Source organism: Streptomyces sp. NPDC042638, assembly GCF_040647235.1.
GTDB classification, from domain to species: Bacteria; Actinomycetota; Actinomycetes; order Streptomycetales; family Streptomycetaceae; genus Streptomyces; species Streptomyces rameus.
In genome coordinates this window covers 1-45,649 of the sequence record NZ_JBEZBT010000023.1, presented here as the reverse complement: position 1 = coordinate 45,649, position 45,649 = coordinate 1, and the positions used below count along the sequence as shown (strand labels likewise).

The 45,649-nt window shown below is 72.9% G+C and carries 30 protein-coding genes; 13 read left to right on the top strand and 17 right to left on the bottom strand.

The window, feature by feature from the left end:
• The first annotated feature begins 96 nt into the window (after window positions 1-96).
• Genes AB0B40_RS19955 through AB0B40_RS19945 form a run of 3 tightly spaced genes read left to right on the top strand, consistent with a single transcriptional unit; the run spans window position 97 to window position 7,226 of the window.
• Window positions 97-1,626 carry a hypothetical protein gene (locus AB0B40_RS19955; RefSeq protein WP_345056385.1) on the top strand — a complete coding sequence of 510 codons (1,530 nt, stop codon included), beginning with the start codon at window positions 97-99 and terminating at the stop codon, window positions 1,624-1,626.
• 31 nt (window positions 1,627-1,657) lie between these two features.
• Entirely contained in the window at window positions 1,658-2,536 is an 879-nt protein-coding gene (locus AB0B40_RS19950) for a hypothetical protein (RefSeq protein ID WP_345056383.1), read from the top strand.
• Between the two features lie 37 nt (window positions 2,537-2,573).
• Window positions 2,574-7,226, top strand: coding sequence for a hypothetical protein (locus AB0B40_RS19945; protein WP_362264770.1), 4,653 nt, complete (start codon window positions 2,574-2,576; stop codon window positions 7,224-7,226).
• 72 nt (window positions 7,227-7,298) lie between these two features.
• Here AB0B40_RS19945 and AB0B40_RS19940 read toward each other — a convergent pair whose 3' ends face one another.
• The 8 genes from AB0B40_RS19940 to AB0B40_RS19905 all read right to left on the bottom strand — a co-directional run bounded on the left by AB0B40_RS19940 (window position 7,299) and on the right by AB0B40_RS19905 (window position 19,178).
• Window positions 7,299-8,849, bottom strand: coding sequence for a GMC family oxidoreductase N-terminal domain-containing protein (locus tag AB0B40_RS19940; protein ID WP_345059024.1), 1,551 nt, complete (start codon window positions 8,847-8,849; stop codon window positions 7,299-7,301).
• On the bottom strand, window positions 8,846-10,396 hold the full coding sequence (locus AB0B40_RS19935) for an amino acid permease (RefSeq protein ID WP_362264767.1): 1,551 nt from the start codon (window positions 10,394-10,396) through the stop codon (window positions 8,846-8,848). Before AB0B40_RS19935 ends, AB0B40_RS19940 begins: the two co-directional genes overlap by 4 nt.
• A gap of 19 nt (window positions 10,397-10,415) precedes the next feature.
• Window positions 10,416-11,882: an aldehyde dehydrogenase family protein gene (locus tag AB0B40_RS19930; RefSeq protein WP_362264765.1), complete on the bottom strand. Its 1,467-nt coding sequence runs from the start codon at window positions 11,880-11,882 to the stop codon at window positions 10,416-10,418.
• Entirely contained in the window at window positions 11,875-13,020 is a 1,146-nt protein-coding gene (locus AB0B40_RS19925) for an aromatic ring-hydroxylating dioxygenase subunit alpha (protein ID WP_362264764.1), read from the bottom strand. The genes AB0B40_RS19930 and AB0B40_RS19925 overlap by 8 nt, the downstream gene beginning before the upstream one ends.
• A complete protein-coding gene (gene solA / locus AB0B40_RS19920; protein WP_362264762.1) occupies window positions 13,017-14,186 on the bottom strand; it encodes an N-methyl-L-tryptophan oxidase in 1,170 nt (389 codons plus the stop codon). The genes AB0B40_RS19925 and solA overlap by 4 nt, the downstream gene beginning before the upstream one ends.
• Before the next feature lie 9 nt (window positions 14,187-14,195).
• On the bottom strand, window positions 14,196-16,763 hold the full coding sequence (locus AB0B40_RS19915; protein ID WP_362264759.1) for an FAD-dependent oxidoreductase: 2,568 nt from the start codon (window positions 16,761-16,763) through the stop codon (window positions 14,196-14,198).
• A 332-nt stretch (window positions 16,764-17,095) separates the two neighbouring features.
• Window positions 17,096-18,181 carry an S-(hydroxymethyl)mycothiol dehydrogenase gene (locus AB0B40_RS19910; protein ID WP_362264757.1) on the bottom strand — a complete coding sequence of 362 codons (1,086 nt, stop codon included), beginning with the start codon at window positions 18,179-18,181 and terminating at the stop codon, window positions 17,096-17,098.
• A gap of 253 nt (window positions 18,182-18,434) precedes the next feature.
• Window positions 18,435-19,178 (bottom strand): IclR family transcriptional regulator, encoded by a 744-nt coding sequence (locus tag AB0B40_RS19905; protein ID WP_345059028.1) that lies wholly within the window; start codon window positions 19,176-19,178, stop codon window positions 18,435-18,437.
• 398 nt (window positions 19,179-19,576) lie between these two features.
• Here AB0B40_RS19905 and AB0B40_RS19900 point away from each other — a divergent pair, with 398 nt between their 5' ends.
• Both AB0B40_RS19900 and AB0B40_RS19895 read left to right on the top strand, forming a co-directional pair.
• Complete coding sequence (locus AB0B40_RS19900) at window positions 19,577-19,900, top strand: bifunctional 3-phenylpropionate/cinnamic acid dioxygenase ferredoxin subunit (RefSeq protein ID WP_345059010.1); 324 nt, start codon at window positions 19,577-19,579, stop codon at window positions 19,898-19,900.
• A 148-nt stretch (window positions 19,901-20,048) separates the two neighbouring features.
• Window positions 20,049-21,281, top strand: coding sequence for an FAD-dependent oxidoreductase (locus AB0B40_RS19895; RefSeq protein ID WP_345059008.1), 1,233 nt, complete (start codon window positions 20,049-20,051; stop codon window positions 21,279-21,281).
• 90 nt (window positions 21,282-21,371) lie between these two features.
• Here the strand turns inward: AB0B40_RS19895 and AB0B40_RS19890 are convergent, their stop codons facing one another.
• The gene (locus AB0B40_RS19890; RefSeq protein ID WP_345059006.1) at window positions 21,372-21,905 is read right to left on the bottom strand and encodes a hypothetical protein; all 534 of its coding nucleotides are present in this window, start codon (window positions 21,903-21,905) and stop codon (window positions 21,372-21,374) included.
• 418 nt (window positions 21,906-22,323) lie between these two features.
• Between AB0B40_RS19890 and AB0B40_RS19885 the strand changes: the two genes are divergently transcribed.
• The 5 genes from AB0B40_RS19885 to AB0B40_RS19865 are packed head-to-tail and all read left to right on the top strand — an operon-like array spanning window position 22,324 to window position 30,291.
• Window positions 22,324-25,206 carry a nitrate- and nitrite sensing domain-containing protein gene (locus AB0B40_RS19885; protein ID WP_362264814.1) on the top strand — a complete coding sequence of 961 codons (2,883 nt, stop codon included), beginning with the start codon at window positions 22,324-22,326 and terminating at the stop codon, window positions 25,204-25,206.
• Window positions 25,203-25,637, top strand: coding sequence for a roadblock/LC7 domain-containing protein (locus AB0B40_RS19880; RefSeq protein WP_345059004.1), 435 nt, complete (start codon window positions 25,203-25,205; stop codon window positions 25,635-25,637). The genes AB0B40_RS19885 and AB0B40_RS19880 overlap by 4 nt, the downstream gene beginning before the upstream one ends.
• Window positions 25,638-25,646: 9 nt before the next feature.
• Window positions 25,647-26,042 carry a DUF742 domain-containing protein gene (locus AB0B40_RS19875; RefSeq protein ID WP_362264754.1) on the top strand — a complete coding sequence of 132 codons (396 nt, stop codon included), beginning with the start codon at window positions 25,647-25,649 and terminating at the stop codon, window positions 26,040-26,042.
• A 24-nt stretch (window positions 26,043-26,066) separates the two neighbouring features.
• Window positions 26,067-29,705: a hydantoinase B/oxoprolinase family protein gene (locus AB0B40_RS19870; RefSeq protein WP_362264752.1), complete on the top strand. Its 3,639-nt coding sequence runs from the start codon at window positions 26,067-26,069 to the stop codon at window positions 29,703-29,705.
• A complete protein-coding gene (locus AB0B40_RS19865; protein ID WP_345058998.1) occupies window positions 29,686-30,291 on the top strand; it encodes an ATP/GTP-binding protein in 606 nt (201 codons plus the stop codon). Before AB0B40_RS19870 ends, AB0B40_RS19865 begins: the two co-directional genes overlap by 20 nt.
• Before the next feature lie 127 nt (window positions 30,292-30,418).
• Here AB0B40_RS19865 and glpK read toward each other — a convergent pair whose 3' ends face one another.
• From glpK to AB0B40_RS19840, 5 genes are all read right to left on the bottom strand, one after another.
• Window positions 30,419-31,939, bottom strand: coding sequence for a glycerol kinase GlpK (glpK, locus tag AB0B40_RS19860; RefSeq protein WP_362264750.1), 1,521 nt, complete (start codon window positions 31,937-31,939; stop codon window positions 30,419-30,421).
• A 129-nt stretch (window positions 31,940-32,068) separates the two neighbouring features.
• Window positions 32,069-32,818 carry an MIP/aquaporin family protein gene (locus tag AB0B40_RS19855; RefSeq protein WP_345058996.1) on the bottom strand — a complete coding sequence of 250 codons (750 nt, stop codon included), beginning with the start codon at window positions 32,816-32,818 and terminating at the stop codon, window positions 32,069-32,071.
• Window positions 32,819-33,167: 349 nt separating this feature from the next.
• Window positions 33,168-34,814, bottom strand: a complete 1,647-nt coding sequence (locus AB0B40_RS19850) for a GGDEF domain-containing protein (protein WP_362264748.1) — start codon at window positions 34,812-34,814, stop codon at window positions 33,168-33,170.
• A 133-nt stretch (window positions 34,815-34,947) separates the two neighbouring features.
• Entirely contained in the window at window positions 34,948-36,138 is a 1,191-nt protein-coding gene (locus tag AB0B40_RS19845; protein WP_362264746.1) for a lipid-transfer protein, read from the bottom strand.
• Window positions 36,135-36,602 (bottom strand): zinc ribbon domain-containing protein, encoded by a 468-nt coding sequence (locus tag AB0B40_RS19840; RefSeq protein WP_345058990.1) that lies wholly within the window; start codon window positions 36,600-36,602, stop codon window positions 36,135-36,137. Before AB0B40_RS19840 ends, AB0B40_RS19845 begins: the two co-directional genes overlap by 4 nt.
• Before the next feature lie 202 nt (window positions 36,603-36,804).
• Between AB0B40_RS19840 and AB0B40_RS19835 the strand changes: the two genes are divergently transcribed.
• Window positions 36,805-37,341 carry an NUDIX domain-containing protein gene (locus AB0B40_RS19835; RefSeq protein ID WP_362264744.1) on the top strand — a complete coding sequence of 179 codons (537 nt, stop codon included), beginning with the start codon at window positions 36,805-36,807 and terminating at the stop codon, window positions 37,339-37,341.
• Window positions 37,342-37,351: 10 nt separating this feature from the next.
• Here the strand turns inward: AB0B40_RS19835 and AB0B40_RS19830 are convergent, their stop codons facing one another.
• Window positions 37,352-39,712: a glycoside hydrolase family 31 protein gene (locus tag AB0B40_RS19830; RefSeq protein ID WP_362264742.1), complete on the bottom strand. Its 2,361-nt coding sequence runs from the start codon at window positions 39,710-39,712 to the stop codon at window positions 37,352-37,354.
• A gap of 213 nt (window positions 39,713-39,925) precedes the next feature.
• Between AB0B40_RS19830 and AB0B40_RS19825 the strand changes: the two genes are divergently transcribed.
• Window positions 39,926-41,893 (top strand): acetoacetate--CoA ligase, encoded by a 1,968-nt coding sequence (locus AB0B40_RS19825; RefSeq protein ID WP_362264739.1) that lies wholly within the window; start codon window positions 39,926-39,928, stop codon window positions 41,891-41,893.
• A gap of 209 nt (window positions 41,894-42,102) precedes the next feature.
• Window positions 42,103-42,996 (top strand): hypothetical protein, encoded by an 894-nt coding sequence (locus AB0B40_RS19820; RefSeq protein WP_362264738.1) that lies wholly within the window; start codon window positions 42,103-42,105, stop codon window positions 42,994-42,996.
• A gap of 89 nt (window positions 42,997-43,085) precedes the next feature.
• Here AB0B40_RS19820 and ptsP read toward each other — a convergent pair whose 3' ends face one another.
• On the bottom strand, window positions 43,086-44,756 hold the full coding sequence (gene ptsP, locus AB0B40_RS19815; protein WP_362264736.1) for a phosphoenolpyruvate--protein phosphotransferase: 1,671 nt from the start codon (window positions 44,754-44,756) through the stop codon (window positions 43,086-43,088).
• 78 nt (window positions 44,757-44,834) lie between these two features.
• Window positions 44,835-45,284 (bottom strand): PTS glucose transporter subunit IIA, encoded by a 450-nt coding sequence (locus AB0B40_RS19810; RefSeq protein WP_345058978.1) that lies wholly within the window; start codon window positions 45,282-45,284, stop codon window positions 44,835-44,837.
• Window positions 45,285-45,649 lie beyond the last annotated feature (365 nt).

Below are 45,649 nucleotides of genomic sequence, written 5' to 3'. Positions count from 1 at the left end.
TCCGTACCCGGGACGGCGGCCCGCGGTGCCCGGCCCCCGGCGCAGCCGCCCGCGTCGTTTGGGCCGATGTCAGACCGAGGACCTAATCTGTCCACCGTGACTTCCCCTGCACCGACGGACAGTGTTCCGCCCCAGCTCAGCGCGGGGCCGCGCCCGGCGCCGGGCCCGGCCGCCGACGAGGGGCTGGCGCGCCGGCTGCGTGCGCTCGCCTGCACCGCGCCGCTGCACGACCTGGACGCACGCAAGGCCAACCTGGCCGGCGAGTACTCGGTGTACGGGATGGCCGAGGTGGCGCTGGCCGCCATCGACCTGGTCACGCTGAACATGGACTTCGACACGGGCGCCGACCACGAGCAGATCGTGGCCCGGCTGGTCCCGCGCATCGCCGCCCAGGCTCCGCACCGGCCCCCCGCCGAGCACGAACGCGTGGCCCGCTGGGTCCTGGAGAACCTGATCAACGTCGGCAGCGTCGACCGCGGCTTCCGCGCCGTCTACGGCACCTTCGCGCCCGACGGCACGTACGTCCGCCGTGACTACGACTTCAAGCTCGTCGAAGAGGTCCCCGGCCCCGGCGGCACGGTCTACCTGCGCACCACGGACGAGGCGGTCAACGTCCTGGTCGGTGCCCTCGACACGGACGTCACCAGCGCCCAGATCGCCGCCGAGGTCAAGCTGGAGGTGCTGATCAACCGCGGCCGGCTCGCCGACGCCCAGCTCGCCGCCGAGCAGGCGCGCTACCGCACGGTCCAGTACTCCGAGACGCTCCGCCGGGCCCTGGACGCCACCCGGCGCAACGTCCGCGCGGTCGACTGGCTCAACGCCGTCCCCGACATGATCACCGAGGCCCTGGACCACGTGGCGGAGCGCTACCGCCACGAGAACGCCATCCTCACCAACATCCGCAAGGCCCGCGACGAGACCGAGGACCCCGAGCACAAGCGCCGCGCCGCCGAGCTGGTCGACATCGTCAAGGACTGCATCCGGCGCCACACCCAGCTCCAGTCGCGCCTGCTGGAGGCGGGCCCGCTGTTCCGCGCCGAACAGGACCGGCAGGCCTTCGCCACACCGGCCACGACGTCCGGCACGGACCTCTACGGCCATCTCCTCGCCCCCACCCTGCCGCTGCCCCTGGAGCGGGCGATCCGGGTCACGGACGCGTTCTTCGCGCGCGGCACGGGACTGCGCACCCCGGTGTCCGTCCGCGTGGCGGACCTCGTCGACATACTGCTGACGCCGCCCGTGGAACGCGAGCACCTGGGCGCGGAGATGCCCGAGCCCGATCTGATCGCGACGCCGGACGACAGCCGGTTCAGCGACGAACAGCTGGCCGCGGCGACCGAACTGCTCGACCTGCCGGCGGACGCGCCACGCAGACTGTCGGGGCTGCTCGCCGAGGCCCGGCGGACGGGCGACCCCGATCTGGCCTATCTCGTCGCGCTGTTGGCCGTCCACGCGGCCAGTCCCGCCGTGGGCACCGCCTACCGGCAGGGCGAGCAGAAGCTGCTGTTCGCCGTCGACGACGGGACCGAGCTGGACGATCCCGAGTTCGGCGGCGCCGACCTGATCGTGGGCACCGCGCTGCTGGACGCGGCGGGTATGGCGGCGGACCGGACGGAAGCAGCATGAGCGAGCAAGAGCACGACAAGGAGCCGAACCCGTGACCGAGCACGTCGAGTGGAGTGAGCCCGAGCCTGCCGCGGCACCGGCCGGCTCCGCCGTCACCCCCGCCGACGCCGCCGACGCGGCGCGGCTCGTCGCCTTCGGACTGCAGCCGAAGCTGGCGCCCGCGCGCGACCAGGAGTACACGGAACTGCTGCGCCGCCACCGCGACGACCCCGCCTTCGCCCGGCTCGCGGACGCCGTCGCCGCCGGCCTCGGACTCGTCGTGCTGGAGGTGTCCCCGCGCGCGGGAATGGCCGTGACCGCCGCCGAGGACTCCGTCTTCGCCGTCCGCATGGGCGACTACGCGCGTCGCACCGCCGCCGACTCCGGCGACCGCTTCCTGCACGGACTCGCCCATCTCGCCGCCGCCGCGCTGGCGTTCCCGCGCCCCGAGGACCTGGCCGACGACTCCTACATCGGCCGGGTCACCGTCAACGGCGTCGACGCCTTCGTCCGGCAGGCCTGCCGCCGCCTGGAGGAGCGCGCCGCGCGGCAGGGCGAGAACACCGACCCGGCCACCGACGCCCCCGGTCTGGAGGCCGCCTGGCGCATCTGGGCCAGGCGCAGCGCCACCGGCGCCACCAAGGACGCCCGCCGGCCGGCCGCCTCCACCACCGGCATCGTGGCGAAGGCCCTGGCCTTCCTGACCGATTCGGGCTTCCTGCAGCGCACCGGCGACGACAGCGGCGGCACGTACCGCACCACCGCCCGCTACCAGCTCCAGGTCCGCGACATGGCCGGCGCCGCCGCCCTGGCCGAACTGCTGGAACTGGGCGTCGTCCCGGTCACCGACGGCACCGCCTCCCTGCTGCCCGCCGAGGACAGCGACGACCTGGACCTGGTGGCCGACGCCGGCCTGCCGTTCCACTCCTGAACCACCGCACCGTTCTCCAGACTTACGAGAGTCCGCCATGTACGAGCTGTCCCGGGTCCGCCTCTACTCCATCGGTCCCGCCGGTGCGCGCTACGCCGACACCGTGCTTGACCTGCGGGGCGTGGGCGAGCCCGTGCCCGACCCGGCGCCGACCCAGGCGGAGTTCTTCGCGGAGGAGCCGTCCGGCCCGCCGCGCCGGCCCGCACCCGCGGGCGTGCTGTTCCTGGAGAACGGCGGCGGCAAGTCCGTCCTGCTCAAGCTGATCTTCTCGGTGATGCTGCCGGGCCACCGCAACACCCTCGGCGGCGCCAGCTCCGGTGTGCTGCGCAAGTTCCTGCTCGCCGACGACTGCGGCCATGTGGCCCTGGAGTGGCAGCACGTACAGACCGGCGAGTGCGTGGTCGTCGGCAAGGTCAGCGAGTGGCGCGGACGGCAGGTCTCCAACGACCCGCGCAAGTTCGCCGAGGCCTGGTACTCCTTCCGGCCCGGCCCCGGCCTGAGCCTGGACAACCTGCCCGTCGCCGAGGCCACCGCCGTACGGCCGCCCGCCGAGGGCACGTCCGGCGCGCAGGGCCGCCGCCGCACCATGAAGGGCTTCCGCGACGCGCTCACGGAGGCGGGCAAGGCGTACCCGCACCTGGAGGTGCACTGGGAGGAGATCCACGACCGGTGGATCGAGCACCTCGGCGATCTCGGCCTCGACCCCGAACTCTTCCGCTACCAGCGCGAGATGAACGCCGACGAGGGCGAGGCGGCCGGTCTCTTCGCGGTCAAGAAGGACTCCGACTTCACCGACCTGCTGCTGCGCGCCGTCACCGACACCCGCGACACCGACGGCCTCGCCGACCTGGTCAGCGGCTTCGGCAACAAGCTGGGCCGGCGTGCCGAGCTGATCGCCGAGCGGGACTTCACCGCCGGCTCGGTCGACCTGCTCGGCCGGATCGTCGAGGCGGCGGAGACGCGTTCACGCGCGCGTGACGTCCACGCGGGCGCCGAGCGCCGTACCCGTACGCTGGCCCGGCGGCTGACCGCGCGGGCCGTGCGGGAGCGGGTCCGCGCCGCCGACCTCGCCCAGCGGGTGACGGCCGCCGCGTACGCCGTCACGCACTCCGAGGGCGCCCGCGAGCGCAGCGCCCTGATCGCCGCCGAACTCGCCTACCGGCACGCCTCGCTGGCCCTCGCCGCCGCCGAGAAGTCCGCCGCCGCGCAGAAGCGCGAGCTGGCCGACGCCCGCACCCTGCACTCCGCCTGGCAGGCCGCCGAGGTCGTACTGCGCCACCGTGCCGCCGCCGACCGCGTCGCACGCGTGTCCGCCGCCATCCAGGAGGCCGAACGGGACGCGGCCCCCGCACTCGCCGCCCGCGCCAAGGCCGCCATGGACCTCGTACGCGCCCTGCACGCCGCCGCCGAGAGCGCCGAGACCCTCGCCAACGAGGAGGAAGAGCGTTCCGCCGCCCTCCAGGACGTCAGCGACTGCGCCTACCGGGACTCCACCTCCGCCGCCACCGAGGCACAGCGGGCCCGCAGCGAGGCCGGGCACCTGCGCCAGCGGCTCGCCGAGGTCGAACAGGAGACCGCCGAGGCGGTCCGCGCGGGCTGGCTGGACGACAGCGCCCCGGACGCCGACCCGGCCCGGGCCGCGCTCGCCGCCAGCGACGCCGAGAAGACCGCGGTGGCCGCCTGGGACACGGCCCGCGAGGCCGCCCGCAAGGCCACCGAGCACGCGCGCGAGGCCGCCTCCGCGGAGTCCCGCGCGGAGCTGACGGCGGCCCGCGCGGCCGACGCGGCGACGGCGGCCGAGCGGGCCCACCAGGCCGAGCGGCGCCTCGCCGAGGCCCTGGCCGCCGAGGAGCGCCTGGCGGAACTGCTGAGCCTGCCGGGCGCACCCGGTGCGGCCCGCGTGCCCGGCCCCCGGACGGGAGCGGACGACGGCACCCCGGCCCCCGAGGGCACTCCCCGCTCCGTCGGCGAGGGCGCCCTCGGACCCGAGGAACTCGACCGTTTCGCCGACGAGCTGCGCGAACTCCTCGACGACGCCGTGTCCACCGCCGAACGGCACCTGTTCGACCTGCGGACGGCCGCCGCCGACGACTCCCGGATCCTCGGCGCCCTCGGTGACGGCGGACTGCTGCCGCCCGGCCCGGACGTACTGGCCACCGTGGAGTTCCTCGGCGAGCACGGCATCCCGGCACTGCCCGGCTGGCGCTACCTCGCGCAGGCCGTCGACCCGGCCGACCACGCGCGCGTGCTCGCCGCCCGCCCCGAACTGGTCGACGGCGTGATCATCACCGACCCGGCCTCGCACGCGCGTGCCCGCGAGGCCCTCGGTGACGCCGCCCTGCTGCCGCGCTCCGCGGTCGCCGTCGGCACCGCCGCCGCACTGCTCGCCCCGCCCCCCGCCGCCGACGCCACCCCGGGTGACGTGTTCCTGGTGCCGCCGAACCCGGCCATGCACGACGAGCACGCCGCCGACGAGGAACGGCAGGCACTGCGCGCGCGGGCCGGCGCGCGCGACGAGGAGATCCGCTCCCTCGCCGCCCGCCTCGGCAAGGACCGCGAACTGGCGGCGCGGCTCGCCTCCTGGCGCACCGGCTGCCCCGCCGGGCGCCTCACCGAGCTGGCCCGGGCCGCGGCGGAGACCCGCGCGTTCGCCGAGGAGGCCGAGGCCGAACTCGCCGAGGCGCGGACCGTGCGCGCCGAGGCCGACGAGGTCGCGGCCGAGGCCGCACAGATCCGCGACGAGCGCCAGGAGAGCGCGCAGAAGGCCCGGCGCGCCGCCGACGCCCTCGCCGGCCTCGCCTTCCGGCTGCGCGAGCGCGCCGGCTGGCAGGTGAAACTGCGCGAACTCGCCGACGAGACCGCCGAGTCCGAGGCCCGCGCCCAGTCGTGCCTGGAGCGCGCCCGCGCCGCCGACGAGGACCGCCGCGGCGCCCAGCGGGCCGCCGACGACGCCCGCCGTACCGCGCGCGCCCTGCGCGCCGAGCGCTCCGAGATCGCCGGCGCCCCCGACGACGTACCCGCCTCGGACACCGATGCCCCGAAGTCGTCCCTGCCCGCCCTGCGCGAGGCGTACCGGGCCGCCTCACAGGTGTACGAGAAGGTCGGCGTCGGCGCCGACCTGCGCGCCGAGCAGGCCCGCGCGGAGAGCGACGAGAGCGCCGCCCGCGCCGAACTGGACCGGCTCAGCAACAAGGTCCGCACCCGCGCCGAGCAGCTGCTGCAGTCCCCCGACGGCTCCGACGGGCCCTCCCGGCAGGCCGCCGCCGCGCGCGCGGAGGAGCTGGTGCAGCTCCTGGAGACCCGCATGTCGACCGCGAGCGAACAGCTCGGCCGGCTGCGCGGCGAGGCGGAGCGGCACGCGCCCGAGGGCGGCGACACGCACACCGGACTGCCCGAGGAACTCCTGCCGCGCGACGCCGAGCACGCCCAGGTGCTGCTGCGCACCGCCACGGCGGAACTCGCCGCCCGTACCGGGGCGCTGGCGGAGGCCCGCGAGGCGCACGCGGAGCTGCTGGACGCCCACCGCGCCGCCGAGGACGCGGCCGGCGGCTTCGACGAGATCGCCGCGATGCTCCGCGACCTGCTGCGCGAGCACGGCCCCGAGGAGGAGCAGGAGGAGCCGGAGCCCTACCCGGGCACCCTGGAGGAGGCCCGGCACTCCGCCGCGGAGGCCCGCCGCTCACTGCGCGGCTGCGCCGCCGACCTGTCCGCCGCCGAGGCGGCCGTGCGCGAGGCGAGCGACGTCCTCGTCCGGCACGCCAACTCCACGCGCTACGAGCAGGTCCGTACCCCGGCCCGGCAGCAGATCCGCGAACTGCCCGCCTCCGCGCTGCCCGAGCACGCCCAGAAGTGGGCGGACGCCTTCGCGCCCCGGCTGCGCGTCCTGACGGACGAGCTGGCCCAGCTGGAGCGCAACCGGGACTCGATCGTGGACCGGCTGCGCGGCCTCGTGGAGACGTCCCTGGCGACCCTGAGGTCCGCTCAGCGGCTCTCCCGGCTGCCGGAGGGGCTCGGGGAGTGGTCCGGGCAGGAGTTCCTGCGCATCCGCTTCGAGGAGCCCGACCAGGCGACGCTCACCGAACGGCTCGGCGAGGTCATCGACGAGGCCACCCGCGCGGCCGTGCGGAAGAACTCCGACCTGCGCCGTGACGGCATGTCCCTGCTGCTGCGGGGCGTGGCCGCGGCCCTCCAGCCCAAGGGCGTGGCCGTCGAGATCCTCAAGCCCGACGCCGTCCTGCGCGCCGAACGCGTCCCCGTCGGCCAGATGGGCGATGTCTTCTCGGGCGGCCAGCTGCTCACCGCCGCCATCGCCCTGTACTGCACGATGGCCGCGCTGCGGTCGAACGACCGGGGCCGGGACAAGCACCGGCACGCCGGCACCCTGTTCCTGGACAATCCGATCGGCCGCGCCAACGCGACGTACCTGCTGGAGCTCCAGCGGGCCGTGTCCGACGCGCTGGGCGTGCAGCTGCTGTACACCACCGGGCTGTTCGACACCACCGCGCTGGCCGAGTTCCCGCTGGTCATCCGGCTGCGCAATGACGCCGACCTCAGGGCGGGCCTGAAGTACATCAGCGTGGAGGAGCACCTGCGGCCCGGCCTGCCCCAGCAGCCCCAGGCCGGGGAAACGGTGCGCAGCGAGATCACGGCGACCCGGATGTTCAGGAAGCCGGCGCCGAGCGTCCCGTAGGGGGCGCGGGGACGGCGCGGGCGGCCGCCACCGGCCGGCCGCGCCGCCCCACGCCTTTTCGGTACCGGGCCGTCAGGCGTCGGCTTTCAGGAGGTCCGCGCACTTCTCGCCGATCATCATCGTCGTGATGCACGGATTGACCGCGATCAGGTCCGGCATCACCGAACCGTCGGCGACCCGCAGCCCCTCTATCCCCTTGACCCGCAGCCGCGGGTCGAGAGGGGCCGAGGGGTCGCTCTCGGCGCCCATCTTCACCGTGCAGGAAGGGTGGTAGACGGTGTTGTGCGTCCTGCGGATGTAGTCCAGCAACTCGTCGTCCGTGGCGACGTCCGGCCCCGGCGCCAGCTCGGCGCCCGCCCAGCCGCTCAGCGCGGGCTGTGCGGCGATCCTCCGCGCGAGCCTCAGCCCGTAGGTCATCACCCGCACGTCGTGCTCGTGGGTGAAGTACCGCGGATCCACCTCGGGCTTGTCCCGGTAGTCCCGCGTCCGCAGCCGTACCGTGCCGCGCGACCTCGCCTTCGTCACGTTGGGCGTCAGGCAGAAGGCGTTCTCGGAGGTCGGGTAGCCCCAGCGCGCGGTGTTCATGTCGAACGGCACGGACCCGTAGTGGAACATCAGGTCGGGCCGGTCCAGGCCGGGTTCGGTGTCGTAGAAGATGCCCGCCTCCCACCACTGGCTGGACGTGGTGGGCATGGGCTGCCGGGCCTCCCACATGATCACGCCCTCCGGGTGGTCCTGGAGGTTCCCGCCGACGCCGGGGGAGTCCGCCACCACCTCGATGCCGGTCTCGCGCAGATGGGCGGCCGGGCCGATGCCGGACAGCATCAGCAGCTTGGGTGAGTCGATCGAGCCGCACGAGACGATCACCTCGCGCCGGGCCCGTACCGTGCGCGTGTGCACCAGACCGGGGTCCAGGTACTCGGCGCCGGCGCACCGCCGCCCCTCCAGCACCAGCTTCTTGGCCCGCACCCCGGTGCGGACGTCGAGGTTCGCCCGCCTGCCCAGCACCGGGTGCAGGTAGGCCACGGACGAGGACTGGCGGATGTTGTTCTCGTCGGAGTTGATCTGGAACCAGTTGGCCCCGCGCACCACCGTCCTCCCGGTGTTGAACGGGACCGTCGGTATGCCGGCCTGCGCACACGCCTCCAGCAGGGCGGCGCCGCACGGGTCCCCGCCCTTGAGCGTGCGCAGCCGCACCGGACCGGTGCGGCCGTGGTGGTCGCCGGGCGCGTCGTTGTTCTCCAGCCGGCGGTAGAGCGGGAACAGGTCGGCGGCGCTCCAGCCCGTGCACCCCCGGGCCGCCCAGTCGTCCAGGTCCTCCGCGGGCGCCCAGAAGGCGATGCAGGAGTTGTGCGACGAGCAGCCGCCCAGCACCTTCGCGCGCGCGTGCCGCAGGAAACTGTTGCCGGCGGGCTGCGGCTCGACCGGGTAGTCCCAGTCGTAGCCGGACTCCAGCAGCCCCATCCAGCGCTCCAGCCGGAGGACGTCGTCGTCGCCGACGTCGCTCGGGCCCGCCTCCAGCACGCACACCGTCACCGAGGGGTCCTCGGAGAGCCGGGCGGCCACGACGTTGCCGGCGGTGCCGCCACCGACCACGACGTAGTCGAACTCGTCGGCGTTCACGCGACCTCCCGAGCAGTGGACGAGGACTCCAGACGGTGTTCGGCGAGCACGCCGGTGCGGTGCCGCTGGACGAGCCAGTAGTAGCCGAAGCCGCCGCCCGCGATGACCGCGACGAAGAGGACCGCGCCCCAGCGCAGGTACCAGTGGTACGGCGCGGACGCGTTGTAGACCGAGGCGCGCGGCCAGATGAGGTTGACGGTCATGGCCGCGCCCCACACCACCGCGACGATGTTGACGAGCAGCCCCCAGCGGCCCAGCGAGAACCTGCCCTCGCCCGCGGGCTGCCACCTGCCGCGCAGCCGGGCCACCAGCATCGGCGCGGTGACGCCCAGGTAGGCGAGGTAGATCATGATGATGCCGATGCTGGTGACGACCGTGATGATCTGCGGCTGGCGGATGTTGACCACGAGGATGGCCAGCGCCAGCACCCCGATGATCACGGCCGGCAGTACGGGGGTCTGGAAACGGGGGCTGACCCGGGCCATCAGCGCGGACGCGGGCAGGTTGTTGTCCCGGGCCATCGCGAACGCCAGCCGGATCGCGGCGGTGTGCACGGCCAGCGCGCAGACCGTGACGGCGATGAGCACGCACCACAGCATCGCCTTGCCGGCCGTGGGGCCGAGCACGTCGAGCACGACGTACTGCAGGCCGTCCGTGGACAGCTTGTCGCCCTTGAGGCTGGACACGCTCATCAGCGCCAGCAGGAGCACCAGGCCGCCCAGCACGAACGAGGCGACGATCGCCCGGATGATCGCGCGCGGGGCGTTCCGGGAGGGGTCCAGGGACTCCTCGCCGAGCGAGGCGGCGGTGTCGAAGCCGTACATGACGTACGCCGACGCCAGTGAGGCCACCAGGAAGGCGCCCAGGTACCCCGTCGAGTGCCCCGATCCGGTGTGGTTCGTCTGCATGACGACGTGCGGACCACGGGTGATGTGGACGGCGAAGAGAGTGATCAGTACAACGGTCGCGATCAACTCGATGAACACACCCGCCGTGTTGATGGTGGCCATCAGCTTGACGCCGAACGCGTTGACCAGCGTCGTGAACAGGATCAACACGGCGGCCAGGACGACCGCGTTGGTCGCCACGTCGTACGTGCCCGTGCCGTCCCCCACGAACTGGAACACGGACGAGATCTGCGGCAGCGTCAGCTGATAGGCCAGCGCGACCGCCGAGATGGACACGATGGACGCGATCAACATCATCCACCCGGCGAGCCAGCCGAGATGCGGGTTGCCGACCTTCTTGGACCAGTTGTAGACCGAGCCGGCCACGGGATAGCGGGCGGCCAGCTCCGCGAAGCACAGGGCCACCGCGAACTGGCCGGCGAACACCATCGGCCACGACCACCAGTAGGCCGGACCGCCGCTGCCGTAGCCGAAGTAGAACAGCTGGAAGGTGCCGGTGAGGATCGAGATGTAGCTGATCCCGGCGGCGAAGGTGTGGAAGTTCCCGAGGGTGCGCTTGAGTTCGGGTCTGTAGCCGAACTCGGCGAGTTCGGTGTCGTCGTCGCGGTGCGGTCCTGGCGATTGCTCGGTGGTCGTCATGAGCGGACTCCTCTGGCTGTCAGTCGAACCAGCCCTGCGGTGCCGGCGCCGTGTTGCGCCAGATGTGTTTCGTCTCGCGGTACTCGGCGAGCCCCGCCGGCCCGAGTTCACGCCCGAACCCGGACTGCTTGTACCCACCCCACTCGGCCTGCGGCACGTACGGGTGGTAGTCGTTGATCCAGACCGTGCCGAGCCGCAGCCGGCCCGCCACCCGCGCGGCCCGGGCCTCGTCGGCGGTCCACACGGCGCCCGCGAGGCCGTAGACGGTGTCGTCGGCGAGCCGGACGGCCTCCTCCTCGGTGGTGAACCGTTCGACGGTCAGCACCGGCCCGAAGGACTCCTCCCGCACGACGGACATGCCGCCCGTGCACTCGTCCAGGACGGTCGGCAGATAGTAGAAGCCCTCGTCGTAGCCGGGGCCGGAGGGGCGGGCACCGCCGCAGCGCAGCACCGCGCCCTCCGCGAGCCCCCGCGCCACGTAGGCCTCGACCTTGGCCCTGTGGGCCGCCGAGATCAGCGGACCGGTCCGCGCGCGTTCGTCGAACGGCCCGCCCGGCCGGATCAGCCGTGCCCGCCGTACGACCTCGTCAACGAACCGGTCGTGCAGGGCGTCCTCGACCAGCAGCCGGGCCCCGGCCGAGCAGACCTGCCCGGAGTGCAGGAACACCGCCGTCAGCGCCATGTCGACGGCCGCCTCGAAGCCGGCGTCGGCGAAGACGATGTTCGGGTTCTTCCCGCCGAGTTCGAGGGCGACCTTCTTCACCGTGCCGGCCGCCGCCGCCATCAGCCGGCGGCCGGTCTCCAGCCCGCCGGTGAAGGAGACCAGGTCGACGTCCGGATGGTCGGCGAGCGGGGCGCCCGCCTCCGGGCCGGCGCCCAGCACCAGGTTGGCCACGCCCGGCGGCAGCCCCGCCTCGGCCAGCAGCCGGACCAGGTGGATCGCGGTGTGCGGGGTCAGCTCGCTGGGCTTGAGCACGAACGTGTCGCCGGCCGCGAGCGCGGGCGCGACCTTCCACGCGGTCTGCAGCAGCGGGTAGTTCCAGGGGGTGATCAGGGCGCACACGCCGACCGGCTCGTACACCACCCGGCTGTCGACGTCCGCCCGCCCGGTGTCGATCACCCGCCCGGTCTCGCTCGCGACCAGCCGCCCGAAGTAGCGGAAGCAGTCGACGACGTCGTCGATGTCGTACGCGCTCTCCACCAGCCGCTTGCCCGTGTCCAGGGACTCGGCGCGGGCCAGCGCGTCCTTGTCCCGGGCCAGGAGGCCGGCGACCCGCTGCAGCAGCTCACCGCGCCCGGCGGCCGGCGTACGTGGCCAGGGCCCGGTGTCGAAGGCGCGCCGGGCCGCCGCGACGGCCTCCACGGTGTCCTTTCCGCCGGCCTCGTCCACGACCCCGACCAGGGAGCCGTCGGCCGGACAGCGGATCTCGCGGGTGCGCTCGTCCAGGGCGCCGCGCCATGTGCCGTCGATGAAGAGGTCAGGCACGGCTCTCTCCCAGCGAGGTCAGCAGCCACTCGTGGAAGATGCCGATGTGGTGCTCGTTCGGGACCAGCACCCCGCCCCCGCGGTACGCGCGCGAGGACATCGCCGGCTGGGTGCGTTCGCACGCCTCGAAGTCCTGGACGTTGACCCGGTGGAACAGCTCCACGGACTTCGACACGTCCGCGCCCGAGGCCACCACCTCCGGTGCGTACAGCCAGTCGCACTCCACCAGCGTGCGGTCCTCGGCGAGCGGGAACATGCGGTGCAGGATGACGTGGTCGGGGACGAGGTTGACGAACACGGCCGGCTTGACCGTGATCGCGTAGTAGCGGCGGTCCTGGCCGGCGGTCACGTCGGGGAGCCTGGCGAACCCCGCGCTGCCGTCCACGGTGAAGCCCTCGATCCCCTCGCCGAACTCCGCGCCGTGCCCGACGTAGTACTGGGCCGCGTAGCCGTCGGCGAACTCTGGCAGCACCTCGGTGAGTTCGGGGTGGATCGTCGCGCAGTGGTAGCACTCCATGAAGTTCTCGACGATCAGCTTCCAGTTGGCCTTCACGTCGTAGGTGACGCGCCTGCCGAGGGCCAGCCGCTCGGTGCCGTAGTGCGCGATGGCGGCGGCGTCGCCGAGCCGTTCCACGGCCGCGTGCATCACGGTGTCCTCGAAGGAGGGCGGTTCGTCGGCGAGGCACACCCAGGCATAGCCCAGCCATTCACGCAGGGCCACCTTGATCAGCCCGTACTCGACGCGATCAATGTCGGGCATCTTGATCAAGTTGGGCGCGGCGATCAACTTGCCGTCAAGGTCGTACGTCCATGCGTGATACGGGCACTGCAGGCTGCGCCGCACCTCGCCGGCCTCCTCGGTGCACAGTCGCGCTCCTCGATGCCGGCACACGTTGAGGAAGGCGCGCAGTTCGCCGGTACGGGTCCGCGTGACGATGACGTTCTCGCGGCCCACCTGGACCGTGCGGAAGGCACCCGGCCTGTCCAGGTCGGCGCTGCGCACCGCGCAGCACCAGAGGGACTCGAAGAGCTTCTCCTGCTCCTGCCGGAAGACCTCCGGGTCGGTGTAGTAGCGGCCGGGAAGCGTCGCGATGAGACTGGGGGAGACGGGGCTCGGGGAGGTCGGGGTCGTCGTCACGGGCGGGCTCCTCGGGCGGGCGCGGCGGCGAGGCGGGCGGGATCGAACAGGCCGATCGGATGCGCGGTGGAACCGGTCAGTGCCAGGTCGGCCAGGATCTCGCCGACGACCGGCACGAACTTGAACCCGTGCCCGGAGAAACCGCAGGCGACGGTCACCGACTCCGGGTGCGCGGGGTGCCGGGTGATCACGAAGTGCTCGTCCGGTGTGTTGGAGTACATGCAGGTGGCGGCCTTGAGGAAGGTGCCGGGCAGATCCGGGACGCAGCGGGACATGTGCTCCGCCATGGCCTGGATCTCGTGCTCGTGCACCGTCCGGTCGATGCTCTCCGGCGTCGTCTCCCGCCCCTTGCGGAAGAAGGCGACCTTGGCGCCCTGTCCGGGGCCGTCGATGGCCGGGAAGCCGTAGACCTGGACGCCGGCCGCGTCCTCCCAGATGTAGACCGGGTGGTGCGCGGGCCGGAACCGCTCGGTGCCGCCCTTCGGCCGGAACCAGTACATGACCTGCCGTTCGATGGTGAACGGCACTCCGAGGCCGGTGAGCAGCCGTGGTGCCCACGCCCCGGGACAGACCACCAGCCGGGCGGCGGTGTAGGTGTTCTCGGCCGTGTGCACGCGCACCCCGTCGCGGTACGGCTCCCAGCGCACCATCGGCTCCTCGAAGTGCAGGTCCGCACCCTGCCGGGTGGCCAGCTGGAGGTGTGCGGCGACCATGTTCTCGGGACGGACCAGGCCCGCCTTCGCCTCGTACAGGGCGACTTCGCCGTCGTCCGGGGCGAGTGTGGGGAAGCGGCGGCGGATCTCCTTCGCGTCCAGCACCTCGTGGGGCAGGTCCCACTGCCTCGCCGAGCGCAGTGCGCCGGAGACGGTCCGGGAGTCCGGCGGGCCCACCATCACGCCACCGCAGAGGACGGCGATGTCCCGGCCGGTGGCCCGTTCCAGCTCCTCGTACAGCTCGTAGGCGCGCAGCAGCAGCGGCACGTACGCGGGGTCCTCGAAGTACGACTGCCGGGTGATCCGCGAACCGCCGTGGCTGGAGCCGCGGTTGTGGACCGGGCCGAACTTCTCCAGGCCGAGGACGCGGGCGCCGCGCGCGGACAGGTGGTGGGCGGCGGCGCTGCCCATGCCGCCGAGTCCGATGACGATGACGTCGTAAGACGGTGACAAGGAGGCCTCCTAGCGACGGATGCGGATCATCCCGGGGTCGAACAGCGGCTCGTCGGCGACCGTGGCCGGGACCTTCTCGCCGAAGTACTCGATGTGCACGGCCGTACCGGTGGGCAGGCCGGCCGGAAGCCAGGCGTAGGCGACGCAACGGCCCAGCGTGTAGCCGTACGACGCGCTGGTCACGTAGCCGGCCGGGGCGCCGTCGGCGAAGACGGGCTCCTTGCCGAGGACCACGGCGGACGGGTCGTCCAGGAGCAGCGGGGTGAGCCGCCTGGAGGGCTCTCCGGCACGTTCCAGCGCCGCCTTGCCGACGAAGTCCTCCTTGTCCATGCGGACCGCGAAGCCGAGGCCCGCCTCGAAGGGGGTGTGCTCGTCGGTCATGTCGGCACCCCAGGCCCGGTAACCCTTCTCCAGCCGCAGGGAGTTGAAGGCGGAGCGGCCCGCGGCGACCACGCCGAGCCCCTGCCCGGCCTCCCACAGCGTGTCCCAGAGCCTGAGGCCCAGGTCGGCCGTGGTGTACAGCTCCCAGCCCAGCTCCCCGACGTAGCTCAGGCGCATCGCCGTCACCGGCACGTGCCCGAGATACGTCTGCCTGGCCCGGAAGTAGCCGAACCCCTGGTGGGAGAAGTCGTCACCGGTCAGGGGCTGGACGAGGGCGCGGGCGAGCGGGCCCCAGACGCCGATGCAGCAGGTGCCCGAGGTGATGTCACGGATCCGCACCCCCTCGGGCGCGTGCCGCAGGAGCAGGTCCAGGTCGGCGGGGGAGTTGGCGCCGACCTGGAACCGGTCGGGGGCGAGGCGCGCGACCGTGAGATCGGAGCGGATGCCCCCGGTCTCGTCCAGCAGCAGCGTGTAGGTGACCGCGCCGGGTTTCCTGCGGAGGTTGTTGCTGGTCATCCGGTCGAGGAAGGCGAGGGCACCGGGACCGGTGACCTCCAGGCGGCGCAGCGGGGTCATGTCGTACAGGGCGACCTTCTCACGGGTGGCCTTCGCCTCCGCGGCGGCGACGGGGGACCAGTAGCGCGCCGACCAGGCGTCACGCTCGGGCAGGCCGCCGAGGGCGTCCACGAGCGGGGCGTTCGCCTCGTACCAGTGCGGGCGCTCCCAGCCGCCGCCCTCCAGGAAGAAGGCGCCGAGCTGCTGCTGGCGGGCGTAGAAGGGGCTGACGCGCAGAGGGCGCGGCTGCTCCATCGGCTGGAGGGGATGGAGAACGTCGTACACCTCCACGAACTGCTGTGAACCGCGCTCACGGGTGTACGCGGGTGAACGCTGCGCCTCCTCGAACCGCGTGAGGTCGCACTCGTGCACGTCGACGGACGGCCGTCCGTCGACCATCCACTCGGCCACCGCCTTCGCCACCCCGGCCGAATGCGTGACCCAGACCGCCTCCGCGAGCCAGAAGCCCCGCAGCCGCCGCGCCTCGCCGAGCACCGGCATACCGTCCGGGGTGAACGAGAAGACCCCGTTGAACCCGGCCTCGATCTCCGTCCCGCGCAGGGCCGGCAGCAGCCGGCGGCAGTCCTCCCAGCTCGGTTCCCAGTCCTCGGCCGTGAAGGGGCGGGAGGACGGCATCTCCATGCCCCGGGCGCGGGCCTCGTCGTACGCCGGGACCGCGAACGGGTCGACGGGCAACGGCCGGTGCGCGTACGAACCGATCCCGATGCGGTCGGTGTGCTCGCGGAAGTACAGGTCACGGTCCTGGAAGCGGAGGATGGGGAGGGACGCCTCGGCCGTGGCGCCGCTCAGCTCGGGCAGGGGCCGCGTCTTCGCGTACTGGTGGGCGAGTGGCTGCAGCGGTACGTCGAGGCCGGCCAGGCGGCCGATGACAGGCCCCCAGAAACCGGCCGCGGACACGACGTGGTCGGCCGGGAAGGCGCCCCGGTCGGTGACGACCGCGGTGACCCGGCCGTCCTGCCGCTCGATGCCGGTGACCGTGTGCCGCTCCAGGAAGCGGGCGCCGCGCGCGGTGGCGCGGTCCATCTGGGCGCGGGCCGCGAGGAGGGCCCGGGCGAGGCCGTCGTCCGGGGTGTGGAAGCCGCCGAGAACGACCGAGCCGTCCAGCAGCGGCCACAGCTCCTTGCACCTGGCCGTGCTCACGACCTCGCCGCGGATGCCCCAGGACGCCGCGTAGCCGGCCCTGCGGTGCAGATCTGCCAGGCGCTCGGGGGTCGTCGCGAGTTCCAGGCCGCCGACCTGGTGGAAACAGGAGACGCCGTCGACTTCGAGGGAGCGGAACTTCTCGACGGTGTACCTGGCGAACTGCGTGAGGGTCCTGGACGGACTGGTCTGGAAGACGAGCCCGGGCGCGTGCGAGGTGGAGCCGCCCGGGGCGGGCAGGGGGCCCTGTTCGAGGACGGTGACGTCCGTCCAGCCACGGGCGGTCAGCTCGTCGGCCAGGGAGCAGCCGACGATTCCGGCGCCGATCACGACGACGCGGGGACCACGAGGCGGGTCCGCGGGCGGACGGGAGTGGTCTTCCGGGGCGTGCCCGCGCGGTTCGGGGGTGCGGGAGTGGTTTCCCGGGGTGCGGAGGTGGTCCTCCGGCGGGCGAGGACGGTCTTCGGGTGTGCTGGACATGCCCCTCCTCGTGGTGGCGGGGATGGCAGGTGCGGGGGAGCCGCCCGGACGGCGGGGTGTGCGGCCGTTCGGCGGCGACCGTCGCGTCCCGGCCGTGGCCGGTGCGGACGACGGTGGCACCCGGCAGGGTCAGCGGCCGGATGCGGAGGGACGCCCCGACGGCGGTCCGGTCGGGGTACGGGCGGCGGCCGGTGGCGCCGGGGCCGTCGTGGCAGAGTGTGTCCCCGGTGACGACGATGTCCCCGGTGACGAGGGTGTCCCCGGTGACGAGGGCGTCGAGGAACGCGGCGTACGGGAAGCGGCCCGTTCGGTGCGTCTGCTCCCGGGCACGCTCACAGGACCACCACCGAGCGGAGCACCTCACCGCGGTGCATCTTGCCGAACGCCTCCTCCACCTGGTCCAGGGCGATCGTCTCGGACACGAACGCGTTGAGGTCGAGCAGGCCGTAGAGGTACTGGTCGATCAGGAACGGGAAGTCCCGGCTCGGCAGGCAGTCGCCGTACCAGGAGGACTTGACTGCGCCGCCGCGTGAGAACACGTCGATCAGCGGGAGCTCGACCTTCATCTCGGGCGCGGGGACACCGACCTGGACCAGCAGGCCCGCGTGGTCACGCATGTAGAAGGCCTGCAGGAACGTCTCGGGACGGCCCACCGCGTCGATCGCGATGTCCACGCCGTGTCCGTCGGTCAGCTCCCGGACGGCCTCGACCGGGTCGGTGCCCCGGGAGTTGACGGTGTGCGTGGCGCCGAACTTCTCCGCCTGGTCCAGCTTCCTGTCGTCGATGTCGACGGCGATCACCTTCATGGCGCCGTTCAGGCAGGCGCCCGCGATGGCCGCGTTGCCGACGCCCCCGCAGCCGATGACGGCCACCGAGTCGCCGCGGCCGACACCGCCGGTGTTCACCGCCGCGCCGTAACCGGCCATCACCCCGCAGCCGATGAGACCGGCCGCCTCCGGACGCGCGGCAGGGTCGATCTTCACCGCCTGGCCCGCCGCGACCAGCGTCTTCTCGGCGAAGGCCCCGATGCCGAGGGCGCTGGTGAGCGGGGTGCCGTCCGGCAGCGTCATGGGCTGTGCGGCGTTGCGGGAGTCGAAGCAGTACCAGGGCCGGCCGCGCCGGCAGGAACGGCAACTGCCGCACGGCGCGCGCCAGGCCAGTACGACGTAGTCGCCGGGCTTGAGGTCGGTGACCCCCGGGCCGGTCGCCGCGACCGTACCGGCCGCCTCGTGACCCAGCAGGAACGGGAAGTCGTCGGTGATCGCGCCGTCCCGGTAGTGGAGATCCGTGTGGCACACCCCGCAGGCCTGCACGTCGACGAGCACCTCACCGGGCCCCGGATCGGGGACGACGATCGTCCGCACCTCCACGGGTGCGCCCTTCTTCACAGCGACTACGGCACGGACCTCGTGGGGCACGACAAGCTCCTCTGCTGTTGCGCATTACACGATGGGTTGCGTGATGGGGAACATACTGAGAACGGCGTCACGGGGCCGTCAAGGGGCGCGCGTTAACCCTTGGCAAAGGGAAGCCGGGGGGCGAAACCTCTCGGACACACGACGGCGCGGGACCGGGAACGCCCCGGTCCCGCGCCGCGGTCCCACCGGGTTCCCGGTGCGGCGGGAGGCGTTGAGGGGGCCGCGGTCCGGTCCGTGCGGGCCGCGGCCCCGGTCAGAAGCCGTACCCCATGCGCCGGGACAGCTCGGCGCCCGCCGCCACCGTCCGCTTGGCCACCTCGGGCAGCCGGTCGGCGTTGAGCCGGTACACCGGCCCCGAGACGCTGATCGCCGCGATCACCTTGCCGTCGTGCGAGCGCACCGGCGCGGCGACGGCGGCGAGCCCCAGCTCCAGCTCCTCGACCGTGACGCCGTACCCCTGCTGGACCACGGCCTCCAGCTCGGCGCGCAGCATTCCCGCGCCGGTGACCGTGCGGTCCGTGAACCGCGGCAACGACCGCGCCAGCAGGCCCTCGCGCAGGGTCGGCGGCATGTGCGCGAGGAGCACCTTGCCGCTGGAGGTGGCGTGCAGCGGGGTGCGTCTGCCCAGCCAGTTCTGCGCGGTCACGGACGCGGTGCCGCGGGCCTGCATGATGTTGACCGCCGCGTCGTCGTCGAGCACGGCGATGTTGACCGTCTCGCCCAGCTCGTCGGCGACCTCCCGGCAGACCGGGACGCCCTCCTGGGAGATGTCCAGGCGCACTGCCGCCGCCCCCGCCAGCCGCAGTACGCCGGCCCCCAGGTAGTACTTCCCGCGGTCCTTGGCCTGGGCCACCAGACCGCGGTTCTCCAGGACGCCGAGCAGCCGGAACGCCGTGGACTTGTGGACGTCCAGCTCCTCGGCGATCTCGGTGACGCCCGCCTCCCCGTGCCGTGCGAGGATCTCCAGCACGCTCACGGCGCGGTCCACCGACTGCACCGCGCTGGCCGTCCCGCTGCCGTTTCGCCTCTCCGGGGTCCCCGGGCTCCGCGTGTTCTCCTCGCCGTGGTCAGACTGCTTCTGCGTGCGGGTCATGGCTCAACTCTCACCACCTGCCGGCCCGGTTCGGGCCGCATCTGCGGGAAGCCCTTGACGCGACGGTCGTCCCGCGCGGATTCTGTTGCGCATAGCGCTAGCTCGTGCGCCATGCGAAACATCATGTTACCGAAGCGTCCGGATCCCGGAAGGGTGACGGACCGCCCGGACCGATGACGGTCCGTCACTCCCTTGCCGCTTCACCCGGGCCGGACCGCCATGGGTCCGGGCTCCCGGCAGCATCCCTGACGCCTGCATCGAGCAGGTCCCGGACCGAGTGTCCCGGACCGAGAGGGGGGCCCGTGATTCCCGTCTGCCGCCTCGAAGACCTCCCCGAGGGCGAGTCCGTCCGCGTCGCGACCACGCCGCCGGTCGCCGTGTTCCGCACCGAGGGCGGCGAGTTGTACGCCATCGACGACACGTGCACCCACCAGGACGCCTCCCTCTCCGAGGGCTGGCTGGAGGGCTGCCTGGTCGAGTGCCCGCTGCACGCGGCCGCCTTCGACCTGCGCACCGGCGAACCGACCTGCCTGCCTGCCCGGCGCCCCGTGCGCACTCACCGCGTCACCGTGGAGGACGGTGTCGTGCACGTCCACCTCGGCGCGGAGGAGGGTACGGCCGCATGAACTCCGCCGGACACCCCGCGCGCGCCGCCACCGGCCGTCCGGCCGGTACGGCGCCGGCCCGTCGCCACCGCCCCGCCCCCGGGCCCGACGCCAGGAGTGGTGCCCCAGACGCCAGGAGCGGTGCCTCAGACGCCAGGAGCCGTGCCCTATGAGGACCGTGACCATCGTCGGAGCCTCCCTCTCCGGACTCCACGCCGCACGCGAGCTGCGCGCCCAGGGCTTCGACGGCCGACTGGTGATCGTCGGCGAGGAACCCCATCACCCCTACGACCGCCCCCCTCTCTCCAAGACCTTCCTCACCGGAGGCGCCGACGAGAGCCGGCTCGCGCTCACCGACGCCGAGGAGACCGCCGGACTCGACGCCGAGTGGCTGCTCGGGGTGCGCGCCCGCGGCCTGGACCCCCGTGGCCGCACCGTCCTCCTCGACGACGGCCGTACCGTGTCCACCGACGGCGTCGTCATCGCCACCGGTGCCTCCGCCCGCCGCCTGCCCGGCAAGAGCCTCGCCGGCGTGCACACCCTGCGCACCCTGGACGACGCCCGCGCCCTGCGCGCCGGCCTCACCCGAGGGCCCCGCCGGGTCGTCGTCATCGGCGGCGGCTTCATCGGCGCCGAGACCGCCTCCTCCTGCGCCCGCCTCGGCCACACGGTCACGGTGGTCGAGGCCGCTCCGCTGCCCCTCGTGCCCCAACTGGGTACGGCGATGGCCGCGGTGTGCGCCGCGCTGCACCGCCGGGGTGGCGTGGAGCTGGTCACCGGGACCGGCGTGGCCACGCTCCGGGGCGCCGCCACCGTCACCGGGGTCTGCCTCACCGACGGCCGCACCCTGCCCGCCGACATCGTGATCGTCGGTATCGGTGCCGTCCCCAACAGCGCCTGGCTGGCCGGCTCGACACTCGTCCCGCAGGACGGTGTGCCGTGCGACGACGGCTGCGTCACCGCCCTGCCCCAGGTCGTCGCGGTCGGCGACGTCGCCCGCGTCGGCGGGATCCGGGCCGAGCACTGGACCTCCGCCACGGAACAGCCCCGCGCCGCCGCGGCCAACCTGCTCGCCGGCCGCACCCTCGTGACCGCCCGCACGCTGCCGTACTTCTGGTCCGACCAGTACGACTCCCGGATCCAGTTCGCGGGCCGGCACCGCGAGGGCGACACCGTCCGTGTCACCGAGGGCGAGATCACCGACGACGGTCTGCCCGGCGAGTCCGGCTTCCTCGCCCGCTACGAACGGGACGGCCGCACCGTCGCCGTGCTCGCGGTGGACCGGCCCCGCGCCTTCCTGCGGGCCCGGCGCGAACTCCGGCGGGAACCGCAACGGGACGAACGGGCGCCGGACGGACGCCAGGGCCGGGAGCGGCAGGAGACGGAGCCCGCTGCGCTGTGACGGGCGGCGGGCGGCACCGCCGCCATCGACGGGGCCGGGCCGGCCGGAGTGCGCCCGGCCCTCGCCCCACCGCCGTGCCGTCCGCCTCGGTCAGGAGTGCGACAGCCGTCCGGCGCCGCCGGTCCGGCGTATCCGCTCCTGTTCCCGCAGGGCCGCCCGCTCCTGGCGGCGGCGAGCGCGCCGCTCCCGGCGCAGGGCCCGGGCCGTGCTGCTCGGCTCGGACACCACGCCGTACCGCTGGCTCCACACTTGGCGGGTCACCCACACGTCGACCACGGCCCAGGTGGCCACCACCGTGCTCGCCACGCTGCTGATCACCATCGGGAACGCCGCCCAGGAGCCGGCCAGCGTGCACAGGAACGCCACCATCGCCTGTATGAGCGTCACCGCGATGACGAGGACGGCCCGCACCACCGCCGCACGCACCGGATCCGGCGTCGGATGCCGCCGCGCGGGCTCCTCGACCCACAACGGCCGGTAGCTCTGCCGCTGTTCCTCACCGGCCGGCCGCCCGGGCCGCCCGGATTCCGGGATGCCGTGCCCCGGCTCCTTCCGGTCCCACCGTGCCTGCGTGCGCCCGGCCACGCTCTCCCCGGGCGCCTCGCGCCGCCCCGCCGTCCTCATCACCGTGTCACTCCCCACCGCCGACAGACCGCTCGCCTCCGACGTCCGAAGACCCCGGCTCCCCAGTGGCTGCCCGGCTTGCGCTGTTCTACGCCGCCGGGGTGCGGCATGCGGCTCCTGTGGCCCATTCCGCCCCCAATTCCCATAGAGAAGGACGAACGAGACCACCCGAAGATTCCCCCACGGCGAAAAAATCCGGCCAACCGACCCTCCTTGAGACCGCCGCCGACCCGGCAGGTGCGCCCGGATCGTGGTGGCAATCTCCCCCAATGCCCGGACAACTCGCCATCTCTCGCCGCCAGTGCGGAAGTTCACCCTCCGGACGTGTCTTCGAGTTATCTGTGGGGCGGTAGTAGGCTCGCGCCGTTTGTTGACGGACATGAGCCCCCGGCCGGCGGGGGCCGAGCTGGGGGAGGCCATGCGCTTTCGCGGGAAGTCGATCCGCCGGAAGATCGTGGCGCTGCTTCTCGTGCCGCTGGTGTCCCTGACCGCCGTCTGGGGCTTCGCCACGGTACTCACGGGTCGCGAGGTGGCCCAGCTGTTCCGCGTGTCCGACGTCGTCGAGAACATCGGCTATCCCACCGAGGACACCGTGCGCGCCCTCCAGCAGGAGCGCCGCCAGACCCTCGTCTACCTCGCCGACCCGCGGGCCGCCGAGGCACTCACGGGACTGCACCGCACCCGCACCGCCACCGACCGGGCGATCACCACGGTCCGCAGGAACCTCAAGGACTACCGGTCCCATCTGGACGCCGACGACATCGAACACCTCACCGCCCTCCTGGACACCTTCGACGGCCTAGGCTCCCTGCGCCGCAGCGTCGAGGAGGGCACCGTCACCCGCGCCCAGGCGCTCGACCTCTACGACCGTCTCGTGGACCCCTGCTACGCACTGCTCGCGGTCCTCGACGGCATCGACGACGTCGACGCCGACAAACAGGCCCGCGCGCTGGTCAACCTCTCCCGCGCCCGCGAGCTGCTCTCCCGCGAGGACGCCCTGCTCGGCTCCTCCCTCGTCGTCGGCCGGCTCACCCCGGACGAGACCCGTGCCATCTCCGACCTCGTCGCCCAGCGCACCCTCCTGTACGACATCGGCCTCCCGCCGCTGCCCGCCGCCGAGCGCGAGCGCTACGAACGCTTCTGGAAGAACGCCACCACGGCCCCGCTGCGCACGGCCGAACAAAGCGCTGCCACCACGAAGTCCGGCACCCCGCACGGTGTCACCGCGAAGAGCTGGGACTCCGCGGCGGCGACCGTCCTGGACGAACTCGGCACCCTGGACGACCAGGTCGGCGACCGCTTCCAGGACCGCATGCGCCCCGTGGCCATGGGCGTCATCATGCAGGCCGCCGTACCGGGCCTCCTCGGGCTGGTCGCACTCCTCGTCTCCGTCCTCCTCTCCGTCCGCGTCGGCCGCGCCCTCATCCGCGACCTGCGCCAGCTCCGCCTGGAGGCCCACGAGGCGTCCGGTGTCCGCCTGCCCAGCGTGATGCGCCGGCTGTCCGCGGGCGAGCATGTCGACGTCGAGACCGAGGTACCGCGCCTGGAGTACGACAAGAACGAGATCGGCGAGGTCGGACAGGCCCTCAACACCCTGCAGCGCGCCGCCGTGGAGGCCGCCGTCAAGCAGGCCGAACTGCGCTCCGGTGTCTCCGAAGTCTTCGTCAACCTGGCCCGCCGCAGCCAGGTGCTGCTGCACAAGCAGCTCACGCTGCTGGACAGCATGGAGCGCCGGACCGAGGACACCGACGAACTCGCCGACCTGTTCCGCCTGGACCACCTCACCACCCGTATGCGCCGGCACGCCGAGGGCCTGGTGATCCTCTCCGGCGCCGCGCCCTCCCGGCAGTGGCGCCGGCCCGTGCAGCTGATGGACGTCGTCCGCGCCGCCGTCGCCGAGGTCGAGGACTACGAGCGCATCGAGGTCCGGCGGCTGCCCCGGGTCGCCGTCACCGGACCCGCCGTCGCCGACCTCACCCATCTCGTGGCCGAACTCCTGGAGAACGCCACGGTCTTCTCGCCCCCGCACACCGCCGTCCAGGTCATCGGAGAGCGGGTCGCCAACGGCTTCACCCTGGAGATCCACGACCGGGGTCTCGGAATGACGGCCGAGGCACTCCTGGACGCCAATCTGCGCCTCGCCGAGACTCCCGAGTTCGAACTCTCCGACACCGACCGGCTGGGCCTGTTCGTGGTCAGCCGCCTCGCCCAGCGCCAGAACGTCCGGGTCTCCCTCCAGCCGTCGCCGTACGGCGGCACCACCGCCGTCGTGTTCATCCCCGACGCGCTGCTGACCGACGATGTCCCGGACACCAACGGCATCGGCTTCCGGCTCGACCGGGACCGCCCGGCGACGGGCACCGGGCAGGCGCTGGGGCGTACCGCCGGGCGGTCCAGGGCGCCGCTGCAGCTGCCCGGTCTGCCGACGTCCCTGCTCGACGGCCCGGTGGAGCTGGAGGCGCCCGTCGATCTCGACGCGCTGGACGGCTTCCCCGGCTCCCTCGACGACGAGGACAGCGAGCGCGGCGGCCTGTTCCGCCCCCGCCGCCCCGGTCCCGGCGACGAAGAGCAGCAGGGGGCCACGGCGCCGGCCGACCGGCAGTCCCGCGAGGAGACCGCCGACCACGGACCCCTGCCGCTGTCACGACGGCAGACGCCCAAGCTGGTCAGCTCGCACGGCAAGCCCGTCACCGACCAGCGCAACCGCCGCGGCGAACAGGACCGGGGGCCCTCCGCCGCCCCGCCCCGCTCCGACACCGCAGGCCCCGCCCCGCTGCCCACCCGCCGCCGGGGCACGGCCTCCCGGCGCCCCACCGGACTCGCCGAACGCGCCGGGGACAGCGCCCCGGCCCCGGCCGACAGCGGCCAGGGAACGCCCGGAACCCCGGCCGACAGCGGCCAGGGAACGCCCGGACCCCCGGCCGACAGCGGCCAGGAGCCGTCCGGAGCCCCGGCGCTGCCCAGGCGTACCCGGTCCGAGGCACGGGGCACGGGCGGCCCGGCGGACCCGGCACCGCCCCATGGGGGTACCTCCGCACCCGCCGGTGACGCGGCCCCGGAGCCGGGCGCCGGTCCGCTGCCCCGGCGCATACGCCAGGCCAGCCTGGCTCCCCAGCTCAAGCACGACTCCGAACGGCGCGCCGAGACCGCGGCGCAGCCCGCCGACCGCGACGCCGACGAGGTCCGCAGCCGAATGGCCTCGCTCCAGCGCGGCTGGCAGCGTGGCCGGGAGGAGAACGCCGCCGGCGACGAAGCCCGGGACGGCACAGCACGAGGAACGACTAAGGGGGACGGTCGATGACCGCACCGAAGGCCACCGGCCACACACCGGCGAACAAGGGGGAGCTGAACTGGCTCCTGGACGATCTCGTCGACCGGGTCGCCAGCATCCGCAAGGCCGTCATCCTGTCCGGCGACGGACTGGCGACAGGGGTTTCCAAGGACCTGACCAGGGAGGACAGCGAGCATCTGGCCGCCGTGGCGTCCGGCTTCCACAGCCTCGCCAAGGGCGTCGGGCGCCACTTCGACGCGGGCGGCGTCCGGCAGACGGTGGTCGAGCTGGACGGCGCCTTCCTCTTCGTCACCGCCGCCGGCGACGGCAGCTGTCTCGCCGTCCTCTCGGACGCCGACTCCGACGTCGGGCAGGTCGCCTACGAGATGACACTCCTGGTCAAGCGGGTCGGCGTGCATCTGGGCACCGCCCCGCGCACCGATCTGCCCGCGGACGGGTAGTGGGATGACATGAGCGGAGACGGTCAGGGAAGAAGCCACTGGTTCGACGACGAGGCCGGGCCGGTCGTCCGGCCGTACGCCATGACCCGGGGCCGCACCACGAGCGAGGCCCAGCACCGCCTCGACCTGATCGCGGTGGTGGTCACGGAGCCCGACGCCGGCGATCCGGAACCGGACCCGACGCTGTCCCCTGAACACGTGGACATCGTCGGGCTCTGCCGGGACGAACCGCAGTCGGTCGCCGAGCTGGCCGCGGAACTGGACCTGCCCATCGGTGTGGTCCGGGTCCTCATCGGGGACCTGGTGCACTGTGAACTCGTCCATGTGACCCGCCCGGTGCCCCCGGCGGAACTCCCGGACGAAAGTATTCTGCGCGACGTGATCAACGGCCTCCGGGCGCTGTGACCGGCGCGGAAGCGAGGTAGTGACGTGACTGGCTGGCAGTTCTGGGTCGACCGGGGCGGTACCTTCACCGACATCGTCGCGCGTCGCCCGGACGGCCGGCTGCTCACGCACAAGCTGCTGTCGGACAACCCGGCCCGGTACGCCGACGCCGCCGTGGCCGGGGTGCGCGAACTCCTCGGGGACTCCCCGGAGCCCGTCGAGGCCGTCCGCATGGGCACCACGGTCGCCACCAACGCCCTGCTGGAACGCACCGGCGAGCGCACACTCCTGGTCGTCACCCGCGGCTTCCGCGACGCCCTGCGGATCGCCTACCAGAACCGCCCCCGCATCTTCGCCCGCCGCATCGAGCTGCCCGAGCTGCTCCACGAACGGGTCGTGGAGGTGGACGAGCGCCTCGCCGCCGACGGCACCGTCCTGCGCGCCCCCGACCTGGACGCCCTGGCCGGCCCGCTCCGGCAGGCGTACGACGACGGGATCCGCGCGGTCGCCGTCGTCTGCCTGCACAGCCACCTCCACCCCGGCCACGAACGCGCCGTCGGCGAACTCGCCGCCCGCGTCGGCTTCCCGCAGATCTCGCTGTCCAGCGAGGTCAGCCCGTTGATGAAGCTCGTGCCGCGCGGGGACACCGCCGTCGTGGACGCCTACCTCTCGCCCGTACTGCGCCGCTACGTGCGGCACATCGCCGAGGAGCTGCGGGACGTACGGCTGATGTTCATGCAGTCCAACGGCGGACTGACGGAGGCCGGACAGTTCCGCGGCAAGGACGCCATCCTCTCCGGACCGGCCGGCGGCATCGTCGGCATGGCCCGCATGTCGCAGCGCGCCGGATTCGACCGCGTCATCGGGTTCGACATGGGCGGCACCTCCACCGACGTGTCGCACTTCGCCGGCGAGTACGAGCGCGTGTTCACCACACAGATCGCGGGCGTCCGGCTGCGCGCCCCCATGCTGGACATCCACACCGTCGCCGCCGGCGGCGGCTCCGTCCTGCACTTCGACGGCTCCCGCTACCGGGTCGGCCCCGACTCGGCCGGCGCCGACCCGGGCCCCGCCTGCTACCGCGCCGGCGGCCCGCTCACCGTCACCGACGCCAACGTGATGCTCGGCCGTATCCAGCCCCCGCACTTTCCCGCCGTCTTCGGACCCGGCGGCGACCAGCCCCTGGACGCCTCCCTCGTCCGTGACCGGTTCACCGCCCTCGCGCGCGAGATCCACCGGCGCACCGGCGACGACCGCACCCCGGAGCAGGTGGCCGAGGGGTACCTGCAGATCGCCGTCGCCAACATCGCCAACGCCGTCAAGCGGATCTCCGTCCAGAAGGGCCACGACGTCACCCGCTACGCCCTGACCACCTTCGGCGGGGCGGGCGGCCAGCACGCCTGCCGGGTCGCCGACTCCCTCGGCGTCCGCACCGTCCTCGTACCCCCCATGGCCGGCGTGCTGTCGGCACTCGGCATCGGCCTCGCCGACACCACCGCCATGCGCGAACACTCCGTAGAGGCACCTCTGGAAGCCGCCGCCATGCCCGGCATCCGCGAGACGGCCGACGCCCTGGAGGCCGCCGCGCGCGCCGAGCTGCGCGCCGAGGACGTCGAGGAGGACCGCGTCCAGGTCACCCGCCGCGCCCAGCTCCGCTACGACGGCACCGACACCACCCTCACCGTGGAGCTGGCCGAGCCCGACGCCATGAAGGACGCCTTCGAGGAACGTCACCGCGCCACGTACTCCTTCACGCTCGACCGGCCCGTCGTCGTGGAAGCCCTCTCCGTCGAAGCCACCGGCATCACCGCACCCCCCGATCTCTCCGCCCTCGCCCCGTACGACGGCAGCCCCCGCGCGCCCGCCACCGTCCGTCTCCACACCGGCGGCGCCTGGCGCGACGTACCCCTCCACCGCCGGGAGGCCCTTCCCCCCGGCGAGCCCGTCACCGGCCCCGCGATCATCACCGAGGCCGGTGCGACGACCGTCGTCGACGACGGCTGGCGGGCCGCCGCGACCGATGACGGGCAGCTGCTCATGGAACGCGCGGCGATTACGCAGAGTTCCCGTCTCGACACGGAAGCCGACCCGGTTCTGCTGGAGGTCTTCAACAACCTCTTCATGTCGATCGCCGAACAGATGGGCGCGCGACTGGAGTCCACGGCCCAGTCCGTGAACATCAAGGAGCGGCTGGACTTCTCCTGCGCCCTGTTCGACCCGGACGGAAACCTGGTGGCCAACGCCCCCCACATCCCCGTCCACCTGGGGTCCATGGGCACCAGCGTCAAAGAGGTGATCCGCCGGCGCGGCTCCGCCATGCGGCCGGGCGACACCTACGCCGTCAACGACCCGTATCACGGCGGCACCCACCTGCCGGACGTCACCGTGATCACCCCCGTCTTCGACACCGAGCACGCGACCGGCACGCACAGTGAGCCGCGGATCCTCTTCCACGTCGCCTCACGCGGTCACCATGCCGAGATCGGCGGCATCGCCCCCGGCTCCATGCCGGCCGACAGCCGCACCATCGAGGAGGAGGGCGTCCTCTTCGACAACTGGCTGCTCGCCGACAACGGCCGCCTCCGCGAGGAGGAGACCCGCCGGCTGCTCACCGAGGCGCCGTACCCGTCCCGCAACCCGCACACGAACATCGCCGACCTGCGCGCCCAGATCGCCGCCAACCGCAAAGGCGTCGACGAGGTCCGCCGCATGATCGAGGAGTTCGGCCTCGACGTCGTCCAGGCCTACATGCGGCACGTCCAGGACAACGCCGAGGAGGCCGTCCGCCGCGTCATCGACGCCCTGGACGACGGTGAGTACGCCTACGAGACCGACTCCGGCGCCGTCATCCGGGTCAGGGTCCGCGTCGACCGCACCGGACGCCGGGCGGCCATCGACTTCACCGGCACCTCCGCGCAGCTCGCCACCAACTTCAACGCGCCCCTCGCGGTCGTCAACGCGGCCGTCCTGTACGTCTTCCGCACCCTGGTCGACGACGACATCCCGCTCAACGACGGATGTCTGCGCCCCCTGGACATCGTCGTGCCGCCCGGATCGATGCTCGCTCCCGAACCGCCCGCCGCCGTCGTCGCCGGCAACGTGGAGACCTCGCAGGCCATCACCGGCGCCCTCTACGCCGCGCTCGGCGTCCAGGCCGAGGGCTCCGGCACGATGAACAACGTCACCTTCGGCAACGAACGGCACCAGTACTACGAGACCGTCGCCTCCGGATCCGGTGCCGGTGACGGCTTCCCCGGCGCCGACGTGGTGCAGACCCACATGACCAACTCCCGGCTCACCGACCCGGAGATCCTGGAGTGGCGGCTGCCGGTCAGGCTGGAGGAGTTCGCCGTCCGGCGGGGGAGCGGCGGCCCAGGCCGGTGGCGGGGCGGCGACGGCGCCGTACGCCGCATCCGCTTCCTCGAACCGATGACCGTCTCCACGCTCTCCCAGCACCGCCACGTGCCGCCGTACGGCATGGCCGGCGGCGCCCCCGGAGCGCTCGGCGCCAACCGGGTGGAGCGGGCCGACGGCACGGTCACCGACCTCGGCGCGAGCGGCTCGGCCGACGTCGGTCCCGGCGACGTACTCGTCATCGAAACCCCCGGTGGCGGCGGCTACGGCAGGCCGTCGCCCGACACCCATCAAGCAGGAGAAGAGATCGATGATCTTCGGGCGTTCTGAGCGAGGCAAGCCTCCGGTCGAGCCCGTCACGCTCAAGATCCTGGTCGCCGGCGGCTTCGGCGTGGGCAAGACGACCCTCGTCGGCTCGGTCAGCGAGATCAGGCCGCTGCGCACCGAGGAACTGCTCACCGAGGCCGGGCGGCCCGTCGACGACACCAGCGGCGTGGAGGGCAAGCACACCACCACGGTCGCCATGGACTTCGGCCGTATCACGCTGCGCGAGGACCTGGTGCTCTACCTCTTCGGCACGCCCGGGCAGGAACGGTTCTGGTTCATGTGGGACGAACTGTCCGAGGGCGCGCTCGGCGCCGTCGTGCTCGCCGACACGCGCCGCCTGGAGGACTGCTTCGCGGCCATCGACTACTTCGAGCGGCGCTCCATACCGTTCCTCGTCGGCGTCAACTGCTTCGAGGGGGCCGCCCGCTACCCCGGCGACTCCGTCCGGCAGGCACTCGACCTGGACGACGACGTGCCCGTCCTGCTGTGCGACGCACGGGACCGGGAGTCGGTCAAGGAAGTGCTCATCGGGCTCGTCCGGCACGCGATGGACTACGCGGCCCACCGCCGCAAGGCCGCCATCGGCTGACCGGCGGGCACGCGGCGTGCGGCCCGCCGACGCCGGCCGACGGGCACGGCCCGTACCCCCGCCGACTGGGGTACGGGCCGTGGTCCTGTCCGGAGCGCCCACGCGCTCGTGGGGTGGCCCCGCGCCGCTACGTCCCGTCCTCCCCGAGCCAGCCGAAGCTCTTCTCCACGGCCCTGCGCCAGTTCCGGTACTCGCGGTCGCGGACCGACGTCTCCATCGCCGGTGTCCACTCCGCGTCCTTGCGCCAGTGCGACCTCAGCTCGTCCAGGCCGCTCCACACGCCCGTGGCCAGCCCGGCGGCGTAGGCGGCACCCAGGCAGGTCGTCTCCGGCACCCGGGGCCGGATCACCGGCACGCCGAGGACGTCCGCCTGGTGCTGCATGAGCAGGTTGTTGCGGGTCATGCCGCCGTCGGCCTTCAGCGAGCTGATCCGCACCCCGGAGTCCTGGTACATCGCGTCCACCACCTCCCGGGTCTGCCAGCTCGTCGCCTCCAGCACCGCGCGCGCGAGGTGGGCCTTCGTGACGTACCGGGTCAGGCCGGTGACCACTCCGCGCGCGTCGGAACGCCAGTAGGGCGCGAACAGGCCGGAGAACGCCGGCACCACGTAGGCGCCGCCGTTGTCGTCGACGCTCGCCGCCAGCGTCTCGATCTCGTCGGCGCTGCGGATGATCCCCAGCTGGTCGCGGAACCACTGGACCAGCGCACCCGTTATCGCTATGGACCCCTCCAGGCAGTACACCGGCGCCTCCCCGCCGATCTTGTAGCCCATCGTCGTCAGCAGGCCGCTCTTGGACGGCACCGGCCGGTCGCCGGTGTTCAGCAACAGGAAACTGCCGGTGCCGTAGGTGTTCTTGGCGGTGCCGACGTCGTAACAGGTCTGCCCGAACAGGGCCGCCTGCTGATCGCCCAGCGCCGAGGCCACGGGCACCCCCGACAGCTGCCCGACGGCGGTGCCGTACACCTCGGCGGATGACCTGATCTCGGGCAGCACGGCCTCGGGCACGTTCATCGCGGACAGGAGGGAGGGATCCCACTGGAGGGTGTCCAGGTTCATCAGCATGGTGCGGCAGGCGTTCGTGACATCGGTGACGTGCCGGCCGCCGTCGGTGCCGCCCGTGAGGTTCCAGATCAGCCAGGAGTCGATGGTGCCGAACGCGATCTCACCGCGCTCGGCCCGCTGCCGCAGACCGGGGACATGGTCCAGCAGCCAGGCCGCCTTGGGACCGGAGAAGTAGCCGGCCAAGGGCAGGCCGGTGCGCTCGCGGAAGCGGTCCTGGCCGTCCGTGCCGCCCAGTTCGACGCAGAGCGCCGCGGTGCGGGTGTCCTGCCACACGAGCGCGTTGTGCACGGGCTTGCCCGTGGCGCGGTCCCACAGAACCGTCGTCTCCCGCTGGTTGGTGATGCCGACGGCGCTCAGCTGGTCGGCGCGCAGCCCCGCCCTGGCCAGCGTCCCGGCCACCACGGCCTGCACCTTGGACCAGATCTCGGTGGCGTCGTGCTCCACCCAGCCCGGCTTGGGGAAGATCTGCCGGTGCTCGCGCTGGTCGACGGCCACGATCGCGCCGCTGTGATCGAAGACGATGCAGCGGCTGGACGTGGTGCCCTGGTCGATGGCGGCGACGTATGTGCCTGCGGTGTCCGTCATGGCTGTCCCTGGGTCGCTGGGTGGAGTCGCCGGCCGCAAGGCCGCCGGGGCTGGGGAGCCGTGGTGGAGGCGAGAGGTGGGTGGGGCTGGAGAGCCGTGGGGGAGGCAAGGCCGGTGGCGACCGGTGGCTCAGAAGGCGGCGTTGTAGATGAGGCCGGCGAGCGCTCCGCCGGTCAGCGGGCCGACGACCGGGATCCAGGCGTAGCCCCAGTCGGAGGTGCCCTTGTGGGGGATCGGCAGGAGGGTGTGCACGATGCGTGGGCCGAGGTCGCGGGCCGGGTTGATGGCGTAGCCGGTGGGACCGCCGAGGGAGAGGCCGATGCCCACGACGAGGAGGGAGACGATCAGCACGGTGGTGCCGGACTCGCCGAGCCCCTTGGTGAGCCCGAAGGCGAGGACCGGCAGGACGAGCGCGACGGTCGCGATGATCTCCGTGACGAGGTTGGCGACAGGGCTACGGATCTCCGGGACGGTCGAGAAGATGCCGAGGGTCGGCACGGGCTCGTGGGCGGTGCCCTCCGTGGTGCCTTCCGTGCGGACGTTGGCCCGGAACTGGGCGAGGTACACGAGATAGGCCAGCACCGCGCCCAGCATGGCGCCGGCGGTCTGCCCGAGCAGATACACCCAGACCTTGTCCCACTTGCCGGTGTCCACGGCGATGCCGATCGTCACGGCGGGATTGAGGTGACCGCCGGAGAGGGGCGCCGCGGTGTACGCGCCGGCGAGCACACCGAAGCCCCAGCCGAAGGCGATCACCACCCAGCCCGAGTCCCGGGCCTTGGAGTACCTGAGGGTGACGGCGGCGCAGACCCCGGCACCGAACAGGATCAGGATCGCGGTGCCGATGACCTCGCCGACGAAGATGTCCGCGTTGCTCATGGCGGCTCCCTTGGCGCCGTCAGGGGGCGATCGGCCCCGGCCCTGTCGTGCAGGACGGTTCCCTTGGCGACTTCAGCCGAAGGCAGGGAGGGATCCGCGCCCCGCCCGGCGTCAGTGACGAGCGTGCCGTTCGCAGCCGGATCGCCCTGGAGAGCCGGGTCGCGGTGCGGGACGAACCCGCGCCACGATGTCTGATGACGCAGAGAACCTACGGCGATGTGGGCTGACACCGGGAAGTGTTCACCGGCGTCCCGGGGGCGTCAAGGTTGCCGACGGCGACGGTGACACCGACCTGTCCGCCCGCTCCGCGGGAGGGGTGTGTCGCAACGGACGTGTGGACGAGGGCCGTTCACCCATGCGGCTCGGCGGCCGCGTATCCCGCCGGGGCCGGTGCGGGGCTGCCGCGGCGGATCTCGTGGCCGGCGGACCCGGCGCGTCCGAGCACCCAGCTCGCGCCGGTCAGCGCTTTGGCCGCCTGCTTCAAGGGAGCGAGCTGGGCCGCGGCCTGGTGATGGTCGTTCACACTGCCCGGACCGCAGACGACGGTCGCCAGGGACAGCGTGACCGGCCGGCCGCCCGCCGTCCAGGAAGCGTCCAGCACCGCGGTGACCAGCGGATGCAACGCCTCCTCGTCGGCCAGCACCAGGAAGTCGTCCCCACCGATGTGCCCCACGCGCGCGTGCCCCGCGGCCGCCTGCTGGAGCGCGCCGCCCACGGCGCGGATCAGCTCGTCGCCCGCGGCGAACCCGGCTCCGTCGTTGACCTGTTTGAAGTGGTCGATGTCCAGCCAGCTGAGGGCGAACGCCTGCCCGTCGGAGATCCGCCGGTCCACCTCGCTCACGATCGCGTCCGAACCGGGCAGCCGGGTCAGCGGGTTGAGCCCGGCCGCCTCCTCGACCCGGCTCTCGGCCAGCGCCCTCACGAGATCGGCTAGCCGTACGACCCCGACGCACCGGCCGCGTTCGTCGACCACCGCCACGTCGTCGGACGTGCGGTCCCGGCCGCCCACCGCCACCACGTCCAGCACCTCCCAGGCCGTCGCGTGGACACCGACGGTGCGGGGCGCGTCACCGAGCTTGCGGGCCGGCCGGTCGGCGTACAGGGCGTGCCCGTAACGGCCGGACATCGACAGCAGGAAGCGCGACCGGTGCACCGACCGGACGGGCCGGCCGGCCGGATCCACCAGCAGCACCCCGGAGACGTCCGGAGAACCCGTCAGCAGGGCCCGCACCTGTCCGGCCGACGCGGTCAGCGGCAGTGCGGCGGCCGGCCGCACGAACTCCCGGACCGACGGCCCGCGGCGGGGCACGGACACGGCACCGGGAGTGAGGGACGGTACGTACACGTCCGCCACGGGAATCCGGGCCGGCGGGGCGAACAACTCGCCCTGGGCCAGCTGCGCACCGGCCGCCAGGGCCGCCGCACACTGGAGTTCGGTCTCCACGCCCTCCACCGCGACCAGGGCGCCCAGCCCCTCGCACAGCGTCCGCATCGCCCGCACGGCGGCCGGCCGCGCCAGCAGCGAGGCGTCGAGCTTGACGAGGTCGGGGGCGAGGTCGGTGAGCAGCCTCAGCGGTACGTCACCGTCCCCGATGCCGTCCGCGCTGATCCGGAAGCCCTGCTCGCGCAGCGCGGCGACCGCTTCCAGCAGGGCCCGCTGCGGCACGTGCGTGCAGGGCGGGACGATGTCGAGGGTCACCTCCCAGGGCATCCGCCCTGCCGCGCGCACGGCGTCGTGCAGTGGCGTGAGGCCGCCGAGGTCGGCGAGCGTGGCCGCGAACACGTTCAGATGCAGGGGCAGCAGCGTCTCCTTGCGTACCGCCGCACGCAGGGCCAGCACGGCCAGAGTGCCGTCGAGTTCCGGATCCCGGCGGGCCTCGGCCAGGACGTCGCCGGTCTCCGGGCGGGCGAGTGTCTCCAGTGCGGTGACCGTGCCCGTCCTCAGGTTGACCACCGGCTGGAAGGCGAAGCGGAGAGTGTCCGTCCAGGAGTGCACGGGAGCATGATGGCGCTGCCCGCGCATGCCCAGGGCCAGTTCATAAGACGTTCACGCAGGATTCCGGGGTGGTCACACAGCGTGGACGGGCCCGGAGTCCCGCACGCCGGTCACCGCCTGCGCCCGGCCTTGCTCACCGCACGGCGACCACCGAGGACCCGTGGCCGAACAGCCCCTGGTTGGCCGTGATGCCCACCCGCGCCCCGGCCACCTGACGGTCGCCCGCCGTACCTCGCAGCTGCCAGGTCAGCTCGCAGGCCTGGGCGATGGCCTGGGCCGGCACGGCCTCCCCGAAAGAGGCCAGGCCACCGCTGGTGTTCACGGGTGTCCGGCCGCCCGGGGCGGTCGCGCCCTCCCGGAGCAGCTTCGCACCGTCGCCCTCGCGGCACAGTCCGAGGTCCTCGTACCACTGCAGCTCCAGCGCGGTGGACAGGTCGTACACCTCGGCCAGGGACAGGTCCTCGGGGCCGACGCCCGCCTCCTCGTAGGCGGCCCGGGCGATGGACGCCCGGAAGGTCTCGGCCGCGGGCGCCACCGAGGCCGCGGAGTCCGTGGCGATGTCCGGCAGGTCCAGCACCGTGTTCGGGAAGCGGGGGGTCACCGTCGACACCGCCCGGATCCGTACCGGCCGGGCGGTGCCGTGCCGGTGTGCGAAGTCCAGGCTGGACAGCACCAGGGCGGCCCCGCCGTCGGAGGTCGCGCAGATGTCCAGCAGCCGCAGGGGGTCGGCGACCACCGCGGAGGCGGCCACCTCCTCGGCGGTGACCCGCTTGCGGTAGCGGGCGTACGGGTTGAGCGACCCGAAGGCCGCGTTCTTCACCTTGACCAGGGCGAAGTCCTCCGGAGTGTCCCCGTGTGCCGCCATCCGCCGCCGCGCGTACAGCCCGAAGTACGCCGGATTCGTCGCGCCGAGCAGCCGGAAGCGCAGCCAGTCCGGATCGTCGGGACGCACCCCGCCCGCAGGCCGGAAGAAACCCTTGGGGGCGGCGTCCGCACCCACCACCAGGACGACGTCCGCCAGGCCGGCGAGGATCTGCGCCCGCGCCGCGGAGATGGCCTGGGCTCCGGACGCACAGGCCGCGTACACGCTGGTCACCCTGGCTCCCTGCCAGCCCAGCGCCTTGGCGAAGGTGGCCCCCGCGACATACCCGGGATATCCGCCGCGCACCGTGTCCGCGCCCACGACGGAGCCGATGTCCCGCCAGTCGAGACCGGCGTCCACGAGAGCCGCGCGGGCCGCCGCCGTCCCGTACTCCACGAAGCCGCGGCCCCATTTGCCCCAGGGATGCATGCCCGCACCGAGCACCGCCACGTCGGCCGTCATGCCGTCACCCCCGTCGGCCGCCAGTGCCAGACGGTCCAGGTCGTCTCCGCGTCCTCGTGCAGTACACCGGGGACGACCTCCACCTCCATGCCCACCGTCAGATCGGCGACGGTGACCCCGGGAGCCGCCTGCCCCAGCACCACCATCCGTTCGGCCTCCAGCTCCACCGCGATCAACGTGTACGGCTCCCACGGAAGTTCCGGATTGCTCACATAGGGTGACGGAGGGCGGTATCGGCTGTCCGTGTACGACCAGATACGCCCGCTTCGGGACAGTGGCACCTCCTCCAGGGAGCCGCCCGGGCAGTGCGGGTTGCGGCAGTGGCCGTCCTCACGCGGGAAGAAGACCGAGGCGCAGGCCGTGCAGCGGGTGCCCAGGAGGCGGAAGCCGTCACCCTCACCGGTGAACCAGTCGGCGACCGCGGGCTTGCGTGTGTCCGGCAAAGGCCCTCCCCATGACGGCATCTGACGGAGCGTCAGAAGTGTGCCACGGGCAAACATAAATGAGCAGGCGGAATCTGTGAACCGAACGGCCCCGGACGACGTCGTGGTACACGAGGGGCGGCCGGGACCGACGGGGGTGGTTCCGGCCGCCTTTCCTGCTTCGCCCGTTCCTGGCGCCTCACTGCCGGAACGCGGCCCTCCCCTGATCGGATACAGTCCGCGCGTGTCCGAAACTCAGCACCCATCTGCCAACTCCGCGCCGAACTCTCACTGTTCGAGCTGCGGAGCGCCCTATGGAGAGGGCATCTCCGGCTGGCCGCGCACCTGCCCGTCCTGCGGGGCCGTCGCCTACCGCAACCCCCTGCCGGTCGCGGTCGCGCTCCAGCCCGTGTACGACACCAAGGGCACGGCCCTGGTCGTCATCACCCGAAAGATCGCCCCCGCGCGCGGAGGCACGGCCCTGCCCGGGGGCTACATCGACGACCGTGAGGACTGGAAACAGGCCGTCGTGCGCGAACTCAAGGAAGAGACCGGTATCGACGCGGCCGTCCGCGACGTGCGGCTCGTGGACGCCATGAGCTCACCCGACGGGCACCTTCTGCTGTTCGGCCTGCTGCCGGAACGCCCGGCCGACGGACTGCCGCCCTCCGGCTCCACGGACGAGACGGAGGGCCGGCACCTGCTGCGCAGGCCCGAGGAACTCGCCTTCCCCCTGCACACGGTGGCCGTCAAGGCGTGGTTCGAGGGCCGCTACATCTGAGCCGGGCGGCTCAGCCGAGCCCCCGCACCCGCACCGGGTAGGGCGGCTCCACCACGCCGCCCTCCCGCTCCCGGGTGACCACCACCCGCTCGCCCTGCAAACGGGCCGCATAGCGTTCGACCTCCGGTTCCTCCCACCCGTCGCCCGCGTCCGGCACGACCAGGCCGCCCCCGGCCCGTCCGGCCGCGGGCGCCCACACCTCCAGCTCGAGGCCGCCCTCGGCACCCCGCACGGGCAGCACCGCTCCCGCGCGCGCGAACACCGGTATCCGCGACAGCGGCGCGTCGACGAGAACCTGCGCCGGCCCCTCGTGGGCCTTCTCCGTCACCGTGTCGTACCAGCGGCCCCGCGGCAGCTGCACCGCCCGCCGGTCGGCACCGGGATCCAGGACCGGAGCCACCAGCAGGCTGTCGCCCAGCAGAAACGCGTCCTCGCAGTCGCGCAGAGCCCGGTCCTCCGGCGCCCCCCACCACAGCGGCCGCACATAGGGCGCGCCGGTGCGCCGGGCCAGATGCGACAGCGTCACGAAGTACGGCAGCAGCCGCCGGCGTTCGAGCAGCGCCACGCGCGCGTGCTCCAGCACCTCGGCACCGAACTCCCAGGGTTCCCTGCGCCCCGCCCGCAGACCCGCGTGCGTGCGGAACAACGGCAGATAGGCGCCCAGCTGAAGCCACCGCAGATACAGCTCCGGTGACGGACTGCCGTCGAAACCCCCCACGTCCGGACCCGAGTACGGCACCCCGCACAGGCCCAGCCCCAGCACCAGCGACAGCGACGCCCGCAGCCCCGGCCAGCCCGTCGCCACGTCCCCCGACCAGGAGCCCCCGTAGCGCTGCAGCCCCGCCCAGCCCGAGCGCGAGAACACGAAGGGCCGCTCCCGGGGCGCCAGCTCGCGCAGGCCCTCGCAGGCCGCCTGAGCCATGCACAGCGCGTACACGTTGTGCGCCTCCCGGTGGTCGCCACCGCGCCCCTCCAGCACGTGCCGGGCCGAACGCGGCAATGTCGGCTCACCGAAGGCGCTGAACGACGTCGGCTCGTTCATGTCATGCCAGAAACCCGCGAAACCCTGCTCCAGCCGCTCCTCGTAGAGCCCGCCCCACCACGCGCGCACGCGCGCGTCCGTGAAATCCGGGAAGACCGACTCCCCGGCCCACACGACACCCCGCACCGTACGGCCCTGCCCGTCCCGCACGAACGCGTCCACGGCCGCACCGCTCTCGTACACGGCATCGCCCGGTTGCGCCCGCACCGCCGGATCGACGATCGACACCAGCCGGATCCCGTCCCGGCGCAGGTCCTCCGCCAGCACCGGCAGCTTGGGGAAACGCTCCTGGTCGACGGTGAACACCTGGTGGTCGTCGTAGTGATCGATGTCGAGATGCACGGCATCCAGCGGCAGGCCACGCTCCTGGTAGCCCGCCACGATCCGGCGCACCCCCTCCTCACCGCCGAAGCCCCACCGCGCGTGATGATGGCCCAGCGCCCACGCGGGCGGCAGCGCCGGCGCCCCCGTGAGCGAGGCCCACGTGTGCAGCACGCGCGCGGGCGTCCCCACCACCACCCAGCAGCGCAACGGACCACCGTCCATGCGCACCTCGCAGCGCCCCGCCCGGTCGTGCCCGGAACCCGCACCCTCCTCGCCCTCCCACAGGACCACCGTCCCGTCCCAGGCGGTGTCGTGGAACACCAGATGCGTGCCCGCGTCCGCCACCACCAGCTGTACCGGCATCGTCAGATACAGCGGATCGTCCCCGGGCCCGAACGCACGGCCGGGATCGGTGTTCCACAGCCGGTACGCGCCGTCCCGCAGCCGGGGCCCGGACGCGCGCCCGCCCAGCCCGAAGAAGCGGGCGTCCGCCGGCACCTCCGACCGCTGCATCCAGCGCGCCGGGCCTCCGCCCACCGGCTCCCACCAGCGCGGCGGCAGGTCCCGCCGCAGCACCACCCCGCCCGGCGTGCACACCTGCACCGCGCCGTGCCGCGACACGACGACCGTCACCCGCCCGGCCACCACCCGCCAGCCGCCCTCCTTGTCCGGCTCCAGCACCGCCCGCGGATCCGGCTCGGGACCGCTCCCCGCCAGTGCGTACGACGGCTGCGCACCCGCCCCGTCCCACCCCCAGAAGACCGCTCCGTTCACGGCCACGACAATGCGCAGCTCGGAGCGGCTGAACCGGATCAGACCGCCGCCCGGCCCCGGCTCCGCGCCCAGCACCTGCCCCGGCACCCGGGCCCGCTCGGGCCCCCGGCGCGGCAGCCCCGCCGCGTCGATACGCCTCCTGCGCCACGCCGCCCGTACGGTACGCAACCCCAGCGCCGCCCTTCCCGAACCGACCACATTCACCGAACGCACCAGGTCACGACCGTCCATGCTGCTCACCCTGCCACCGACCGCCCCACGCGCGCGGGTCGTTCAACTGCCGTTCACCCGTGCCGCGACCACATCTTCATGACACGGACTATGTGCGGCGCACCCTGGTGCAGAAGTCGATCACATGGCATCGTCCCTGTCAGCCGCGTCACGCGCACACCCCAGCCCGTGCGCGGACCGACGCCCACGACGCGTACAGCCCGGGAGCCTCCCATGTCGACCGCGAACCCCCAGCCGCTCTGGCAGCCCGATCCCGAGCGGATCGCCCAGGCCCGCATCACCCAGTTCCAGGCATGGGCCGCCGAACGCCACGGCGCCCCGGCCGAGGGCGGCTACCCGGCCCTGCACCGGTGGTCCGTCGACCAGCTGGACACCTTCTGGAAAGCCGTCACCGAGTGGTTCGACGTACGGTTCTCGACCCCCTTCACGCGCGTGCTCGGCGACCGCGCCATGCCCGGCGCCCAGTGGTTCCCCGGCGCCACCCTCAACTACGCCGAGCACGCCCTGCGCGCAGCGGCCGACCGCGCCGACGAACCCGCCCTGCTGTACGTGGACGAGACCCACGATCCGCACCCGGTGACCTGGTCCGAGCTGAGCCGCCAGGTCGGCTCCCTCGCCGCCGAGCTGCGCGCGCTCGGCGTACGCCCCGGCGACCGCGTCAGCGGCTACCTCCCCAACATCCCCCAAGCCGTCGTCGCCCTCCTCGCCGCGGCCGCCGTCGGCGCCGTCTGGACCTCCTGCGCCCCCGACTTCGGCGCCCGCAGCGTCCTCGACCGCTTCCAGCAGGTCGAACCCGTCGTCCTGTTCACCGTCGACGGCTACCGCTACGGCGGCAAGGAGCACGACCGCCGCGAGACCGTCGCCGAGCTGCGCCGCGAACTGCCCACCCTGCGCGCCGTCGTCCACATCCCGCTGCTGGGCAGCGAGGCCCCCGAGGGCGCCCTGGACTGGGAGGCACTCACCGCCGGCGACGCCCGGCCGGTCTACGAACAGGTCCCCTTCGACCACCCGCTGTGGGTCCTGTACTCCTCCGGCACGACCGGCCTGCCGAAGGCCATCGTCCAGTCGCAGGGCGGCATCCTCGTCGAACACCTCAAGCAGCTCGGCCTGCACTGCGACCTCGGCCCCGAGGACCGCTTCTTCTGGTACACCTCGACCGGCTGGATGATGTGGAACTTCCTCGTCTCCGGCCTGCTCACCGGCACCACGATCGTCCTGTACGACGGCAGCCCCGGCTACCCGGACACGGGCGCCCAGTGGCGGGTCGCCGAGCGCACCGGCGCCACCCTCTACGGCACCTCCGCCGCCTACGTCATGGCCTGCCGCAAGGCCGGCGTGCACCCCGCCCGCGACCACGACCTGACCGCCGTCAAGTGCGTCGCCACCACCGGCTCCCCGCTGCCGCCCGACGGCTTCCGATGGCTGCACGACGAGGCCGGCGACGACCTGTGGATCGCCTCCGTCAGCGGCGGCACCGACATCTGCTCCTGCTTCGCGGGCGGCGTACCGACGCTCCCCGTGTACACCGGCGAACTCCAGGCACCCGGCCTCGGCACCGACCTGCGATCCTGGGACCCCAGCGGCAACCCCCTCGTCGACGAGGTCGGCGAACTGGTCGTCACCAACCCCATGCCGTCCATGCCGGTCCACTTCTGGAACGACCCCGACGGCAGCCGCTACCACGCCAGCTACTTCGACACCTACCCCGGCGTCTGGCGCCACGGCGACTGGATCACCCTCACCTCACGCGGGACCGTGATCATCCACGGTCGCTCCGACTCCACCCTCAACCGCCAGGGCGTACGCATGGGCTCGGCCGACATCTACGAGGTCGTGGAGCGCCTGCCCGAGATCAAGGAATCCCTCGTCATCGGCATCGAGCAGCCCGACGGCGGTTACTGGATGCCGCTCTTCGTGCACCTCGCACCCGGAGCCGTCCTGGACGACGCACTCCTGGACCGCGTGAAGCAGGCCATCCGGGAACAGCTCTCACCACGCCACGTCCCCGACGAGATCATCGAAGTGCCCGGGATTCCCCACACCCTCACCGGCAAGCGCATCGAGGTCCCGGTGAAGCGGCTTCTGCAGGGCACTCCGCTGGAAAGCGCGGTCAACCCGGGCTCCATCGACAACCTCGCTCTGCTCGGCTTCTACGAGGAACTCGCCCGCAAACGCGCCTGACCCCCGCCGGGGCCCCGCCCTCCGCACACGGTCCCGGACCCGCGCCCATCCGGCAACGGTGCCCGGGACCGCTCCCGGCCAGTCGCTCACAAAGCCATGACCTGCACGGACAGGCGCCCATGGCCGACCCGTAGCCGCCCGCGGACCGCCGTTGTCAGTGCCACCGGTTACGGTGAGTGAGCATTGATCGACTGCGCACTGGGGGAAACATGGCGCACACCGACCACCGGACCATGCGACGCGTCCTGCGCCGCGAGATCGCCGGCACCATCGGCGTTCTCACCGACGACCACGACTTCCGCACCATGCGGCGCTACCGCAGCTTCACCTTCGACGACCACGAGACGTACCTCCGGCAACTGGAGACAGTCCTCCGGGCCCGCGCCGCACAGGGCACCCACACCACACTCGCCCTGTTCGATCCCGAGGACTACGCCGCGTACTGCGCGGACACCGGCCTGGACCCGGAAGCCCCGGCCAGCCGGACCCGGTTCACCGCCGAACTCGCCGCCACCGGTCCCACCATCCCCTACGACGGCCGCCCGCTCGCCGCCCTCCTGCCCACCCTCGTGGACGAGGCCGTACGCCAGGCCACCTGGGAGTACACCACCACCCTCCTGACCCGCCTGGGCCCGTGCCCCACCTGCGGCGAGGACATCGGAAGGGCAGCCTTCACCCGCGCCTCCGACCTCCTGGCAGGCATCCTCGACACCGCACCGCCCGGCGACCGGCACCTCGTGTGCACCGTCTCCGGACCACCCGACACCCTCGTCTCCGTCCTGCACGGCGACCAGGAACCCCACGGCGCGACCCGCCTGGACGAGGCCGAAGCCCTCGAGTTCACCAGCGTGCTCGCCCTCGGACTCGCCACCCGCAGCCCCGGCGGACTCGTCATCCGCACCAGGGCCGCCGGCACGGCCGACCGCGTCTACGGCTGGCGGCTGCGCTCCGGCGCCCTCGAACCACTGACGGCGGCCGAGGTCTTCGACGCCTACTGCACCGACGCCGAAACCGGGGACCTCATCCCGCCCGAGCGCGGCGTCGACTACCGCGAGCCACCCGACCTCGGAGACGCGAGCACGGCACCGGACCACCGCCACTGACGGCTCACCCCCGCCCCGGAAACGCACCAGGGGCGCCCCACCCGAAGGCAGGACGCCCCTGAACCCGGCACACCGCGGTGCCGGTACGGCTACTCGCCCGACAGCACCGCCTGAGCCGCGCCGCGCGCCTCCTCCGCGCTGTCCGCCGCACGCGCCGCCGCGGCGGCCCGCTCGCACTGCGCCAGCGTGTACTTCGCCAGCGCGGCGCGGACATACGGAATCGACGCCGAACCCATGGACAGGGAGGTGACACCCAGACCCGTCAGCACACACGCCAACAGCGGATCGGCCGCGGCCTCGCCGCACACCCCGCAGCTCTTGCCCTCGGCCTTGGCCGCCTCGGCGGACAGCGCGACCAGGTCCAGCAGCGCGGGCTGCCACGGGTCCTGCAGGCGCGACACCGCCCCCACCTGCCGGTCCGCAGCGAACGTGTACTGCGCGAGGTCGTTGGTCCCCAGCGACAGGAACTCGACCTCCTGCAGGATCGAACGCGCCCGCAGCGCGGCCGACGGGATCTCCACCATCGCGCCGAACTTGGCCTCGAGGCCCGCCTCCCGGCAGGCGTCCGCGAACGCCTTCGCGTCCCTGCGGTCCGCCACCATGGGCGCCATCACCTCAAGGTAGACGGGCAGCCCTTCGGCAGCCCTCGCCAGCGCCGTCAGCTGGGTGCGCAGCACCTCGGGGTGGTCCAGCAGCGTCCGCAGCCCCCGCACGCCCAGGGCGGGGTTCGGCTCGTCCGCCGGCGTCAGGAAGTCCAGCGGCTTGTCCGCGCCCGCGTCCAGCACGCGCACGACCACACGACCCTCGGGGAACGCCTCCAGCACCTGCCGGTAGGCCTCCACCTGCTTCTCCTCGGAAGGAGCGTTCTTGCTGTCGTCCAGGAACAGGAACTCGGTGCGGAACAGACCGACACCCTCGGCACCCGCCTCGACCGCCGCCGGCACATCCGCCGGGCCGCCCACGTTGGCCAGCAGCGGCATCTTGTGCCCGTCCGCGGTCGCCCCGGGCCCCGTCGCGCCGGCCAGCGCGGCCCGGCGCTCGGCAGCCGCGGCCACCAGCAGGGCCTTCTTCTCCTCGCCGGGGTTCACGAAGACGTCGCCCGTGCTGCCGTCCACGGCGATCAGCGTGCCCTCGGCCAGCTCACCGGCGCCCTGCAGCGCCACGACGGCCGGCACCCCCAGCGCCCGAGCCAGGATGGCACTGTGACTGGTCGGACCGCCCTCCTCGGTGACGAAACCGAGAACCAGCGACGGGTCGAGCAGCGCCGTGTCGGCCGGAGCCAGATCCCGGGCCACGAGCACGTAGGGCTGGTCACTGTCCGGAACACCCGGCATCGGAACGCCCAGGAGCCGCGCGACGATACGATTCCGCACGTCATCGAGGTCCGCCACGCGCCCCGCGAGGTACTCACCGGCACCGGCCAGCAGCTCCCGGTACGCGGCGAAAGCGTCGTACACGGCGCGTTCGGCGGTGCTGCCGACGGCGATCCGCCGGTCCACATCGGCCATCAGCTCGGGATCCTGGGCCATCATGGCCTGCGCTTCCAGCACGGCCTGGGCCTCGCCCCCCGCCAGATTGCCGCGCGCCATCAGGTCGGCGGCCACGGCGTCCACGGCCTGGCGGGCGCGTCCCTGCTCGCGCTCGGCGTCCTCGGCGGGGATCTGCTTGGCCGGCGGCTCCAGTACCGCCGTACCCATGTGCCGAACCTCGCCGATGGCCACGCCATGGCTGACGCCGACGCCTCGCAGCGTTGTCTCCATCTCACCCGTCTCCGATAGTGCGGCGGGTCCCGCCGCCACGATGGTTGTCCTGTTCGCCGCCCTGAGACGGCACGCCTGTCAGTTCCAGGAGAAGAGGCTGTCGCCGGCCTTCACGTCACCGCTGTCACAGAGGTCGGAGAGGGCCTCGGCGGTGGCTTCGAGCGCGACGACCGGGCATACCGGGGACTTGCCGGCGGCCTCGACGGCGGCGGGGTTCCAGCGCACGACGGCCTGGCCGCGGGTCACCGTGTCCCCCTTGTTCACGAGGAGCTCGAAGCCCTCGCCGTTCAGCTGCACCGTGTCGATGCCGAGATGGGTGAGCACGCCGTGCCCACTCTCGTCGACCACGACGAACGCGTGCGGGTGGAGGGAGACGATGACACCGTCCACGGGCGACACCGCCTCGGAGGCCTCACGCACGGGGTCGATCGCGGTACCCGGGCCGACCATGGCCCCGGAGAAGACCGGATCCGGCACTGCGGCCAGTCCGATGGCCCGTCCGGCGAGCGGGGACGTCACGGTGGTCATGGGAAGCCTCCCAGGAGTGGAGCTGCAGGTAGGGCCGCCACTGCTCGTCCCTGACGGCGCACTGAGCAGCAGGGTATGTCAAAGGAAGTGGCGGTTCCGTATGGAACCTACCAGCAAGTGGTCTAGACCACCAACCCGATCGATTTGCAGGCCTCCGTGGCCGCGTGTACAGTCGTACTCCTGCTTGGGACGGAGCGACGCGAAAGCGTCTTCGTTCAGCAGCACTCAAACTCGTCAGATCCTAACTCGGGTCCCTTCTGCATGTCCGCAGGAGAGTGGTCAGGGAGACGGAAAAACCCTGATAGAGTTTGAAACACCGAAGGGAAGCCCGGAGGAAAGCCCGAGAGGGTGAGTACAAAGGAAGC

Coding starts and splice junctions, on each gene's coding strand:
- AB0B40_RS19945 (WP_362264770.1), top strand. CDS start 2,574: ATGTACGAGCTGTCCCGGGTCCGCCTCTACTCCATCGGTCCCGCCGGT.
- AB0B40_RS19935 (WP_362264767.1), bottom strand. CDS start 10,396: ATGACGACCACCGAGCAATCGCCAGGACCGCACCGCGACGACGACACC.
- AB0B40_RS19915 (WP_362264759.1), bottom strand. CDS start 16,763: ATGTCCAGCACACCCGAAGACCGTCCTCGCCCGCCGGAGGACCACCTC.
- AB0B40_RS19895 (WP_345059008.1), top strand. CDS start 20,049: ATGAGGACCGTGACCATCGTCGGAGCCTCCCTCTCCGGACTCCACGCC.
- AB0B40_RS19890 (WP_345059006.1), bottom strand. CDS start 21,905: ATGAGGACGGCGGGGCGGCGCGAGGCGCCCGGGGAGAGCGTGGCCGGG.
- AB0B40_RS19885 (WP_362264814.1), top strand. CDS start 22,324: ATGCGCTTTCGCGGGAAGTCGATCCGCCGGAAGATCGTGGCGCTGCTT.
- AB0B40_RS19880 (WP_345059004.1), top strand. CDS start 25,203: ATGACCGCACCGAAGGCCACCGGCCACACACCGGCGAACAAGGGGGAG.
- AB0B40_RS19875 (WP_362264754.1), top strand. CDS start 25,647: ATGAGCGGAGACGGTCAGGGAAGAAGCCACTGGTTCGACGACGAGGCC.
- AB0B40_RS19865 (WP_345058998.1), top strand. CDS start 29,686: ATGATCTTCGGGCGTTCTGAGCGAGGCAAGCCTCCGGTCGAGCCCGTC.
- glpK (WP_362264750.1), bottom strand. CDS start 31,939: ATGACGGACACCGCAGGCACATACGTCGCCGCCATCGACCAGGGCACC.
- AB0B40_RS19855 (WP_345058996.1), bottom strand. CDS start 32,818: ATGAGCAACGCGGACATCTTCGTCGGCGAGGTCATCGGCACCGCGATC.
- AB0B40_RS19845 (WP_362264746.1), bottom strand. CDS start 36,138: ATGACGGCCGACGTGGCGGTGCTCGGTGCGGGCATGCATCCCTGGGGC.
- AB0B40_RS19840 (WP_345058990.1), bottom strand. CDS start 36,602: ATGCCGTCATGGGGAGGGCCTTTGCCGGACACACGCAAGCCCGCGGTC.
- AB0B40_RS19830 (WP_362264742.1), bottom strand. CDS start 39,712: ATGGACGGTCGTGACCTGGTGCGTTCGGTGAATGTGGTCGGTTCGGGA.
- AB0B40_RS19825 (WP_362264739.1), top strand. CDS start 39,926: ATGTCGACCGCGAACCCCCAGCCGCTCTGGCAGCCCGATCCCGAGCGG.
- AB0B40_RS19820 (WP_362264738.1), top strand. CDS start 42,103: ATGGCGCACACCGACCACCGGACCATGCGACGCGTCCTGCGCCGCGAG.
- ptsP (WP_362264736.1), bottom strand. CDS start 44,756: ATGGAGACAACGCTGCGAGGCGTCGGCGTCAGCCATGGCGTGGCCATC.
- AB0B40_RS19810 (WP_345058978.1), bottom strand. CDS start 45,284: ATGACCACCGTGACGTCCCCGCTCGCCGGACGGGCCATCGGACTGGCC.